Genomic DNA, 57,536 nt, shown 5'->3' with positions numbered 1-57,536 from the left:
CAGTGGCGCCGAGGCGATCCTGCTCGCCTCCCGTGGCTGGCAGGTCACCGCGGCCGACATCTCGGCCGAGGCACTCGCCCTGGCCGCCCAGCGCGCGGCGACGAGCGGTGCCCCCGAGAGCGTGCGCTGGGTCGAGGCGGACCTGGGCAGCTGGCGCCCGGACACGCAGTTCGACCTGGTCATGACCCACTACGCCCACCCGGCGATGCCGCAGCTGGAGTTCTACGACCGCATCGCCGGATGGGTGGCTCCCGGCGGCACGCTCCTCATCGTGGGGCACCTGCACACCTCCGACTCCACCGGCCACGGACACCACCCACCTGCCGAGGCGTCGGCCACCTCCGAGGCCATCACCGCGCGCCTCGACGGCAGGGACTGGGAGATCGTCACCGCCGAAGAGCGTCTCCGTACGCTCACCGGTCACGGGAGCCGAGCGGTCCCGCTCCACGACGTCGTCGTACGCGCCACCCGACGCCCCTGATCGCATGCCCCTGATCACACGCCTCGCGCCGCCGGAAACCTCTGCCGCGGCGCCGCGTCTTCCTGCCCGCTCCAAAGAACTTCCGTGAGAAGGAATCACATGAGTACGCACCTGTCCTCGGGCGCGCAGGCCCCCGACCCGACCATTCAGGACCCACGACAACGCCGGACCATTCTCGTCGGGGTCTGCGTCGCGCTCATGGCCGTCATCGCCTCGGTGTCCGGACTGAACGTCGCCCAGCCGGAGTTGACCGTCGCGTTCGACGCCTCGCAGACCGAGGTCCTGTGGTTCATCAACCTCTACACCATCACTCTGGCCGCGCTGCTCCTGCCGCTCGGCGCGCTGGGCGACCGGTGGGGGCGCAGACCGATGCTGGTCACGGGCCTGCTCCTCTTCGGCGCGGCGAGTGCGGCGGCCGGTCTTGCCACGTCGGCCGAGATCATGCTCGCCGCGCGCTTCCTGAGCGGCGTGGGCGCAGCCATGATCATGCCGGTCACCCTGTCCGTCATCACCTCGACCTTCCCGGACGAGGAGCGTTCCAAGGCGATCGGCGTGTGGACGGGCGTCGCCGGCGGCGGAGGCATCCTGGGGATGTACCTGTCGGCCGTCCTGGTCGACCTGGCGAGCTGGCGGTGGCTCTTCGTCCTGCCGGTCGTGCTCGTTGCCGTCGCCGTCGTCATGGCACTGCGATCCGTCCCGAACTCGCGCGAGGAGTCGCGGCACGCGTTCGACGCCGGTGGTTCGCTGACGTCCGTGGTCGCGGTGGTCGGGCTCGTCCTGTTCCTCCACGAGGGCCCCCAACGGGGCTGGACCGCGCCCGTGACGCTGATCAGCCTCCTCGTCGGCGTCGTTGCCGCTGCCGGATTCGTGGTGTGGGAGCTGCGCCGCAAGGCTCCCCTCCTCGACGTACGCCTGTTCCGCGAGCGAGGTCTCGCGAGCGGGTCCGTATCGCTGCTGACGGTCTTCGGAGTACAGGCAGGGATCTTCGTGGTCCTCTTCCCGTACTTCCAGGCGGTGCTGGGCTGGTCCGGTCTTCGCTCCACCCTGGCGCTCATGCCGATGGCGCTGCTGATGATGGCCGCCTCCGGCCTCGCGCCGCGGGCAGCCGCGCGGATCGGCAGCCGTTCGACGATGGCCGCGGGGATCTTCCTGGGTGGAGCGGGACTGGTCCTCATGGCCGCCTTCGTCTCCGTCGACGGCGGCTACCTCTCGATCCTCCCCGGCATGCTCGCCATGGGAGCCGGTATGGGCTTGACGATGACACCCTCCACCGAGGCCATCACGACCGCCCTGCCCCGCGAGCGTCAAGGTGTCGCGTCCGCACTCAACGACGTCACCCGGGAGTTCGGCACCGCGCTCGGTGTCACGCTGCTCGGAGCGGTCCTGACCGCCGGCTACCGCAGCGCCATCGACTCCCGGCTCGACGGAGTACCGGAAGCCGCCGCCGACAGGGCCCGCGAGGGCGTCAGCAACGCGCTCACGGCCGCCGACGGGGCCGACCCGCACGCGCAGGCGCTGGTCCGGGCCGCCCAGGAGTCCTTCGTCGACGGCTGGCAGCAGGCCATGTGGGCGGGCGCGGCGGTCATGGCGATCCTGTTCGTCCACGTCCTCGCGCGAGGCCCGAAGCAACGGGATCCTGCTCCCCGGGCCGGTGACGGGCTCTGATGCGGACAGGTTCGCCCTGCGGGCCGAGGGTGCTGGGGAACTCCACGGCGTACTCGTCACCGAGGCCGTCGGCCTGCCCGCCTCGGGACTACTGATGGGCCATGCAGACGGGTGTGTCGTCGAGGGTGGCCGAGAGGGGGATGTGGTCCAGCGCGGTGAGCCGTAACAGTTGCCGGATGTGCGGCTGGTCGCTGACCAGTTCAAGCCCGCCGCTGCGGGCGCGGGCACGATGGTGGGCGCGGTTCAACAGGTGCAGGCCGCTGGAGTCCATGAAGGACACCGGCCGCAGATCGACGATGACGTGCGGGACGGGCCGCCCGGTCGCGGTGTCGAGGTCGACGGTGAGCCTGCCGACGGTGAACACGTCGATCTCCCCGTGCAGTTCGACCACCGTGGCCCTGCCGCGCGGGAAGCAACGGGCATGGGCACCAGGCAGATCCGTACTGGGCAGAGGGCGGGAATCGTGCAGCTGCATGAGGGCCTCACCATGAACGTCGTCCGGGTCTCCGTACACTGCGGCACGGCAATGCGGAGGCCGTGCTGATCTGTTGCTGCGGGCTCACGGGGTCCAGGTCGCCTCACTGGCACGGTAGGGCGCGGTGGGCACGCAGAAACGATATGCCTGTCCGACAGATCACCCGATCGAATGAATGATGGCTGAGTGGCTTGCGGTGGGCCTGTGATTCCGCATCGGCGATTCACGCGTCGCGCGGCGCTGCGGCACAAGGGCGTCGCGGCACCAAGGTGTCGCGGCACCAGGGTGTCACGCGCTCGCCCCGCATGCGCCCTGTGCGTCAGCGAAGCCGACGTCCGCGACGCCGTGGTTGTTGCCGCGACCGGGCCTCGGCATGATGGGTGGCGCATGAGGCGGACCGGCGCTGACCACTGCTCCTCCGTTGCTCCTCCGGGAGGCCCGGTCGGGATGCATGTCGCGATACAGCGCTAGTCTTTCTCTCGCGCCGCTGACCGCGTCGCGCGGAGATGTTCGACCGGACCAGGACGGAAGCATGTCGGAAGAGATATCGCCCACCGGGAACCACATCGGCCCCGGTTCGTCGCCCGAACTGCGTGCCTCGCACGCGGACCGGGACCGGGTGGTCGACGTGCTGCGTATCGCGGCGGGGGACGGCCTGCTGACCGCGGACGAGTTGGACGAACGCCTCGAAGTCGCCCTGTCCGCAAGGACCTTGGGCGAACTGGCCACGCTCACCACCGATCTGCCGCCCACGGTGGCCACGGTCGGCGGGACCGGGGCGGAGGCCAAGGACGTGGTGCGGATCGAACAGGTCTTCAGCGGTGCGGTCGAGCGCGTGGGGCGCTGGGTGGTGCCCCGGAGGCTGGAACTCGTGGTCACCTTCTGCGAGGTGACACTCGACTTCACCGAGGCAGTGATCACGCACGACACCTTGCGGATCGACGTGGCCATGACGGGGAAGACCCTGACACTGATCACGAAGCCGGGCGTCGTGATCGACATGGACGGCCTGCAACTTGTGCACAGCAGGGTCAAGTACCGTCAGGCGCGCGCGAATCCTGATACGCCCGTCGTTCTGCGCGTGGAACTGGTCGGCCAGAAGGCCCACGGCCGCGTGGTGGTACGGCCCGCACGCCGGACGTTCGGGCAGTGGCTGCTGCGCAAGCCCGCGTAGGCCCACGGTGTCACCTCGTGACGATCCTGATCATCGGCGGCAGCGGCTACCTGGGCACTGAGCTGATCCGACAGGCGGCAGCAGCCGGGCAACCGACGGTCGCGACCTACGCGACCGAACCCGGCAGCGCCGCTCGAACCGCATGGTGCCACCTCGACCTGCGGGACCCCGAGCAGGTGGACGCGGTCGTGGCGGAGGTCGGCGCCCGGTCGGTCGTCAACGCGTCGAGCGGCCAGGCGGACTGGGCGGTCACGGCCCAGGGCCCGGTCCGCCTCGCGATGGCAACGGCGAGACACGGCTGCCGTCTCGTTCATGTGTCCAGCGACGCGGTCTTCTCCGGATCCCGTGTCCACTACGACGAGTTGAGCCTCCCCGACCCCGTCACCCCGTACGGCGCGGCGAAGGCCGCGGCGGAGACCGGGGTCCTGCTCGTGCACCCGCAGGCCGTCGTGGCCCGTACCTCGCTGATCATCGGCGACGGCCGGTCCGGTCATGAACGTGCCGTGCGGGAACTCGCCGCCGGTACCCGCGACGGCTGCCTGTTCACCGACGACATCCGCTGCCCGGTGCACGTCGCGGACCTGGCAGCGGCCGTCCTAGAACTGGCCTCGACGAACGCCCACGGCGTTCACCACCTTGCAGGTGCAGACGCTCTGAGCCGTCATGAACTCGGCGTTCTCATCGCCGAGCGCGACGGCATCGACGCCTCCCGCTTGCCCACCGGCCTGCGCGCCGGCAGTGCGTTTCCCGGCGCCCTGGATGTCCGGCTCGACAGCCGCGCGACCCAGCGGAAACTGCGCACCAAGCTGCGAGGCGCCCGCCGGTTTCTCGTCGGTCAGGTGTGACCCTCGGCCCTCGGCGGACGTGCACGGCACCACTCTGGTTGCCTCGGTGGGAGCGGCGACCCGGGCCTCCGCAGGGTCGCTCGTGCGACATGGTTCGGGATCATGTCTTGTTGCTCTCTGGTGGTAGGCGGTTTCGCCGTGTAGCGTCATCCCCAGATGTCGTGGTTCGCAGTACCTGCCCGCGCTCCGGTGCGGGCATTTTGCTGTGCAGTGCAGGACCAGGGCGATCACCTCCGGGCTCACGCGGTGTGGGTCCGATATCGACTGGAAGGCACGCGCATGGCCAAGGGAACTGTGAAGTGGTTCAACGCCGAGAAGGGCTTCGGCTTCATCGAGCAGGAGGGTGGCGGCCCCGACGTCTTCGCCCACTACTCGAACATCAACGCCTCCGGCTTCCGTGAGCTGCAGGAGGGCCAGGTCGTGAACTTCGACGTCACGCAGGGCCAGAAGGGCCCGCAGGCGGAGAACATCACCCCCGCCTAGTCTCACAGGCAGTCGTCGGTGGCCCCCGGAACGCATGTTCCGGGGCCACCGACGTGTCCGGCGAGCAACTGACTTGTGTACGCGCGTACTTGCGTGCCCCCGAAGCGTGTTCAGGGGCGCGGGTGTGTCACCCCGTTGTGCCGCCCTCTCCGCGCGTCCGGTCCTGTTCCGGGGAGTCGTGGGACGGCCGCCGTCCGGGTGATCCGCCCGACAGTGCGGTGTCGTCTCCGTGGTCGTGGCGCATGCCGGGTACCGCGTCGAGGGTGCCGTACGGCTGGTCGGACCCGGCGGAGTCGTTCGCCACGACGACCACCTCGTCCCGTGCGTGCCACACACGTCGTTCGGTCTTGGCGGGACCGAGCCGCAGTTCATGCCGGTGACCCGTGCCCGCCTCCGGGTCCGTGCGGCGGTAGCCGACCGCGCATTCGCCCCGCTCCCGGGCGGCCGCCACGACGGTCGCGAACGACGCCTCGCACCCGGGCGTCGTGTAGTGGTGGGCCGGGCGCAGATGCACCGACGCGCCGTGCGCCGCGAACAGTTCCCCGAACACGGCGGCCAGATGCGGGTTGTGCGCGATCTGGGCCATCAGCAGGCTGGTCAGTTCACCCCGGATGACGACATCGGATGCCGGGCCCAGCGGCGCGAGGGCCCGGTTGCGGTGGTCGCCGAGTTCCGCGACCACCGGCAGGACCCGGCCCGCCCGGAGCTCCAGCTCCCGCAGCATCAGCAGGGTGACCAGGACCCTGTCGTCGGGATGCCCCGGCCCGTCCACGCTGTCCGCCCCGAGCACGATCACCGTGTCGTATCCGAAGAGGTCCAGGTCCCGCAGGTTTTCCGGATGCAGCAGTTCACCGCTTCGGCAGGAGACGGCCAGCCGTGCCGCGGCCTGCGGGGAACTGGCCTGGTCCTGGACGGGAGTCACCTGTGTCTCATCGACGACGACATCGAGTACCGACCCCGGTGCGACGCTGTGGCCCAGCGCCTCCACCAGCAGGGGTGCACGGCGGTTCCAGCCGAGCAGCAGCACTCGTACAGGCCCGACGCGCTGGGAGTGCGGCGCCGCGAACGCGGTCGGGTCGACGTACGCACGGCAGTCGACCGGCGCCTCCGGCACACCGTCGTGCGCGATCACGATGAGCCGGTCTCCCGGGCCGACGACGGTGTCCGCGGCGGGACTGAGCAGCGGTTGCCCGTCCGGACCCAACACCCCCACCACGGTGGACCGTTCGAAGCACAGCAGCAGATCCCCGAAGCGAGAACCCGCGGACCCTTGCCGGACGGCTGCCGGCACATCCACGAGATGGAATTCCACGCCGGAGAAATCGAGCAGGTCGCGCAGCACCTCGCCCACCCCGGTGCGCCGCGCCGACTGCACCAGCAGTTCCGCCGTCGTCGCGTCCGTCTCCACGATCGTGCCGCGTTCGCCCGCGGCGAGCCGGGCCGCGGGCAGCTGACGGCGGTCGCGCACGGCCGCGACGACGGGCGGACCGGGCTCGTCACCGAGGACCGCCCGCAGGGCCAGCAGGACGCGTACGACCTCGCTGTCCGCTTCCGGAGCATCGGAGGGCAGCACCAGTACGGAACTGGCGGCCCGGGGAGTGACCAGGGCCAGGGTGTCGACCGTGGTCAGTGAGCCGCTGCGGCAGACCAGCCGGACAGCGGAGCCGCGCCCCAGGGACGCGGTGAGTGCCTCCTCCATCTCGGCCACGTCCCGGTCGGCCAGGACGGCGATCACGCACCGGGCGCCCGCCCGGGCCGCGGCCAGTTCCCCCACCACCGTGAACACCTGGTCCGACCAGCCGAGGACGACCGCGTGCTCCTGCTCAAGCACCATCGAGCGGCCCCGCCGCAACTCGGTCAGCCGTTCACCCAATCCGGTGGTGATCACCCCCACCAGGGTCGACACGCACAGCAGCGCGACGATCCCCAGCAGCACCGACAGCGCCATCCGCATCGGCGCACCCGTCGGCGCGCCGAGCCGCAGCGTCTCCGCGCTGGTCCGCCACACCGCCGACAGCCGGCCCGACAGCGAACGCGGAGAGCCGGGGTCCGTCCACACCACCAGCGCACTGACGGGCACCACCACCGCCAGACAGGACAGCACCAGCCAGCTCACGAGCATCCCCGTGCTGCGGGCCAGCGTCGTGTCGAACCGGTAGCGGGCCCGGTCCCGTAAAGAGGTCGGCCGTTGCCATTCCACTGCGCACCCCTGCTTCCCCCGCCCGCCCCGGACGGTGCCGCCGACACACACCAGGGGCACCACCGTCCGCACGCGTAACGGCAGTGCCCTGGTCTGCAAGAGTGCTGGTCCGGCGGCCAAGACACGCCCGGACACCATGACGTTCATCCTTTCGGGACACGTCACGTTCGCGGGGCGGCCTTCAGCGGCCGGCAGGGTTTGTCAGCGGATGCCAGTGACCGATGGGCTGGTGACCCATTGCCCCGGTGACCCCATCGCCCCGGTGGCCCAGTGGCTTGCGGGGCGCGGAGCTACGCGCTGCGCGGGGCGGTCTGCTGCACGACCTCGAAGGACCACAGCGTGGAACCGCTCGCCGCCGGCTTGGGCCGCTCGCCGCCCTCCGCGCCGCCGCCCTGATGGGCCGCCTTCATGTTCCCCTCCATCCATGCGGTGAAGGATTCCTCGTCACGCCACCGCGTGTAGACGAGGTAGCTGTCGGTGCCCTCGATCGGGCGGAGGAGTTCGAACCACTCGAATCCGTCGGAGTTCTCGACGGTGCCCGCGCGGGACGCGAACCGCTTCTCCAGAAGTTCCCGCTGCCCGGAGGGGACGGTCAGGACATTGATCTTGACTACGCTCATGTGCCCATCCTGCCGTGACCGCGCCCGGCGTCGGACGACGGGGTGCGCGTGGCAGCTGCCGGCCTTGCCGCGCCGCCCGGCCGACGTACGGCCAGAATTGCGGGTGTGAACGCGCGCGACGAACCGCAGAGGACTCCCGACGGACACCACATCGTCATCGACGGGCGGAAATGGCGGGCCACGGATCCCTCCCTGCCCGAGGACGTCGCGGCCCGGCTGCGACATCACCTCATGGCGGCCCGTCGCGCGGTGCGTGCGGCGACCACCGCCGACGACGCGTCGGCCGAGCGGTCGGCGCGGGCGCGCGTGCGGCACGCGAAGATCGCGCTGGGGGAACGGGGCACGCCCTGGTGGGAACAGTCCCCGGACCAGCGCCGCCGACGGTGGGAGGAGCACCTCGCGAAGCTCGACGCGGACGCGCCCGACCAGCAGGACGGCTGACTGCCGACCCTCCTCCCGAGGGCGGGTGTGCTCGGGCCGCGGCGGACGTACCGGCCTGATCGTCCGAGTGTCAGTGGCAGCCTCTACGGTGTGAGCAGTGGGACCCGCTGGAGAGACCGCGGGGCCTGGTCCTGGGAGGGGTCTGTCATGTCCAGTGGGTCCGCGTCGACGACGTATCTGGAGCTGTCGCAGGAGGACGGTGCTGCGCACAAGTTCTACGAAGTGGCCGTGGACGGGCTGGTGGTGACGGTGCGGTACGGACGGATCGGCGCCGCCGGACAGACCCAGACGACGACGTTCCCCACGGCGGACAAGGCGCGCGCCGCCGCCGCGAAGAAGGTGGGGGAGAAGGTCCGCAAGGGATACGCCCCCGCGATCGCCGGACAGCGTGCGCCCCGTGCGGTGACCCGGCGGCAGGTCGCCTCGGCTCCCTCCACCGCGCGGTCCGTGGCCCCGGTGCTGTGGCGTTTCCGTACGGGGTCGTCGGCGTTCGGCATCCACGTCGACGACGACCGCTGCTGGGTCGGCAACCAGGCGGGTGACGTCTTCACCCTGGACCACGATGGCGGTGTCCTGGCCCGCTTCAACCTCCCGGACGGTGTGAAGTGCCTGGTCGCCGACGACTTCTGGATATACGCGGGGTGCGATGACGGCCGGGTCTACGACCTGTCCTCGAAGCTGCCGTTCGCGGCGTACGACGTGGCGGCGGACGTCGACATCTTCTGGCTGGACATCCACGAGGGCGTTCTGAACGTGTCGGACCGCGAGGGCCGGCTGACCGTCATCGACCACGAGGACGAGCACCAGTGGTCGCGCCGCAGTCAGGGCGAGCACGCCTGGATGGTCCGCGCCGACGACCGTGCCGTCTACCACGGCCACCAGAGCGGGGTGAGCGCCTACGCGCCCGACGGCAGCGGCGAGTTGTGGCACACGCCCACCCGCGGCGGGGTCCTGTTCGGCTGGCAGGAGCAGGACGCCGTGTTCGCGGGAACCGCGCACCGGGTGGTCCAGCGGCTGTCGAAGGCGACCGGCACCGTCGAGGCCACCTATGCCTGCGACAGCGCGGTCTACTCATGTGCCACCTCGCCCGGCGGCCGGTTCGTCTTCGCCGGGGACGCGTCCTCGTCGGTGTACTGCTTCGACCGGGACGGCACACGTCTGTGGAAGCTGGGCACCGGCGGTGGCTCGGCGCTGTCGATGCAGTACCGCGACGAGCGGCTGTACCTGGTGACCACGGACGGCTCGCTGGTGTGCGTGGACGCGAGCGAGGCGGCCATCGCGGCGGCCCAGCAGGGCACGGTGCCGGTCGCCCGGGACGTCAAGCTCGCCGAGGCGCTGCCGACCTTCGCACCGGCCACCGCCGCGGCCTCGCTGGCGAGCGTCTCCCAGGCCCCCGCAGGAGCGATCGTCGTCGAGTGCGTCCAGACGACCGGCCGCCTGCGCGTCCACGTGGTGTCGGACGGCTACGACCACTCCTGGAACGTCCAGTTCCCGCGCACGATACGAGAGCCCGGAGCCCGTTACGTCGTGGACGCCCTGCACCCGGCGGCGGGCGGCTTCTACCGGGTCCGTGGCGACATCCGGCGCCTGCTGTAAACCGTTGTCGGCGGTAAGCCGTCCGCGGCAAACCGTCCGCGCCCCGCATCCGGGGCGGCCGGGACGGATTCCGGGGGCCGGGACCGATGAGTTGTGCCGTGGCGGCTGGTCTGTATCCACGACAGGACGCACCGGTCCCGGCCCGAGGAGAGCACCATGACCGTTCCCTACACCTTCGACGTCTTCTGCAGCCTCGACGGCTTCGGTGCCGCAGGCGGGGACTGGACCGGCTACTGGGGCAAGCAGGGACCCGAGCTGCTCGACCACCGCCTCGCCCTGTACGGGGAGGAGCAGCGCATGGTCTTCGGGGCCAACACGTACCGGGCGTTCGCCCGGATGCTGGCCTCAAGCACCGAGGAGTCCGACGTGCGCGACCCGTGGGTCACCCGCATGAGGAACCTGCCGGCAACGGTGGTGTCGACCACGCTGAAAGGCCCACTGGACTGGGCGGACGTGGACCTCGTGAACGGCGACGCGGTCGACGTCGTCGCCCGGCTCAAGGAGGAGTCCAAGGTTCCGCTGCGCTCGCACGGCAGCCTGTCGATGAACAGGGCGCTGATGGCCGCCGGTCTGGTCGACCGCGTCCACGTGACGCTCTTTCCCGTGATCACCGGTCGGACCGGCCTCGAACCGATTTTCCAGGGCGCGCCCGACTTCGACCTTGACCTGATCGAGAGCCGTACGCTCGACGGCCGCACCCAGGTACTCGTGTACCGGCCGACCCTGCATGACTGATTCCAGCCGTGTTCCTCGAACGTCCTCTGCCCGCGTTCGAGCAGGACGGCGGGAGTCAGCTCCGCCGCAAAAATGTGGGTGGGGATGTCGATCCGAGCACGCTCCGTGCGACGCAGGAGTGAGAGAGCGACTTCAATACGAGAGGTGAAAGCCGTGTCCAAGGTCCGCGTGCACAATGTGACGGTCTCCCTCGACGGCTTCGTGGCCGGTCCGAACCAGCGCCTGGACGCGCCGTTCGGCGACGGCGTCGGTTGGGGCGACGAACTGCACAGCTGGTTCGTCGCCGCGACGGAGGAGGTCGCCGCCGGGAAGAGCGGGATCGACGCCGACTACCTCGCCCGCAGCGAGCGGAACGTCGGGGCTACGATCATGGGGCGGAACATGTTCGGGCCGCAGCGCGGGCCCTGGGCGGACGAGTCCTGGAAGGGCTGGTGGGGCGACAACCCGCCCTACCACCACGACGTCTTCGTGCACACCCACCATCCGCGCCCGGCGCTGGAGATGGCCGGCGGAACGACCTTCCGTTTCACGGACGACCCGCTGGAGACGGTGCTCCAGCGCGCCTTCGACGCCGCGGGCGGCAGGGACGTCCGGATCGGCGGCGGTGCGGCGGTCATCCAGCAGTACCTGCGCGCCCGGCTGATCGACGAGCTCCACCTGGTGATCGCGCCGATGCTCATCGGGCGCGGGGAGCGGCTGCTCGACAATCTGGGCGACGGGATCGACGGCTACCGCGTGTCCGAACTGGTCGCCTCGCCGGCGGTCACACACGCGGTACTGGTCCGCCGCTGACGCTGCGCGCGTCTCGGTGCGTCTCGGCGCTGCTCCCGGGGTCCGGGTGGGAGCCCCGGGGCGGCGACCAGATCGTCACGACCCCCGGGTCGAGCGGGCGACCCGGGCGGCCTGCGCCGAGCCGGCGGCCCGCCGCCCGGGGTACGGACGGCTACTTCTCCACGATGCCCGAGGAAGCGATCACGATCTTCGCGCGGGTGGCACCGGAGCGCGAACCCAGGGACTCGATCTTCTGCACCAGGTCCTGGCCCTCGACCACTTCACCGAAGACCACGTGCTTGCCGTCCAGCCACGAGGTGACCACGGTGGTGACGAAGAACTGCGAGCCGTTGCTGTTCGGGCCGGCGTTCGCCATGGACAGCAGGAACGGCCTGTCGTGCTTGAGCTTGAAGTTCTCGTCGTCGAACTTGGCGCCGTAGATGCTCTTGCCGCCCGTGCCGTCGCCGCGGGTGAAGTCACCACCCTGGAGCATGAAGTCCGGGATGACACGGTGGAAGCCCGAGCCCTCGTATCCGTAACCGTGCTGGCCGGTGGCCAGCTCACGGAAGTTCTGCGCCGTCCTGGGGACGACGTCGTCGTACAGCTTGAAGACGATGCGGCCGGCGGCGTCGCCGTCAATGGTGATGTCGAAGAAGACGTTGGTAGACATAGGGCAATCCTTTCATGTCCTCGCGCACCGCCCGGGAGCCGCCCTGCTTCGCCGCCCGAGACGCCCAGTTTCCGGTGGTTCCCCCGGCAGATGCCTCCGCGATCGGCCGGATCGGCCGGTTGCCGCCTGTTCACGGGTGCGGGAGCGCCCCTAGGCTGTCCGATCTTCACGTTCTGGGGCACTTGTGACTCTGGGGGGCTCGTGAACAGTCTTCGTGCGGCCGTTGTCTGCCTCGTGCTCGCGTGTGCCGCGCTGACGTCGCCGACGGGGGCGGCGGGGGCGCCCGCGGTGACTTTGAGGTGGTCTGTGCTGCCGGTGCCGGCGGCGGCCCCGCCGGTGACCGTGACCGATCTCGCCGCCCGGGCGCCGGGCGAGGCGTGGGCGACCGGGTACGAGCAGGCCGCCGACGGGTTGATGCCGATGCTGTACCGGTGGGACGGCATGGCGTGGAGCCGGGACACGACCTTCCCCGGCGCCGGTGAACCGGGCTGGCTGGGCAAGGTGCAGTTCGTCGGCAGGGAAGTGTGGATCTTCCACAACCGCGACGGAGCCGGAGAGATCCTGCGCCGGTCGGCGGGGACGTGGAGTACCGTCCCGCTGCCGCAGACCCTGTGGACGTACCAGGACTTCACCGCGGTACCGGGTGCCGCCTGGGTGGTCGGCGAGGACGACACCGGGCTGAAGGTGCTGCACCACGACGGTTCGGGCTGGACCGTGCAGGCCACCCCGGACGGTGTGCGGTACCTGATGGGCATCACCGCCCGTGCCGCCGACGACGCCTGGGCCTGGGCGGACACGGACACCGGCACCACAGTCCTGCGCTGGGACGGCACGGCGTGGCGGGACGCGGGGGTGCCGCTGCCGCCGGACAGCAACGTGCACACCATCCTGCTCGAACCGTCCGGCCGGGTCACGATCGGAGGCAGCCAGTACACCGACGGCGTGGCCGGCACCTATCTCATGACCTGGGACGGCGAAGGGAGCGCCTGGCGCACCACCCACCCACCGCTGGGCGACACCTACACCGAGGCCATGGTGCGCGGCCCGGACGGCGCGCTGTGGCTGCCGGTGCGCAGCGACCGCGCGTTCCAGTCGAAGTACGCACGCGTGGACGGCCGCCGCACCACCTTCTCCTACGGACCGGAGCGCACGAACGCGATCGACGTCAAACCGCGTGCACTGGCGCGCACCGGATCCGCACTGCTGTCCTTCGGAACCGCCGAGATCTACGGCTCGAAACCGAACCTGATGAGCGAGCGGCTGGGAGCCCGACCATGACCCACGGACTGTCCATGACCCGCAGGCTTCTTGTGCCATACAGGTTTCTCGTCGCCGCCCTCGCCGTAGCCATGACCGTCGTGGCCGGCATGGCGTCCGCCGCGGCGGATGAGCGGTCGTGGCACCACGTTCCGGTCCCGGCACAGGTCCGCCCGCAGGCCGCGCTGAACGAGGCCGTGGCGTTCGGGCCGGACAGCGCGTGGGCGGTGGGTGCCGACGCCGTCGGCCGTGAGGCGCCGGGTTTCCCGCTGGTACTGAGCTGGGACGGAACCGCCTGGCAGCGCCAGAACCTGCCCGGGATCCGCTGGCAGGGGGAACTGCTGTCCATCGCCGCGACCTCACCGACCGCGGTATGGGCGGTCGGCCGCGACTCGGCGGGCGGCGCCCGTCTGCTCCGGTACGAGGGCAAGGCCTGGAACGAGAGCAGCCCGCCGAGCGGGGTCGTGCCGACCAAGGCCGTCGCCGGTGGCGGCGAGACCTGGCTGATCGGTTCGCGGGGCGGCGCGCAGGCCCTGCTGCGCTGGGACGGGAGCGACTGGCAGGACGTACCGGCGCCGCCCGGATCCGTCTACGGCCTGCACATCCTGGCGGCGGACGACGTCTGGGCCGCGGGCGCGAACGTCTCGGGTGCGGCCGTGTCGCACTGGGACGGGCAGGAGTGGCAGCAGACGGTCGTGGACGGCTTCCCCCGGTCGGCTGTCGGAAGTGTGCTCGCGGTCTCGCCGACCGAGGTGTGGGCGGGCGGCACCGCCGGATTCGTCGGCGGTCCGCCGGGACGGCCGATTCCGCCCCTGCTCGTCCGCTTCGACGGACAGACGTGGAACAAGGTGTCCGTGCCCACCGACTTCGGCTCCATCGACTCCCTGGCGGCCACCGCGTCCGGCACGCTGGGCTGGGTCTCGGTGGCCCGCTCGCAGAAGTGGGGACCGGTGGGCAGCAGCCCGCCGCTCGTCCCCGGGCCGGACTTCCTCGCCTGGAACGGCCAGTCGTTCACCGAGTACGGCGAACCGGCGGTGACCGGAGAGGGCGAATCCTGGACGCTCCGGCTGGCGACCGTGCCGGGCACGGAGACGGAGACGGTGTGGTCGGTCGGCCGCGCGGACGGCCCCGAGGGCACCTTCGCCCCGCGCATCCTGCGGTTCGACTGAGCACGAAACGCACTGCGCAGGTCGAAACCCACGGCACGGTTCCGCCGCTCACTTCCACCCGTACGCGTACGCCGCCACCCACGTGATGTCGATCTGCGCGCTGCTGCCGGGCGCCGCCCCCGGCCCCTCCAGGGCGCTCTCGTTCTGCATCACCCAGGACAGCGGGCTGTCCGGCACGCCCCTGGTGTCGTGGCCCGTCTCGCGGCCGTCGACGAAGAACCGCACATGGCCGGGCGTCCATTCCGTGGACACCGTGTGCCAGTCGGTCCAGTCGTCGCTGCCCGGGAAATAGCCCTGTTCGCCGCCCCCGCAGGGATGGTGGAAGGACGAGAGCGGGCCGGTCCACTCGCCCTCGGGGTGGTCCATCTCGCAGCCGCCGCCGTAGTGCAGCCAGGCGGACTTGTAGCCGGGCGCCGCCTTCGTCACCTTGATGCGTGCCGAGTACTTGCCGTAGGCCATGTCCATCACCGCGCGCGGCACCACCGCCGCGGAGTGCACGGGACCGCCGTCGGCCGGACGCCACATCCGGACGAACATCCGCCCGTCGCCGTTCGCCGCGGGACCCACGCTCACGGTGTCCTCCGGGTGGTACACGCCCACCACCTCCCGGCCCCGGCTTCCGGCCGTGTCGGGCCAACCGGTGGGATAGGCCCACCAGTTGTCGCGGAACGTGCCGCGCAGCCCTCCGCAGTGGGCGCCGGAGGTGTCGACGCGGTGATCGCAGTCGCTGAACGAACCGAGCGGTACACGGTCGCCGTTGAAGTCCTCGGCGAGGACCTGCCAGAAGGGACCGCAGTCACCGCGGGGCAGCCGCACGGCCGTGGAACCGCAGGCGTCGGTCCTCGCGGGCGCACCGTCGGCACGGGGGAGCCACAGGAGCGCGGCCGCGAGCGCGGCCGCCACGGACACCAGCAGGAAGGGGGGCCTCAGGTGGTGCGGGGCCGCGTGTGAACCCATCACGGACTCCTCGTGTCGCAACTGCCGACTGTCAAAGGCCATTTACCAGAGCCCGGTTATCAGAGACCGGTTACCAAAGGCCGACTGCCGGAAAACATCCTCGCCGGTGCCCCCGCCCGGCGCCACAGCCCGACCGGCCCTACGCCGATTCCCGGCCTTGCGTCGATTCCCGGCCCTACGCCGATTCCCGGACCACCAGCTCGGGATCGAAGATGATCGACGTCGGCTCGGTGCGTACACCCCCGATGTGTTCGGCGAGCAGGCGGGCCATCGCCGCCGCCATGTCCTCGACCGGCTGGCGGACGGTGGTCAGCGGTGGCCGGCAGGTGACCGCCACGCTCGAATCGTCGAACCCGACGACCGCGACATCGTGCGGCACCCGCCGCCCGTGCTCCCGCAGCACCTGGCAGATGCCCTGGGCCATCAGGTCGTTGGCCGCGAACACCCCGTCCACGTCCGGGTGTTCGGCGAGCAGCTCCGTCATCGCCGCCACACCGCTGTCGACGGTGAAACCGCCCTGGACGAGCGGGACGTACGCGTGACCATGGCGGGCCATCGTGTCGCGGAACCCGGCAAGGCGCTCCTGGCTCGCGGTCACGGCCAGCGGTCCGGACACGGTGACGATCCGTCGGCAGCCGCGGCCCAGCAGATGCTCGGCGGCCAGCCGTCCGCCGTCCCGGTGGGCGAGGTCGACATAGCTGAGCGCGACCGGCCGGGCGGGCCGGGCGAACAGCACGGCGGGCAGCCCCGCCGCGGCCAGCAGCGCGGGCAGCGGGTCGTCCGCGTGCGTCGAGACCACGAGGGCCCCGTCCGCGCTGCCCTGCCGCAGATACGTCACGACCTCCTGCCGTGCCTCGTCGGTCTCGGCGAACATGAGCACCGGATGCATCGAACGCGGACGCAACTGGCCCACGACCCCGCTCACCACCCGGCCGAAGAACGGATCCGCCACCACCCGCGCGGCGAAGGCGTTCCGTTCCTCCTCCGAGACGTCACCGGCGCCGGACACCACGAGCGCCACGGTCTCGGTACGCCGGGTCACCAGCGATCTGGCCGCCTGATTGGGCGCGTAACCCGTTCTGCTGATGGCCTGGCGGACCGACTCCTGGATGGCGGGGTCGACGTTGCGGACACCGTTGACGACGCGGGAGACGGTGGCGCGGGAGACGCCCGCCTCCCGCGCCACATCCTCCAGGGTCGGGGCCTGTCTGCTCATGCCCGCACCCTAACGGCACCGGTCACGGACGGCATAGAGCGCTCTCCCGGAGTGCGGGCCGACCTTCGGCGCCGGTCGTCCCACAGGTCAGTTGTAGACGCCGAACTCGTAGAGGGAGTAGCCCCAACCCGTGCCGCGCGCGGTGCCGTTGACGCGCACATAGCGGCCGGTGCCCTGGACGTCGAAGTCGTCGACCCCGCCGTTGCCGTCGGTCACCTCGCGCACGGTCCGCCAGCTCTGACCGTCGTCGGACGTCTGGATCGTGTACGCCTTGGCGTACGAGGTCTCCCAGACCAGCTGCACATGCCTGAACGTGCTCCGCGTGCCCAGATCGACCCGTAGCCACTGCGGATCGCTCCAGTCACTGGCCCAGCGCGTGTCGTTCTTCCCGTCCACGGCGCCCGCTGCGGTGCAGGGGCAGTCACCGCCGCCCGTCTGGTACGAGGAGGCGGTCGCCGGCTTGTTCAGCGCGAGGTTGGTGCCGTCGACGACGGGCGGCACCACACGGATCGAGCGCGTCTCGACGCCGACGTTGCCCCTGCCGTCCGTGGCCTTGACGTAGATCTTCCAGACACCGGGCCGGTCGGGCGCGGTGACCCTGAGGCGCCCCCCGCCGAGATCGGTGTGCGGCCGCGGGGTGAGCTGCCCGCTCCGGTCGACGTACATGCTGTTGTCCAGGACCTCGTACGAGATCGCGTCCCCGTCCGGGTCGCTCGCGCCGACCGCCAGGGTCAGGTCGCGCCCGGCCTGCACCTTGCCCGCGTCGCCCTCCACGGACAGTGCGGAGACGACCGGGGGAGTGTTGTCGCGCGAGGTGTCGGCGCCGTACGCACGCTTCACCGCGTAGTACGACAGCCGTTTCTGTCCTGCGGGCAGCAGGTTGAACCAGATCCCGCCGAAGTCGTACTCGGTGCCGTAGTGGAACATCGTGGCGCCGAGCGCGACCCCCCGGTGTCCGGTGACACAGCCCCACGCCCTGGTGTATCCGGCCGCCTTGGCCTGGTCGGTGGGCTCCTGGGGGACCCCGTTGGCGTCGTCGGGCACCTCCCACTCGCCCGGCGGGCCGCTCTCGGTGACGATGTACGGCTTGGTGTAACCACCCTGTTCCCAGGCCGATTTGATGTCGCACACGGCGTTGTAGGCGTTGACGGCGTACAGGTCGAGGTCGGGTGCGTTGCGCTTGTAGTAGGGCCAGGCGCCGACCCACGCGTCGGTCGAGGTGACCGGGTGGTTCGGGTCGATCCCGTGGATCTTCCTGGTGATGTCGTTGACGAAGGTGGTGTAGGCGTTGCGCTGCCGCTCCAGCTCGTCACCGCTGTAGCAGTTCTGCAGGCCGAGCACCGACTCGTTGCCGACGTTCCACATCAGCACACCGGGGTGGTCCTTGTACTCCTGGACCCACTTGGGGAACTCGTCGAGCATCTGGTTCTTGTACGCCGTGTCCGTCAGGTAGTTGACACAGCCGCCGCTGCCCGGGCCGCCGCCGGGCTGCAGCCAGAACCCGGCGACGACCTTGATGCCGTTCGCCGCCGCGGAGTCGAACAGGGCCTTGCTGGAGGCGTCGGTGCCCCAGGTGCGGACGGTGTTGACGCCCATGGATCTGACGTCGGGCATGTACCGGCCGGCGTCGGCCACGGCCGGACCCCAGGTCAGGCCCTTGACCTGGTACGGGCTGCCGTCCACGGTGAGCTGCCAGTTGCCCTGGGAGCCGGTCACCCTGACGACGCTGCCGGCGGCGTGCGCCTGCTGCGCGGGCAGGGAGAGGGCGCCTGCGGCCAGCAGCCCTGCGGTGAGGGGCGCCGCGATACGGCGCGTGCGGGAAGGAGTGGGGCTCATAGGGGATCTCCGGTGTGGGGGTGGAGGGGCGGCCGGACCGTGGCGGGGTGGTCCGGCCCGGCCGCCCGGTACGAGACAGGGGCCGGCTCGCTCAGGGCAGTTCGTAGTTCTCGTCGAGCGCCGCCCCGGCTTCGGGGTGCGTCTGGTCGTAGCCGCGCGCGTCGCACTGGAGCCCGCCGACGACACAGTGGCCGACCAGCGCGTTCAGGGTCGGCGCGTCCCAGGCGTTGAAGAAGTCGTAGTGGAACGACCAGCTCGGCCCGCTGGCCAACTTCACCTGGGAGAGGTCGCCGTTGACGGGCCAGGCCATCTTGAACTCGATCATCGGCAGGGCGACCGGATGGCTCGTCGGGCAGATGTTGTTGTTCGTGCCGGGGTTGACCACGGGATAGGCCATGTGGCTCTTGTGGTCCGGTGTGTCCAGATACCGGCCGTCCCAGCAACTGGGCGCCTGGAATCGGATGTTGAGCTTGACGTCCGGACGGCTCGGGCAGTTCGTCGGGAAGTCGACGTTGAAGAAGCTGTCACCGCACTCCCAGCCCTCGACGAAGCCGCGGTGCCCGCGGAACTCGTCCCGGCTCTGGGTCGGGCTGCCCACGAGGAACCGCAGGCCCTTGGGGAAGGGACGCACGCTCGTGTAGTCGGTGACGCCCGCCTTGTAGTAGATGACCTGCTGGCCGACCGGCAGTACGGGCTGGTCGCCCTTGAAGAGGGTGGGCATCCAGTAGCCCGACCGGTCGCCGGGCGCGTTGCAGGTGGTGGTGGCCCCGTCGAGCGAGGAGGTCGTGCTGTTCGCGTTCGTCGACCGGTTGCCCATGAAGGTGTGGTCGTGGGACTTGCCGGGCTGCTGCGGGTACACGATCGGGTCGTCGGGCTTGGTGTGGCTCACCGAGCAGTTGGCCTGGAACTCGTGGAAGTAGCGGTGGGGCGGCTCCTTCGTGGACGGCGAGACGCCGGTCACCGGTGGGTTCGCCGGTATGTAGCCGTCGCCGTCGGGGTCCTCCGGGGAGGCGGCGGTCGACGCCGCCATGGTGTGACCCATGTGGCTGGCCCGGTGCGTGGTGGACGCGGCTGTCGCGTCGCCGGGCGGTGGGGGAGTGCCGGCGGTGGCGGCGACACCGCCCAGACCGAGCGAGGTCAGCAGTAGGGCGCCGGCGATCAGGCTTCCTGAGACGAGCTGCGATCTCCGTGGCATGGAGACCTCCTGAGGACGTCGATGGGGGGAACCGTGCGGGGGCGGCCCTCGGACGGGTCGCGCGACCGGGAGATCGTTGGGAGAGCGCTCTCCCACTCTCCCGTGACGGAGTGTTGAGGCGGAAGCGCGGGGTGTCAAGGCATCTGACGGAAGGGGTGGTTGGCGGTGGCTCGGCGCGACGGCCGCGCGCTCGCAGGGTCATCGACCCCGCAACTGCCGCATCGCGCAGCCCCATTGCCAACTCCGGGCATCGCCCCTAACCTCGCATCGTCTCCATCCATGAACTTCATTCGCCTACACGAACGAGGATCGATGGGTAAACGAGTTCGCCGTATCGCGGTTCTGACGTCCGTGGCCCTGTTCGTCGGTCTGCTGGGCCCAGCCGCCTCCGCTGAGCCGGGGGCTGCCCGCACAAGGTCCGTGGACGCAAGGGCCGATCGCTCAAGTGGCGCGCGGCCCGACACGGTTGTCCTCGACGGCGGACGCCTCCAGCAGACCAAGGTCCGCCTCCAGCACGGCGACCCCCGACTCCGCAGAGCCGTCGCGAACCTGACCGGCCGGGCCGACAAGTGGCTGGACCAGGGCCCCTGGACGGTCGTCGACAAGCCGAGGCCCGCACCCGGCGGCGACGTCCACGACTATCTGAGCCAGGCCCCCTACTGGTGGCCGAGCCGATCGCCGACCGCCGACAACCCGTGGGGCTGCCCGTACGTCCAGCGCGACGGCGAGCGCAATCCCGAGGTCGACTCGGGCACCGACCGGCTGGACCTGGAGAAGGTCTTCGACTCGTCGTACGACCTCGCGCTCGCCTGGCACTACACGGGGAAGCGGCAGTACGCCGAGAAGGCCGCACAGGTGCTGCGGACATGGTTCCTGGCGTCCGCGACACGGATGAACCCACACCTGGACCACGCCCAGTTCATCCCCTGCAAGTACGACGGCCGGGCCATCGGCATCATCGACTTCTCGCAGTCCTACACGGCGGTGCTCGACGCCGTCGCGATCCTTGAGTCCGGCGCCCCCGCTTGGAGCAGGGCGGACCGGGCCGGCATGCGGCAGTGGAACGGCGACTTCCTCGACTGGCTGACGACCAGCGAGTTCGGCCGCCAGGAAGCGGCGGCGGCGAACAACCACGGCACGTTCTACGACCTGCTGGTGGCAGGTCTGGCGTCCGCCACCGGCGAGAAGGACCTGGCCCGCCGGACCGTACGCGACGCGGCCGTCACCCGCGTCGACCCCCAGATCGCTGCGGACGGAAGCCAGCCGCAGGAGCTCGCCCGGACCAGGAGCTGGCACTACTCGACCTTCGACCTCGTCGCGTACACCAGACTCGCCGCGATCGGGCAGCACCTCGGCGTGGACCTGTGGCGCCACCGGGGGCCGGACGGCCAGAGCCTGTTCCAGGCCGTGCGCTACCTGCTTCCGGCCGCCACGGGACGCGCCGCATGGCCGCACCCCGAACTCGAATTCCACCGGTTCGCGGCGAGCGACGTCGTCCACGCGGCAGCGGACGCAGGCGACCGCGAGGCGAGGCAGGGCGTGCCTCTGCTGGAGGAACCGCCGGGCGGAGACCTGTGGGCGCTACGGCCCGCGGCCGAGCAACTGGACTCGATAACGGGCTGAGGCACAGGGCTTGTGCCCCTTCAAAGGTGCCGGTGGTAGGCCTTGTTGGCGACGCGCCAGCGGTCGTCCACGCGGACCAGCAGGAAGACGTCGGTGAAGGTGTCCGGGCCGTGCCGGAGCGTCATCGTCGCGGTCGCCACCGTGCCGTGCACGTCGACGGTGTCGATGCGGCGGGAGCGGGCCGGCTCGTCCGGCGCCGGACTGCCGTCGAAGAGAGCGCAGTACTCGTCCAAGGGCCACGAGACGAACACACCGTCCCGTACGCCCTCGATGTGCGCGGTGGGCAGGAACGCGGCGCGGAAGTGGCCGGGGTCGCCGGTGGCGTGTCCACGTATGTAGGCGCGGAGCGGGGCGAGCACGGCGTCCGCCGGCGCCGGGGCCGTGGCGGCGACGGCGATGTCGGACTCCGGGCCACCGGGAGTGTTGGCCAGCTCGGACACGCAGCGCAGCGGCATGTCCGAGGCGGCGGCCAGCAGATTCATGTCCTTGGCCAGCGCCGCGATGGTGAAGTCGGCCGTGCCGCCGGCCGGGGCCGCGGCCGTACCCACAGCCATGGCGGCTTTCGGCTCGCTGTCGAGGAAGGGGCGTTTGCGGGCCACGAACCCGCCGAGATGGCCGAGTTCGAGAACGTCCAGGGCCTGCGTACGGGAGAGGCCGAGGGCGTCCGCCTGCTGCAGCGCGTCGCGCAGCGCGAGGACGGCCCCGGCGAGACTGCTGTTGGCGATCAACTTCAGCGCGGCGGCGGTGGAGGCGTCGTCGACACGCCGTACGGTGCCCAGCGCCTCCAAGACAGGCCGGACCCGATCGAGCGTGTCCGGGTCGGCGGCGGTGAGGATCTGGAGGGCACCCGCGGCGACCGCGGGCACGGAGCCGAGGACGGGCGCGTGGACGTAGGAGGCGCCGAGGCGTCGGGCCAGTTCGGAGGCCTCGGCCGGGGCGATCGTGCCGAGGTTCACTACCATCGTGTCGGCCCGCAGGGAGCCCTCGACCGTGTCGAGGACCTGTCGGCAGGCCGGGCCGTCGAACAGGGCGAGCAGTACGACATCGGCCTTCGCCACGGCCTCGTGCGGATCGTCGGTCGTGTCGAAGGAGCCCGACGTGCGCCCCGAGCGTGTCCAGCCGAGAACCTGCCGGCCCTGTGCGGCGAGTCGTGTCGCGACGGCTTCGCCCATGCGTCCCAGGCCGAGGACGGCGATCGTGTGCTGTGCGGTCATGCCTGTCACCGTGCTGCACCCCGTGGCCTGCGACAAGCGCAGATCCAGAAGATCTGCCCTGCGACAACCGCATACCACCTGGTCATACTGGTCCCATGGATCTGACGGTGTGGCGGACCTTTGTGACCGTGTGCCGGCTCGGGTCGCTGTCGGCGGCCGCCGCCGAGCTGCATCACACGCAGTCGGCCGTCTCCCGGCAGATCGCCGGCCTTGAGCGGCAGCTCGGCGTGTCGCTGATCGAGCGTCATGCGCGCGGCGTGCGTCCCACGGCCGCCGGTGAGGTGTTCCGGGGCCACGCCCTGGCCACGCTCAACGAGGCGGACCGTGCCGTTCGCGCCGTACGGGAGGTGCACGACGGGGCCGCAGACCGGCTGCTGGCGATCGGCGCGCCGCCGTCCCTGGCCGCGGGACTCGTCCCCGAGGCCATCAGAAGCCTGCTGGAGCTGACCGGACCCGCGCGGTGGAGCCTGCGGCCCGGCCTGAGCGCAGCTCTGCACCACCGCGTGGTCACCGGCGATCTCGACATCGCCGTCGTCACCGACGCCCCGCCCGGACTGCCCCATGACCCACGGGTCGACCGTCGCTTTCTCGGCCTCGACGACATGGTCGTCGTCCTGCCCGTCGGCCATGCGCGGGCCGGATCCGGCCCGGTACCCATACAGGACCTGGCCGATCAGACCTGGGTCGAGGACAACGACGGCTCGGCGGCGCTGCTGCGCCAGCACGCCGCCCGCGCCGGAGCCGCCGCGCGTATCGACCTCAACGCGGCCGATCTGCCAGGGAAGTTGGCCCTGGTCGCGACCGGCCACGCCATCGCGCTGATTCCCGGGGTACTGACGGGTGCGCTACGGACCGACGTCACCACCGTGTCCCTCGTCGACCCGCCGACCCGCGGCCTCTACACGGTCGCACCACGACGTGACCCCCACCCCTCCGCGGCGCTCCTCCACGACCGGCTCGCCGCGGCCTTCGGCGCACTCCGCACGACCTGAACCCCGCGCCGGCCCACCGTCACAGGGTGGGCCGGCGCGGAACCTCAGTCCGTCGCCGACAGACGCAACCGGATCGTGCGCGCCTCGGGGCGGAGCGCGAACTCGGGCCACACGTCCGGTCCGCACGATCGCGAGCCGAGCCCGTGCTGGGCCGCGTCGATGATCAGGTGACTCGTCGTCGACTCGCCGAGCTCGAAGGGGTGACGCGCGGAGGCGATCTCCTGGGGGGTGTGGCGGCTGAGCGTGAAGCCGGGGCGACGCCCGCGCGTGTCGGGAAGAGCCTCGATACGCAGCACCTCGCTGTCGCCGCTCGCCAGTGTGAGCCGACGCAGCTCGGCACGGTGCCCGGTCTCCTGCGGGCGCGCGTAATCCACCGAGAGGTCATCGACCGTGGCGGTAAACCGGCCCGTTCGGGCCGCACGGAGGCTGTCGGGATACGACTCCAGCGGCCCCAGACCGAACCAGTCCGCCCCGTCGACGGCGGCCGTACCGTCGGGCAGATCGAAGCGGATCCCGATCCTGGGCCACACGGTCCGCCAGCCGCGAGAGGGCTCGATCTCCACGCGCAGCTCCAGTGCACCGTCCTCGACCGACCACACGGACTCCACCATCACCCATGAACCGGAGTTCGCCGAGGAGACCTTGTCGACGGTGCGCAGCGCGTCCGCGGAGTGCTCCACGCGGACACGGCGTGTCGTCAGCCGGTCGAGACCGTCACGACGCCACAGCTCGGCGTTGGACACCCCGGCGATACTGGCGTCGCTCTCCTCGACCCCGTCGGACGGGCTCTCGTCGTTGTCGGTCGGCGCGCGGAACAGCTCCAGCCGTGGCCCGCCCACCTCACGCCCGGCGAGGCGCGTCAGAGAGCCACCGGTGAACTCGGCGATGCCGAGCGAGAGGTCTCCGCCGCCCGGCCGCCAGTCGGCCCGCGAGCGGACGGCGGACACGCGACGAGGTGCCGAACGGTCCAGTTGGGCCGTCGCGAGCACATGGTCCGCGGGCGCCCAGGCGGTCGGTGCCGCCAGGACCGCGTCGATCGTCAGCCACGTCTCGGCGTCGGGGGCGACGGCGACCGCAGGCAGCGACACGCGCCCCGACCCGCCCGCGGCGATGGCGGGGACTTCCAACTCGCCGGAGGCCACAGGGGTGCCGTCGTGCTCGACACGCCAGCGGAAGCGCAGATCGGACGTGTCGGCGGTGTGCCGCAGGTTCGTGACCCCGACCTCCCCGTGACCGTCGCCGTCAGCGCTGTCACCGCCGCTCTCGAAGGTGAACTCGACCGGCGCAACGACCGCCTTGAACTCATGGAGGCTGGGCGTGGGGACGTCGTCGGACAACAGCATGCCGTCCATCACGAAGTTGCCGTCGTGCACGACCTCTCCGAAATCACCTCCGTACGCGTGGTACGGCGTCCCGTCCGGGGCCGTCGTGAGGATGCCGTGGTCGCGCCACTCCCACACGAAGCCGCCGTGCAGCCGCGGATACCGCCGTACGAGGGCCTCGTACTGGTCGAACGCGCCCGGCCCGTTGCCCATCGCGTGCGCGTACTCGCACAGCAGGAACGGCTTGCCGCGCTGCCGGGCGCTCTGTGCGGGAGTGCAGTTCAGCAGGGTGGAGCGCGCGCTGTCGCTGCCGATCCGCTCGGTCTCCGGCACCGACGCGTACATGCGCGAGTAGACGTCCGTGTACTCGCCCGTGTAGTCGCCCTCGTAGTGCACCGGACGCTCCGGGTCGCGGGCGTGGACCCAGGACGACATGGCGGCCAGATTGCCGCCGGTGCCCGCCTCGTTGCCGAGCGACCAGATCACGATGCTCGGGTGGTTCTTGTCCCGTTCGACGGTGCGCCGGATGCGGTCCAGGTACGCCTCGCGCCACGCCGGGTCGTCGCTCGGGTTGCCCACCCAGTCGAGCTTCTCGAAGCCGTGCGTCTCCAGATCGCATTCCAGGACCACCCAGAAGCCCAACTCGTCGGCCAGGTCGAGCAGTCGGGGATGCGGCGGGTAGTGGCTGGTGCGAATCGCGTTGACGTTGAAGCGCTTCATGCGGGCCAGGTCCTCGCGGGCGTGCTCCTCGTCGAAGACACGGCCGCGCTCGGGATGTGCCTCGTGCCGGTTCACCCCGTGGAAGACGACACGCCTGCCGTTGACCAGGAACCGGTCGCCACGTATCTCGACCGTGCGGAAACCCACCCGCAGCGCGACGCTCTCCGCAGCGGTGGACACGGTGGCGTCGTACAGGCGGGGCACCTCGGCGGACCAGGGCTCCACGCCCGGGACGTCGAACGGCGCCACGTCGCCGGGAGCGGCCCAGACACGCTCGACGCCGAGTTCGGGGATGCGCAGGGTGACCGGGAACGCGGCGGCGTCGGCGGTGATCTCCGCCTCGACCAGCCCCGAGCCCTGCGCGAAGTCCTGCTCGAAGCCTTGCGGGACGCCCTGCTCGAAGCCGGTCCGCAGCCAGACGTCCTCGATGCCCCCGACCGGCCGGGCGGTGAGTGTGACATCGCGGAAGATGCCCGGCAGCCACCACTGGTCCTGGTCCTCGACGTAACTGGCCGCCGACCACTGATGCACCCGTACGGCGATGACGTTGTCGCCCGTGCGCACCGCGGAGGTCACGTCGAACTCGTGGGCGAGACGACTGCCGCTCGCGCTGCCTACCTCGGTGCCGTTGACCCACACCCGGAACAGCGACTCGACGCCGTCGAAGCGCAGCACCACGCGCTCGGCGTCCGACCAGCCGGCGGGAACCTCGAAGTACCGCCGGTAGTCACCGGTGGGGTTCTCGTCCGGGACGTGGGGCGGGTCGATCGGGAAGGGGAACTGGATGTTCGTGTAGATCGGCCGGCCGTAGGCCCCGTCGCCCTCCAGCACCCAGTGGGAGGGCACGGAAATGCTGTCCCAGCCGTGGTCGTCGAAGCCGTCGGCCGCGAAGTCCTCCGGGCCGGACGCCGTCGGCGACAGCCGGAAACGCCAGGGCCCGTTCAGCGAGAGCGAGGGCGCGTCGGAGTGCAGCCACGAGCGCGCCGGACGCAGTGCGCCACGCCCTGGTGAGAAGTCGGAGACATGGGGGGAGAGCTCGGTGGACAAGAGGTCACAACTCTTTCTGTGGGTCACGTACGACCTGTGCGTCACGTTCGACCTGTGGGGCACGTACGACGGAGCTACGAGGAGCGACGGCGGTCCTCAGCGGGACGGGCTCTACCGGAGTACGACGGTGCGGATCTCCCATGGCCCGAGGGCGAGTTGGAGCTCACCGGCGGCCTCGGTACGGGACAGGGGGCGGCCGAGCAGATCCACGGTGGTGGCCTCGGAGAACGCACCCGTCACCCGGACGGTGGAGGCGCTGTCCCGCATGGCGGTCAGCCGCACTTCGGTGCCGCTCCCGGACTCGTCGTCGGTGACGCGGCGGATGCTCGACACGTGGACGTCCTGCCCGTCGACGCGCAACCCGCTTGTGTCCGGCGGCAGTTGGCCGCCGGCGGTCCCGGTCCCACGGGTGACGAGCACCTCGCCCCGGAACTCCTCGGCGAGCGCCACCGCGTCCGCCCCGCGCCAGCCGGTGGCGGACGGGACCACGGCGAAGCGGTTCTCGATCCGCATCCCGAGATCCTGGGCGCCCGGCACGGGGATCTCGCTCGCCGCGGGCTCGTCGCGCAGAGGATGGATGTTGACGCTGATCGAGCCGATCGCCCGCAGCAGCGTGATGGCCAGTTCACAGCCGTCGCCGACGAGTTCGTACTCGCTGGAGTGGTCCAGCAGGACCGTGGCGGGGCCCGCCGACACGAACGTACCGGCGGGGAAGGTCGGCAGCGGGTACTCGCCCCAGCCGCCCTCGGCGGTGAGTCCGCGCTCGGTGACGGCGAACTGTCCGGCGGACGAGGACGTCGTCATCGGCTCGGGCAGCGGTACGTGGAAGCGCAGCCGGTGGTCCGCCGACCGGTTGAGGAACGAGGTGGAGACACGCACGAACGGTTCACCGGTCCGTACCTCCACCAGTGTCTCCACCGGAGTCGGCACGGTCCGTCCGTCCCGCAGATCGCGGTCTCCGGAGAGGGCGACGGGCCAGGCGTAGGTGCGGGTGACCCGCAGCCGTGACCGTAGCGGGCCGTCTTCCAGGACGTCGACGGTGATCTCCGTCGGGTCCTGGACGAGATTGTCGTGCGCCGGGGGAGCGTAGTTGTAGCTGTCACCGCGGTCGCCGCCGTCGACGAGACGACCGACACCGCGCAGCACGGTCCCGTCGGCGCCGACGACGTCCAGCGTGCCGTCCGCGGCGACCGTGACCTCGACCAGACCGTTGGAGAGCGTGCGGTCCGTCGCCGTCGCGAGCGCGTAAGAGGACGAAACACCAAGCGGATGCTCCCGCGGCTCGACCCGGAACGCGGTCAGTCCGGAGGCGGGGACCGTGACGGGGACGAGCGCGGTGGCCCGGGGCTCCTCCAGCGTCAGCACCCGCCACTCACCCGGATGCGCGGCAGCGGCGGCGGCGACCTCCTTGCGCAGGATCAGCAGGTCGAACGGCCCCCCGGCCGGGACCTCGGCGAGGTGGAAGACGAGCGAACCGGGGCTGAGGTCGTAGTGGTCGATGAGCCGGCCGAACAGTTCACGGCGGTGGATACGGCGCAGCACGCGTTCGAGCTGCGAGGCGTCCATGCGCTCGTCGCTGAGGACCGTCGGCGCCTCGGAGACCAGTTGCACGGGGTGCGCCGAGCCGTCGGCGGCGGTCGCGACCAGCCGCGTACCGGTGGGCGGGGCGACGACGTCCACCTCGACCAGCGCCGTGCGCTCGAACGGCAGCGGGTTGGCGATCAGATGACCGTCGCTCGGTACGAGGGCGGCGGGCTCGGCGAGCGCCGCGTCCCGGACGGCGCGCGCGGTCTGCGCGGCCTCCGCGAGACGTGCGGCGACCTGGTCGCAGGTCTCGTCGGTGCCGGAGCCGACGACCGAGTCGTGCGCGGTCGACTCGATGATCTTGTGCCAGGCGAGGGCGAGGAACCGCGAGTCGTCGCGCCGGGACCACAGCGCGTTCATGCGCTCGGCGTGGTCGATCGTGCGCTCGGCGACCGCCATCCGCTGTTTGAGGCCGAGCCGTACGGAGAGCACACCTGGGAGGATGTTGCCGCGTGAGTGGCTGCGCAACTCCCCGGTGACGACGGCCGGCACCTCGTCACGCACATGGTCGCGAAGGTACTCGACGAGGGTCGCCATGGTGATGGGGCGGCCCTCGCCGGACGCCCGCCGCAGCCAGGCGGCGAGATGCGGGTCGGGCGCGTTGTGGTCGGTGCCCGCCATCGCCAGCACCGGGTCGGTGCCCCAGCGGTCGGCCGTCATCTCCGCGTAGTCGCCGAGCGCGCGGCCGATCCGGTCGGGCACCAGCAGCACGTCGAGGCCGTTGTCGTAGCCGTCGAAGAGGAACTCGGTGCGCACCTCTGAGCCGTCGGGTGCGCGCCAGCGGAAGGCGTGACCGTCGACGGAACCGGGCACACCGCGCCACAGTGCCGCGTGCTCGATCCCGGCGCGCGCGAGGATCTGCGGCATCTGCGCGACGTGGCCGAACATGTCCGGCAGATAGCCGATCGGCATCGCGCCACCGAGTTCCGCCGCGGCGGCCCAGCCCATCTGCAGGTTGCGGACGATGGTCTCGCCGGAGCAGAGGAATTCGTCGAGCAGGATGAGCCACGGCCCGACGGCGATCCGCCCCTCGCCGACCAGGGCCGCGAGCCGGTCGCGGTTCTCCGGCCGCATCTCCAGATAGTCCTCGACCGCGGCCATCTGCCCGTCGACGGTGAACCGGAAGCCGGGGTCCGACTCGGCCGTCTCCAGCACGGTGTCGAGGGCGGTGACCAGTCGGTGCCGGAACACCTGGAACGGCTCGTACCACTCCCGGTCCCAGTGGAAATGGGGCACGAAGACGGCGGAGTTGCTCATGGCGGGAGAAACCTTCTGTTCGAGCGGGCGGTCACTTCAGTGAACCGGCCGCGAGACCGGTGCGCCAGAACCGCTGTAGGAGGATGAACACGACGATCACCGGCACGATCGACACCAGCGAGCCGGTGATGACGGACTGCTGGAGGAGCGGGGCCCGCGCGGTCTGGCCGTTCCACTGGTACAGGCCGAGGGTGATCGGGAACAGGGACTCCTTCTGCAGCATGACCATCGGCAGGAAGAAGTTGTTCCAGATGGCGACGAACTGGAACAGGAAGATGGTCACCAGCGCGGGTGTCATCAGCTTGAACGACACCGAGAAGAACGTGCGGAACTCACCCGCCCCGTCCAGCCGCGCCGACTCGATCAGCTCCTGCGGAACGGCCGCGTTGGCGAAGATGCGCGCCAGGTACACGCCGAACGGGCTGACGATGCTGGGCAGGAACACCGCGAGATAGGTGTTGACGATCCCGGTCGCCGAGAACAGCAGGAACAGCGGGAGCGCCAGCGCGGTGGTGGGTACGAGGACACCGCCGAGGATGACGGAGAAGAGGAACTCCCGCCCGCGGAAACGGAACTTGGCGAGCGCGTACCCGCACAGCGCGGAGATCAGGGTGCCCACGGCGGCGCCCAGCACCGCGTAGATCACGGTGTTGACGGCCCACCGCCCGAAGATGCCGTCGCTGCGGGTGAACAGGACGCGCAGGTTGTCGAACAGGTTGAAGTGCGAGAACGCCAGCCCGTTGGTGGTGGCGAGGTCCCCTTGGGGCTTGGTGGCCGCGACGATGAGGAAGTAGATCGGCAGCAGGAAGTAGATCGCCAGCAGGAGCATCAGGGCCATGGCCGCTGTACGGCCGGCGCGGCTCTCGCGGTTCACACGTGCGTTGCTCACAGGCCGGCCCTCTTCGACGTCAGGCGCATGAATCCGAAGCTCAGGACGAAGGTGATGACGGCGATGACCACCGAGATCGCCGCGGCCTGCTGGTAGTTGTTCCCGGACGCCACCGCGTAGGCGAGCATGTTCGGCGTGAACGTGCTGGAGATGTTCGAGGAGATCTGCCGCAGCACGGCCGGCTCCGCGTAGAGCTGCAGGGTGCCGATGATCGAGAACACCGTGGTCAGGACGATCGACGGGGCGATGATCGGCACCTTGATCCGCCACGCGACGGCCCAGTTGCTCGCGCCGTCCAGCTTGGCCGCCTCGTACAGCTCCTGCGGGATCGACTGCAGCGCCGAGTACATGATGAGCATGTTGTAGCCGGTCCACAGCCAGGTGGAGATGTTCGCCGCCGACCAGAGAACGGCCCCCGGGCCGAGGAAGTCGGGGTCGAGCCCGATGCCGTTCAGCAGGTCCACGACGGGGCTGAGCTGCGGTGAGTAGAGGTACGACCACATGATCGCGGCGATCACACCGGGTACGGCGTACGGCATGAAGGCGGTCATGCGGAAGACCGACTTGAGCCTCAGCAGGGGAGTGTCGAGGAGCAGCGCCATGACCAGGGCGACGAACAGCATGACCGGCACCTGCACGATGCCGAACAGTCCGATGCGCCCGATGCTGGACCAGAACTCGGTGTTCTCGAAGACCTTCTGGTACTGCTCGAAACCGCCGAAGCTCGTGTACGAGGTGCCGTACTGGCCGCCGGTGCGGTGCACGGCGCGGAAGCTCTGCCAGAGCGCGTAGCCGACCGGGACCAGGTAGAACAGCACGAACGGGAGGAAGAAGGGGAGCAGGAACGCGGTGATGGTGCCGGCCCCTCGGTGGTGTCACCACGCGCGGAGTGCGGGTAGCGAGGTCGGTCATGTCGTGCTCACTTGCCTGCCGTGACCGGGATCGCCTGGTCCTTCATCGACTTCACCGCGGCGCTCTGGGCGGCCGACAGCGCGTCGCTCAGGGTGCCGTCGCCGGCCGCGGCCTTCGCCATCGCGTCCTGGAGCGCGAGGTTCACCGTCTTCTGGGTGGGGCCCCAGGTGAAACTGGTGTCGATCTTCTTGGACGAGTCCGCGAAGACATCGAAGATCTTCTCGTTGTTGTAGTACGGAACGCCCTTGGCCAGCGCGGGCAGTTGCAGCCCGGCGTTGGCGGCCGGGTAGAGACCGCCCAGTTTGTTCGCCAGCGCCAGCGCCTCGGGGTCGGTGTTCAGCCAGGTGTTGAACTCGACCGACTCGTAGAGGTGCTTGCCGCCCTTCATGAAGGCGACGGTCGAGCCGCCCCAGTCGCCGGAGGCGCCGTTCGCGCCCCACGTCGGCATCGGGACGATGCTCCACTTGCCGGCCTGCTTGGGCAGGTTGTCGCGGAACATGCTGTAGCCCCAGGCCGCGCCCACATAGCTGGCGATCTGGTCCTTCTGGTACGCGGCGTACATCTGCGTCGACCCGTTGGCGAGGTCGGTGCGCACGAGCTTGTCGGAGATCAGCTTCTGCCAGTACTCGGCGACCTGCTTGCTCTGCTCGGACTCGACGGTCACATGCCACTTGTCGCCGGAGTAGCCGTACATCTTGGCCTGGTTCTGCCAGATGAGCCCGTTGAACCACTCGGCGTTGTTCGGGTCGAAGAACGTGATGTCGAGGTCGGGGTCGGCCTTGTGCAGCTTTTGGGCGGCCGCCGCGTACTCGTCCCAGGTCTTGGGCACGGCCACGTCGTGCTTCTTGAAGATGTCACTGCGTACGAAGAGGGCCATCGGGCCGGTGTCCTGCGGGAGGGCGAACACGCCGGTGTCACCGAAACTGGTCTGCGACCAGGTCCACGGCACGAACTTCGACTTGGCCTTCGCGGCGGCCGAGCAGCCGGAGGCGTCCACGAAGGCGTTCTGCGTGCGCAGGTTGGGCAGTTGGTCGTAGCCGACCTGGGCGAGGTCCGGCGCCTTGTCCGCCTTGAGGGCGTTGCCGAGGGTGCCGTACTGGTCGTTCGAGATGTTCTTCGTCTCGACGTGGATGTCCGGGTTCTTCTTGTTCCACAGGGCGACGACGTCGTCCATGCCCGGAACCGTGTTCCAGTACTGGAGTGTCACCTTGCCCTTCGCGGGCTCGCAGGACGCCGCGGAGGAACTGCCCGACGAGTCGGACGACGAGCATCCGGCGAGTACGAGGACACCGGCGGCCGCGGCGACGACGGTGAGGCGGATGCGCGTGACTGTGTTGCTCATATTTTCCGTTCCAGACAACGGCTAGCGACGGTGCTAGGCGGCTCGATGCTGATCCCTCGGGCGGACTGCCCTATGGGTGGAAGGGACGGGACGCAACGCTGTTCAGGTACTTGTGAGCGCTCCCGTGAACGCTCACGGGAGCGCTCACGGATGTGCTCGGAAGAACGTCGCGAGGTGCAATGCGAAGTGGTCGGAAGTCTGCGCTTCGGCGCGGTTCAATGTCAAGACATTCGGGTCTCGTGCGTTACCGGCGTGTTAAGTGGGTCGTCGGACGGTCGGCTACGCGGACCCGCTGAGCCGCAGTTCGGCGTGTACGACCAGGTCCGTGATCGCGAGCGGGGGCGGCTCCGACAGCAGCCGGGCCACCTGCTCGATGGCCAGCACTCCGAGCCGCCGGGTGTCGAGGGCGACGCTGGTGAGCGGCGGTTCCACGAGCGCGCCGAGCTGCAGCCCGTCGAAGCCTATGACCGCCAGATCCTGCGGCACGCTCCTGCCGGTCCTGCGGGCCTCCCGGAGGGCGCCGATCGCGATGATGTCGTTGAACGTGAACACCGCGGTGACGTCGGGATGCGCGGAGAGCAGCTCCTTGAGCGCCGAGCCGCCGCCGTCGGCCGTCTGGTCCGCGCCGACCACCGCGCCCGGGTCGACACCGTGCGCCGCGGCGGCCGCCGTGAACCATGTGTGCCGGATGCTCGGCTCGGCCCTCGTGTGGTGGTCGAGCATCCCGATCCGGGTGTGCCCCTTCGCGACCAGGTGCGCGACGGCCGCGTGGACGCCCTCCTCGCCGTCGATCCTGATCGAGCTGAACCGGGTGGACCTGCCCTCGCGGCCGATGAGCACCACCGGCATGCCGCGCGTGAACGCCTCCAGCTCGCTCTCGGGGCAGCTGAAGTAGCCGATCACCGCGTCGACCTGCGAACTGATCACCTGGAGTGTGCCGCGCTCCTCCTCCGCGCGGTCGGCGGTGTCGTACACGACGACATGCCAGCCGCGGGTGCGGGCGGCCTCCAGGGCGGCGGCCGCGACCTCAGTGAAGAACGGGTTGAGCAGATCGGGGATGACCAGGCCGATGGTCATGGTGTCCTGGCGGACCAGGCCGCGCGCGAACCGGCTCGGGCGGTAGCCGAGGGCTCGGGCGGCGTCCAGGACGCGTTGTTTGGTGTCGCCGTCGATCTCGTCCTTGTCGTTGAGCGCGCGTGACACGGTCTGCCGGGACACTCCGGCGGACCTGGCGACGTCGTTGATCGTGACTTTCCGGGGCTCTGCCCGCTCTGCCCCCGGTGTCGACACCATCGCCTACCTCCTGCTTCTCGCGTCCGCGGGTGTGCGGGCGCGCGTCCTGAGTATGCCGGTAGCTTGCGCGGGCATGCGGACGGGCCGGGGGTGTTTGCGCCGTTCCCCGCGCCCCTTAAGGGCGAAAGACGGGGGGACTGGCTCGTCGGCTTTCACCTGTTGGTCGGTGGGGGTGGGCCGCGCAGTTCCCCGCGCCCCTGAAAGCGGCGGGTGGGGGCGCTCGTTTTCTCGGTGCACCTGTGGGGATGAAAGACCGGGGCGCAGCCCCGTCTTTCAGGGGCGCGGGGAACTGCGCGGGTCACCCCCACCGAGCCGCAGACGGATGCGGACCTCAGTCCCACAGGCCCGGGTCGAACAGGTCGTTCAGGCTTGCCCCCGCCGCCCAGCGTTCGAGCGCGGGGCCGTCCAGGAGCCGCGTGTCACCCTGGCGTTGGGCCCATCGGATGTCCCGGTCGCGGAAAGCCCCCCGGTGCACGACCAGTTGAAGGCGCGGCCCGTCCGTGTGACGGCGCGTGCGGGGATCGGGCAGCGCCTCGTCCGGCAGCGGCTCCGCCACCGGCCGGAACGCCACGTCGAGCTGCCGGCCCGCCGCGTCCCGCGCGTACAGCCGCGGCCGGTCCGGCGCCGGCAGCAGCCGGACCCGCCAACCGTCCCGCCGCAACATCCGCGCGACGGCCAACGCCAGCCCCTGCACGTCCAGTTCGCGTAACTCGTCCGCGGTGTAGCGCCCGTGCCGACGGCGTGCGCCCGGCCGCCGGCGCCGCATCTCCACCGCGACGACGAGGGCCGGCACGGAGAGGCCGACGACCGGCACGAGCGGCCCGCCCGCGCGATACCCCACCGCCAGGCCGGCGGCCACCGCGCACACGACCACGACCGCACCTGCGAGAGCGGGCAGGACGTCACGCAACCTGGGCCCGTAAAGCCCCTGGTCCCGCAGCCGTCGCACGGTGTGCCGCCTGCGGGAGAAGGACGAGCGGGGCGGACCGGACGTCCACGACAGGCGTGCCACAGTGCCAGTCCCCCCAACGCCGCAAGAACCATCCTTGGGGAGAGGAATACCCAGCGTGCGGCCTCATGCCCCCGACGGCGGAGGGAATCCGGCCACGCACCCCGGCGCACGGGAGCACCGGACGGTGCACGGGACAGTGCCTGAGACGGGCTAGCTCCTCCCGTGCGTCACCTCGAACGGCTCGAACGAGACCCGCGTACGCACGCCGTCGTCCGCCCACACCACCTCGACAGCGGCGCCGTCGGCCACCACCTCCGTGACGGCCTCCGCGAGCGGACCGGGTCCCGGTGCGCCGGTGAGGGCGGCCAGGCACACGTGTACGGAGGTGCCGTCCGTCTCGCCGGTCAGACGGGGCAGCTGCGCCCACGGCACATACGCGGTGCCCTGCGGCGCCCGTACCGTCTCCGGCTCGGGACTCCAGCCGTGCAGCCCGTGCAGTGTCGAGACCAGTGGCTCAAGCGGACCGGTCGCCCATCCGGTGTGCGTCAGACGTGTCCCGGCGGGCGCTCCCACCACGCGGTGCACCCGCAGTTCGTGCGCTCCCCGCACCACCGTCACGCTCTCCACCCGCAGCCCCGGAACCATCGGCGGGCCACCCGAGAAGGCGGGCCGGTGCCACGAAGCCGCCCAGCCCCAGCCGTCGCCGTGTCCCGCGCCGAGCGGGTGGATCCGGCGGCGCACACTGCGCCGGCCGCCGACCTCCACCGACAGGTGGTTGTCCGCGATGTTCCCGGACGCGGTCGGGCCGGTCCGGGTCGAGTAGGCCTGCCGCCCGTAGTGCGGATCATCCCCGTCGGCCGACTCCGCCTCGTGCGGCCGCACATGGTCACTGCCGTGATTGTGCAGCCGTACGATCCCGTCCTCGCGTGTCGCCTGTACGAGCAGTCCGGGCGCGGGCAGGGCCAGCACCCGGTCGGCCTCCTCCACCGGCGCGGCCTCCTCCGTGGCGGTCCACAGCGGATGGTCGGCGGGCGCGAGGAGGGAGACGAACGCCTTCGACGCCCAGTACGGCGAGGCCGGTCCGGAGTACGTCTGGAGGGTGGCGTCGTGCGGCCCGTACCAGCCGAGGCTCAGCAGACCGTCGTCGGTCAGCGCCCCGCGGTCGAGGAAGTGCCGCAGGCTTCCGCTGACCAGGCGGCGCGAGGCGCCGGGCGTCAGCGGGGTGTGACCGGTCAGGGAACCGAGGCCGACGGCGGCGGACGCGGCGAAGCGGTAGGCGAGCGACCGGCCGAAGTGCATCGGCGCCCCGTCCGCGCCGAACATCAGCCCGAAGCCGTCGAGGTGCTCGCGCAGCCGGTCGCCGTACCGCGCGAGCAGCGCCGCGTCCCCGCCGAGGTGGGCGTCCAGCACGGGGTACAGGTGCAGCGCCCAGCCGTTGTAGTGGTCGAAGGCGCGGCCGTCCCCGTCCGCGTACCAGCCGTCGCCCCGGTACCAGCCCTCCACCAGGTCAAGCGCCCGCTGCCGTACCGCGGTCGTCTCGGCGTCGCCGCGTCCCACCGACTCCAGGAAACCGGCGACCGTATAGGGGAAGAGGTACCAGTTGTTCGGCGCGGGCACGTGCCGCAGTGATCCGCGCAGCCACTCCTCGACCCGGTCCTGGACTCCGGCGTCGAGACGCTTCCAGAGCCAGGGCGCCGTCAGCCGCAGACCGAGGGCGACCGACGCCGACTCGACCATGGGCTGGCCCTGGACGTCGTGGTCGAGGATCAGCGGCCAGGACTCGGTGTCGTCGCGCCCCGGGGAGCGGGTGCCCGAGGCCAGGCCGTCGGCGTAGCGCTCCAGCCAGCCGTGCGGGTCCTCGCCACCGGCGCCCGCGACGCGGAAACCGGCCGCGAGGAACGTCCGGGCGAAGCCCTCCAGACCGTCGGAGCGCACCCCCGAACGCGAGGGCCGCCCTGGCAGGTCGAGCAGGGCACGGCCCGGCGTGCTCCACCGCCACGCGGCTGCCAGCAGACCGTCGGCGACGGCCTCCCAGTGGGCCCGGGTGTAACCGGTGTACGGGCTCGACGCACGGTCCTCAGAGGGGAGTTCGAAGGGGATGCGGATGCTCATGCCAGGAACGCCAGCCTTTCGCGTCGTACGGGATGGAGGAAGCCGGTGCCCGACGCCCAGCGGGCGGTCTCGGCGAGCGCGAGGTCGGCCAGGCGTCGCCACTCGTTGCCCTGGGAACCCGCCAGATGAGGGGTGATCAGCGCGTTCTCGCAGTCCCACAGGGGGTGGTCCGGCGGCAGCACCTCGGGCTCGGTGACGTCCAGCACGGCCCGGATGCGGCCCGCCAGGACGGCGTCGGTGAGCGCCTCCTGGTCGATGACGGCCCCGCGGGAGGTGTTGATGAGCATGGCCCCGGCCGGCATCGAGTCGATCAGGGCCCGGCCGACCAGGCCCCGGGTGGTGGGCAGCAGTGGGGTGTGCACGCTGACGGTGTCGCAGCGGGCGAACAGCTCCGCCAACTCCACGCGCTCCACGCCGAGTTCGGCGGCGTCCGTGTCACTCACGTACGGGTCGTGGAGCAGCACCCTGATGTCGTGCGGACGCAGCAGCTCGACGACCCGGCGGCCGATCAGCGACGCGGAGAGGATGCCGACGGTGCTGCGGTAGTTCCCGATGGTGTCCGGGGTGCGCAGCCAGTCGTCCCTCCGCCGTGACGCCGTGAAGTCGCGGGCGCGCTCCAGGATCTGTTTGCCGGCGAGGAGGATCATGGCGAGGGTGTACTCGGCGACCGGCAGGGCGTTGGCCGCCGCGGCGGAGGACACCTCGATCCCGCGCTCCCAGCACGCGTCCGTGACATGGGCGCGCACGCTGCCCGCCGTGTGCACCACGGCCCGCAGCCGGGGCGCCGCACGCAGCACCTCCTCGTCCAGGACCGGACAGCCCCAGCCGGTGATCAGCAGGTCGACGTCGGCCAGCAGCGACTTCGCCCGTGGCGTCGACAGATCGTCCAGCACCGGGGGAGCGGCGAGGTCGCAGACCTGCCGGAAGGCGTCGAGCGACGCGCTGTCGAGGACGGCCGCGGCGGCGGCCCGGGACATGGCCAGGGCGGCACGGGGTCGGAAACCAGGACTGGGGAGGTGCGAGGTCACTTGACGGCTCCGGCGGTCAGCCCGCTGCGCCAGAACCGCTGGAGCAGGACGAAGGCGAGGATGAGGGGCAGCACGGCGAGCAACGATCCCATGATCACCACGGGGTAGTACTCCGGCGACACGGACGCCGAGCTGTTCCACTGGTACAGGCCGAGGCTGACCGGATACAGGTCCTGGTCGGACAGCATCACCATGGGCAGGAAGAAGTTGTTCCAGATCGCGGTCAGCTGGAAGAGGAAGACGGTGACGAGACCGGGTCCGAGCATCCGCAGGCTCACCCGTACGTACGTGGTCAGTTCGCCGGCTCCGTCCACGCGCGCGGCCTCCAGCACCTCGTCGGGCACGTACCCCCGGCTGAAGATGCGGCCGAGATAGACCCCGAACGGGTTGAACAGCACCGGGATGAACACGGCCCAGAACGTGTTGACCAGTCCGGCCTCGGAGGCCATCAGATACAGCGGCAGGGCGAGGACCGTCTGCGGCACCATGACCGCCGCGAGGACCAGGCCGAACAGCTTCTCCTTGTGCTGGAAGCGGTACTTGTCGAAGGCGTACCCGCAGGCCATGCTCAGCAGTGCGCCGACCGCGGCGCCGAGGACCGCGTACAGCAGGCTGTTGAGGTACCAACGGCCGTACAGCCCGCCGTCCATGGCGAACAGGTCCTGGAGATTGCTCACGGGGGAGAAGCCGCTCACGGACAGCAGGTCGCTGCTGAACAGGGCGTCCCGGTCCTTGGTCGCGGACAGCACCAGCCACAGCACGGGCAGCAGGGTGTAGAGGACGGAGACCGCCACGACCACGTTGACCGTCGCCCGCCCCAGCAGACGAGGGCGTAGGAAGGAACTGTCGGTGGTGCTCATCGCGCCTCCTCGGCGTCGGCACGGCTGGTGAAGCGGGTGACGCCGTAGGACAGCGCGATCGTGCACACCAGCAGGACCACCGAGGCGGCCGCCGCCAGGCTGTAGTTGTTGCGGGTGAAGGCCGCGTCGTAGATGTACATGCTCGGCGAGAAGCGGGAGCTGATCATCGGTGAGGACTGGCTGAGCAGCATCGGCTCGGTGAAGAGCTGGAGCGCCCAGATCAGGGTGAAGATCGCCACCATCACGATCGAGGCCCGTACCAGCGGTGTCTTGACCTGGAGCGCCGTGCGCACGGGTCCCGCGCCGTCGACCACGGAGGCCTCGATGACCTCGCGGGGCACGGCCTGCAGGGCGGCGTAGAAGACCACCATGTTGTAGCCGAGGTTGCTCCACAGGGCGATGTTCACGATGGACGGGACGACGGCGTGGATGCCGAGGAAGTCGATCGTGATGTCCGCGCGGGCGAAGAGGTCGATGATCGGGCTGATGCCCGGGGTGTACAGGTACAGCCAGATCAGCGCGGCGATGATGCCGGGCACGGCGTGCGGGAGGAACAGGCCCAGTTGCGCGAAGGCGCGCAGCCGCACCACCCCGGAGTCCAGCAGCAGGGCCAGCACCAGCGCCCCGACGACCATGAGCGGGAGGTAGATCAGGCAGTAGAGCGCGACCGTGCCGAGGCCGCCGAGGAAGGTGGGGTCGGTCAGGACGGCCGCGTAACTGCGCAGTCCGACGAAAATGGTGTTCTCGGGGCCGAAGCCGAGCCCCGGCTGGTCGTCGCTGTAGAAGCTGAGGTAGACGGCCGTGCCGACGGGGATCAGGAAGATGGTCGTCAGCAGGACGAAGAACGGACCCATGAGGACGACGACGGCGCCGAATCTGCGGCGGCCGGCGGTCCGGCGGGCGCGCCGGCCGGAGTCGGAGAGGGCCGGGCCGCCGACGCGGGACGCGTCGGTCGGCACCCGGGGCTGAGCGGTGGTGGTCATACGGTGTCACCTGCCTTCTCGTCGGCTCAGGTGGAGCGCTGGGTGGTGGACAGGCCCAGGGCCTTGAGGTCGGGCATGGTGCCCTCCTGCGCGGTGCGCAGCGACTCGGCCAGCGATCCCTGGCCGCCGCCGACGCGGGCGAAGGAGTCCTGCATGACCCGCTGGGTGGCGCTCATCCGCGGCCCCCACAGCCAGCCCTCCCCGATCTTCGCCGCCTCCTGCTCGTACAGGCCGTAGATGTCCTGCCCGCCGTAGTACGACCGGTCGAAGGCCTCGCGGCCCACGGAGACCAGGCCGGGAGCGGCCGGGTACTGACTGCTGTTCCCGCTGGACAGGCGGGCGCGCAGGGCGTCGGGGTGGGAGACCTGCCACTCGATGAACTCCATCGCGGCCTCCGGTCTGCGGCTGTCCTTGGTGACGGCGAACGTCGATCCGCCGTGGGTGCCGACGGAGGGGCTGCCGGTGTCCCACTGGGGGAGCGCGGCGATCCGCCACAGGCCCTTCTGTCCGGGGCGCGCGTTCATCTGGGCGCCTGCGTCCCAGGCGCCGCTGAGCCGGGTGAGGACCAGCCCGTTGCCGATCTGCGCGTCGGACTGGCGGCTCTCGACGGCGTTCACGAACACGTCGTCCCGGTCGATGAGCCGCTGCCAGTACTCCGCGACGCGCCGGGAAGGAGCGTCGGCCAGCGAGACGTTCCAGGCTCCCTGCGAGGTGTCGAACCACTGGGCGCCGGCCTGCCAGGCGTAGGCCGCGAACTGGGTCATCCCGTCCGTCGGGAACAGCACGAGCCGCCGGTCGGGCGCCTTGCGGCGCACGGCACGCGCCTGTTCGGCGAACTCGTCCCAGGTGCGCGCCACCTGGAGGCCGTACCGGTCGAACAGATCGGTGCGGTAGTGCATCACCATGGGCTCGACGTCCAGCGGAACGCTGAACACCCGCTTCTCGAAGGTGGTCTGGGCGAGCGCCTGCGGCAGCAGTTTCCGGCGCAGGGAGTCACTGACGAGATCGGTGATGTCCCGGGCGACCCCGTCGATGGCGAACCCCGGCACCTGCGGATACTCGATGGTCGCGACGTCGGGCGCGTTGCCCGCCCGTGCGGCGTTGCTCAGCTTGGCGTAGCCGCCCTGCCCGCCGGAGGGGATCTGCTGGAAGTCGACCTGCACGCTTTTGTGCGTGCGGTTGAAGGCGTCGACCACCTCCTGGCTGCCGCGCAGCGCGGACCAGAAGGTGATGCGTGTGGTGCGGCCCGTGCCGGCCGACGAGGCTCCGTTCCCTCCGCTGCAGGCGCCCACGGCTCCTGTCAGCGGTACGGCGGCCATCGCGGCGAGCACGGAACGACGATCGGGTCGTCCGGGCATGGCGCCTCCCGCGGCTCCTGCGTGTCCGCGTCCCTGCGGACACGACTGTTCGGGACACGGGAATACTCGACGCTCTCGACCCAAACGGTCAATAGATCGATCAGAAGAAAAACAAACGCTCAAACGCTCATTGATCTGGGGTTCACTGGTCCGGGGAGCCGACCCCGTCCGTGCCGTCGGCCCGGCGCGTGGAGCCGCGCACCATCAGCCGGGGAAGCAACTCGACGCGACGCGCGGGCTGTTGCCCGCCCTCCCGGAGGCGCTGCGTCAGCAGTTCGGCGGCGGCCCGGCCGACCTGCGCCTTGGGCGGGGACACCGCGGTCAGCGGAGACGAGCCCAGCGCGGCCACCACGTCGTCGTACGCCACGACCGAACAGTCCTCGGGCACCCGCACCCCGTCGTCCGCCAGACGCTGTACGACCATCAGCGCGTCCACGTCACTGTGCAGCACCATCGCGGTCGCCCGCACCCGGCGCAGCAGCCGCGGCAGATCCATCGTCTCGTCCGCGGTGTACGGGCCCTCGCGCCCCGCCTGCTCGGAGATCAGCGCCCACGCCCACTCCTCCAGCAGTGGATGGGTCCCGGCGATGCTCGTGAAAGCGGCCCGCAGCGTGCGTGCCGTCGGGCTGTCCTCGCGGGTCGCGAACACGATCCGCCGGTGGCCGAGTCCCACCAGGTGCTCGACGGCGAGATGCGCGCCGTACCAGTGGTCCGAGCAGACCGAGTCCAGGGTGTGGGCGGGGCTGCCCTGCCGCGGCCGGCGCTCCATCAGCACCGTGGGCACCTCCAGCGCGGCCAGCCAGCCGTGGTCGGCCAGCTCCGTCGCCTCGGTGTGCCACCGGGGCGCGAGCAGCAGGCCGCGCGCGCCGTCGGCCAGCGCCCGCTCCACCAGCGGGCGTTCGGCGCCGGCCACCTGGGGCGCGATGTGCAGGGCCATGCGCATCCCGGCCTCCTCCAGCGCGGTACGGGCGCCGTGCAGCGTCTCGGTCAGGTACGAGTGCCGTTCCGGCACCACGACGGCCACCCGGTCACCGTGGGCCAGGTCGTTCGCGGGCATCTCCTGCGCGGGCAGCGTGGAACGGACGACGCCGTGGCCGCGGCGCAGTCTGCCCTCGCGCGTCAGCTCCTCCACGTCACGGCGCACCGTCACCACCGAGACCTGCAACTCGTCGGCGAGGTCCCGGACCCGCGCGGCTCCGCGGGCCTGGACCGCCGCGAGAATGCGCTGACGCCTGCGATCGACCGGCTCCCGCACTGTGCTCCACCCCGAATGTTTGTTTGAGCGATTCAGGTCATCATAACGATCGACCCGGGGTGCCGTCGGGTGAGCCCCGTGAGATCGAGGACGGTCTTCCCGCGGTGAGGTCCCGCCGCCACCGCCGCGTGCGCCTGCGCCGCCCGGTCGGCCGGGAACACCGCCTGGACCGGTACGCGGAACCGTCCCCGCGCCGCCAGCTCCGCGGCGAACGCCAGCCCGTGGCACCCGTCCGGCTGGCCCCCGTAGCGGCCGAGCGAGAGCCGCACCCCGTGTTCGGGACCCATGAAGTCCGCGAGCGTGACCACGGAGTCCGGGCTGCCGGTGAGGGCGACGAGTTCCGCCAGTGAGCCTTTCCCGGCCACGTCGAGGGCATGGTCGACATACGGGATGCCGAGGGCGCGGACCCGTTCGGCCAGGCCGGGGCCGTAGGCGACCGGCGTCGCGCCCAGAGAGGCCAGAAAGGCATGGCTGTCGGGCCGGCCCGTCCCGAGCACGCGTGCCCCTCGCGCCACCGCCAGCTGCACGGCGATGCTTCCGACACCGCCCGACGCGCCGTCGATCAGGAGTGCCGTGCCCTCTCCTCCGGTGGGTGTGCCCTGTTCTCCGGTGAGCGTGTCCTCTTCCCCGGTGAGGCCGAGCAGGTCCAGGGCCCGGGTCGCCGTCTCGACACCCGTCGCCGCGGCGCCCGCCTCGTCCCAGGACCAGACGTCCGGCTTCGCCGCCCAGAACGCGAGCACCGCGAACCGCGCGCTCGCTCCGCCCAGCCGGGCGACGTCCACCGCTCCGAACACCTCGTCGCCGACCGCGTGGCCCGTGACGCCCGGACCGATCTCGTCGATCACCCCGGCCGCGTCCACCCCGGGGACGTGCGGCAGGGCGAGACCCGCGCGTGAGGGGGAGTCGCCGGCCCGTAGCGCGACGTCGACCGGAGACACTCCCGCCGTGCGGACGGCGATCCGTATCTCGCCCGGACCCGCGTGCGGCTCGGGCACGGATCCGACGCCGAGCACCTCCGGGGGACCGAACCGCTCGAACCGTACCGCGCGCATGAGGCACCTTCCCCGCCCGGACCGTCCGGACGTCGGCACACGGTAGACATGGAGGTGGAACGGGTGTTCCGGATCAGGTCGAAGTGAGAGGCGCGGCAGGCACAGTGACTCGGAAAACACGCACGGACGCGGAACACAACCGCCGCCGCATCCTCTCGGTCGCCCGCGCCGCCTTCGCTTCCGAAGGACTCGACCTGCCGATGCGGGAGATCGCCCGCCGGGTCGGCCTGGGCGTCGCCACCGTCCACCGGCACTTCCCCTCACGCGCCGACCTGGTCACCGCGGCGCTCACCGAGCACGTCGCGGCCTGCCGCTCTGACATGCGGGCCGCCCTCGACGACCCCGACCCGTGGCGTGCGCTCAGCGGCGTCGTCCGCCGCTTCGCCGAGCACCGGCTGCGGGACCGCGGCCTGAACGAGGCGCTGTTCGGCTCCCATCCGGCGGCCGCCGCCTTCGCCGCCGACCGCCGCGAGCAGGCACGCGCACTGCGTCGACTCGTCGACCGGGCCCGCGCCGCCGGTGTCGTCCGGGACGACATCGGCGTGGACGACGTGCGTATCTGCCTGGCGGCGATCGCCTCCTTCCGTCTCACCCGGTCCACCGTCGGCCTCCACCGCCTCGTCGACCTCCTCCTGACCGGCCTGACCGCGGACGGTCGGCTCCCCGTGGACGCTGCTCGATCGCGGTGACCGAGTCACCACCGGCGGCGGACGAGGCGTGGGCCCCGCCGGTCGCCGGCGGTTGATCCGGGCAGTGCAGGGCGAGTCGGAGCGGCCGGTCGAGGAGCCGGTCGAGCAGGCTCGTGCTCCTGCCGACGGATCTATGCAGCGGGTGCAGGCGTCATGCCGTCGATGGTCGCGGTGAGGATGCGGGCGAGGCGGGGTTCGACCTCCAGGACGGCGTGGGCGAGGCGGGGGTCGCTGCGGTAGAGCTCGGCGATCTCCGGGCCCGGTGTCGCGATCTGCCAGAACGCGCCGGCGAGCGCGACGGCGGTGGCGATCACGTCGAGGGCGCTGTCGCGGTCCAGCAGGGGGAGCCGCTCGTCCAGGGCGGCGAAGATGTCCTCGCGCGCGGCGAGTGTGGCGAGCTTGAAGTCGCGTACCGCGTCGACCGAGACGTTGCGTTCCAGGTTGAGCGGTGCCTGGGCGAGCAGGTCGCAGAACATCCCGCGCTCCGCGAGCGTCGCCGCGAACGCCTGCGCCACGGCTGCCGGACCGGGCTCCCCGATCTCCCGGAGCCGCGCGGACAGGGCCGGCGCCCATTCCTGCCAGCCGGCCGCGGTGAGCCGCAGGAAGATCTCCTCGCGCGTCTCGAAGTAGCGGAGCAGCGCCGACTTGTGCATCCCGGCCCTAGCGGCGATGTCCGTGAGGGTGACCTGCCTGATGCCGTGCTCGGCCCCGAGGGACCGGGCCGCGTCGAGGATGGCGGCCTCGCGCAGCCGCTTGGCTTCGGGTGAACGCGCGCGCTGGAACTCCGAGGGGGTCATCGCACGATCCTAGCGGAACGCGGTTGCGTTATTAGCGCAACAGTGTTTTGCTAAGTGCATGCAGCAGACATGGTTCATCACCGGCTCCTCGCGCGGCCTCGGCCGTGCCCTCGTCCGTGCGGCACTCGAAGCGGGCGACCTCGTCGCCGCGACCGCCCGCGATCCCGAGCAACTCGCCGATCTCGTAGCCGAGTTCGGCGACCGGGTACGGCCGATCCGACTGGACGTGACCGACCCCGAGGCCGCGCGCTCGGCGCTCGGCGAGGCGATACAGCACTTCGGCCGCATCGACGTACTGGTCAACAACGCCGGCTACGCCAACGTGTCGCCCATCGAGACCACGGAGGACGCCGACTTCCGCACCCAGTTCGAGACGAACTTCTGGGGCGTGTACAACGTCACCAAGGCGGCCCTGCCGATCCTGCGCGAGCAGAAGGGGGGCCTGGTCGTCCAGATCTCCTCCATGGGCGGCCGGGTGGGAGGCAGTCCGGGAATCGCCTCCTACCAGGCGGCGAAGTTCGCGATCGACGGCTTCAGCCGCGTGCTGCGCACCGAGACGGCCCCGCTCGGGGTCAAGGTGCTCGTCGTCGAGCCGAGCGGCTTCCGAACGGACTGGGCGGGTTCCTCGATGGCCGTCCACGCGATCCCGGAGGCGTACGAGCAGACGGTCGGAGCCATGAACACACGCGTCCGCCAAAGTGCCGAAGGGCCGGCGGGCGACCCGGTCCGGGCCGCCGAGATCCTGGTCCGGGTGGCCAAACGCCACGACATCCCGGACCACCTGCCGCTCGGTGTGAACGCGGCCGAAGGGTCCATCCGGCTCGACAGGCGACTTCTTGAGGAGGATCAGAAGTGGCGCGAGGTCAGCCGTTCCGCGGACTTCGCCGAGCCCTACCCCGCCCCCTTCCCGCCCGACCTGGCGACGGCCTGAGCGCGGATCGGCACAGGACGGTCGCCGTTCGGGAGAACGACGTCCGACCCGCTCCCGGTAGCCCCGCCACCGGGAGCGGCCCGATCAGATGCCCGTCACCTTGCCGCTCGCCGAGATCTCGTACGCCAGCGTCACCGTGCGGCGGCCACCGGGAGGGACCGTGACGTTCCAGCGGGCGATGCCCTCGGCGTCGAGGATGTCGGGCGCGGGGGAGCAGACGTCCCCGCGCACGCGGACCTCGACTCCCGAGACCTCGGAGACCGGCACGCGCTCCCGGAGGACGACGGCTCGCTCGTCATCGTCTCCCGGGGCGGCGAAGTGGGACAGGTGCAGACGCACCGTGCGGGTGACCACCGTGCGCTGGGACAGACCGGCCGAGGTACGGGACTCCTCGGAGTGCCGGACCACCCGGAAGTCGTCGGAGCTGCCGAAGGCCAGCTCGACGGGTGCCCCGGGGGCCGCGAACCCCAGCGTCGCGCGGCCGACGAAGCCGCCGCCGCGGACCAGGTCGACGGGGCCCGCGAGCAGCGCGTGCCCGGACCGGTTGTCGAACCGCACCACCTGGGTCACCAGCGGCGAGAGTTCGGGTGAGCAGGCGTACTCGGTGCCGGCCGCCGTCGTGAAAGCGGAGAGCGGTACCCGGTGGGCGCGGCCGTCGCCGGGGACGGACACCGGCGCGGGGGCGCGGAACACCCGGGTCTCACCGGCGTCGTCGACGCCCGGCAGGCCGAGCACCGGGGCCGGGCCGAGGTCCCCGATCTCCTCCTCCCTCAACTCGACGTCGACCGTGCGGCGTTCGGCCGACGAGCGGTCCCGGAGCGTCAGCCTGTCCTGACCCAGCCGCGGCGGCTCGGTGGCCTGCGCGGAGCGGGCCGTCGACAGCGTCAGGCGTACGTCCGACCAGTCCTCGCCGGTCCGTTGCCAGACCATGGCGTCCGTTTCGAGAGTCAGCCGGTCGCCGTCGAGCACGGCCCGGTAGGCGGGTCGCCACAGCGCACACGGCAGGAGGTGGCTCAGGCGCAGACCGACCGGCCCGGCGGTCTCGGCCTCCACGGTCAGCTCGACATGGGCGACCAGTTCGGTGGGCCTGCCCTCCGCGAGGTGCAGGGCATGCCGTGCCTCGCGGAGTTCGACGCCGACCGCCGCCAACCTGCTGTCCGTGGCACGGAGTTGCTCGCCGTAGGTGTCGCGCCCGGTGTCCGCGCGGTCCAGCTCGCCTGTCCACCGGGGCCCGTCGACGGCACCGGAACCCGCGCTCCGGCCGATCTCCCGCAACAGGTCGGCGGCCAGCCGCTCCAGCAGATCGAGACGGACGAGGAGACGATCGCGTACCCGGCCCAGATCGCGCTCTTCCTCCTCCAGGAGGTGCACGCGCCGGCGCAGCGCCGAGTCGTGGTCGGGGGACGGCCGGGGGCCGCGTGGCTCCCAGGTGCGTACGATCCGCGCGTCGAGGACCGTGGCGGGGTGGTCGGTGGTCAGCTCGGCGTGGAGCGAGCGGTCGACGGCCAGCGCGCTGACCGGGCCGAGCCGCAGCCGCTGGACGCCGGGCCCGAGATCGAGGACGGCGTCGCGTTCGACGAGGGAGCGGTCCTCCAGGCAGGTGACGGCGGTGACGGGCAGAGCGATCGGCTGCGCATCCGTGGACATGGGGTGTGTCAGCTCCTGCGGTTGCCGTCGACCAGGGCCTTGCCGGCCGGGATACGTATCTCGTAGCCGCCGTCGAGCGCGGCGGAGCCACCGGCGGGCAGCTCCACCCGCCGCGCGCGGGTGCCGGGGGCGAACGTGTCCGGCCCCGCACCCTCTTCCGGGGTCGTCCAGTCCGCCCGTTCTTCGATGCGGATGTCGGGGTCGGAGGTGACCGGTACCCGCTCGCGGACCTCGACGGCGACGGGCCGCGCCAGCCGGTTGACCAGCTCCACACGGACGCGGTGGTCGAGCACGGTGGTGGTGTTGCGCAGCCCCGAGGACGACTCGCGCAGCTCCGTACGGCGCGTGACGCGGATCGCCTCGGCCGGCCCGAGCCCCACCCGGCGCGTCCCGCCGGGAGCGAGTGTCGGGAGCGCCGCGGTCAGGAGGAAGTCGTCGTCGACGGTTACCTCCACCGGCCCGGCCAGCAGCGCCTGATCGGTGGCGTTGGACAGCACCAGTGTCGTGTAGACGGTCTCCTCCACGGACGGCACGCAGAGGTACTCGGTCCGCAGACCGACCGGGATCTCGGTGATGGTCACCGTGTGCCAGGTGCCGTCCGACGGGATGTCGGTGCGCGCGTGCGCGTCGAAGCGGTGGTCGAAGGAGCCCGCCGACTCACGGGGCCGCACGGCGTGGCCGGGCAGCGGCAGCGACGCCACGGACTCGGCGTCGCGGCGCCGCTCGACAGCCACCGGGTCGAAGGACGAGTCCGGGAAGAGCAGCCCTCTGCGACCGGCCTGCTCCTCGGGACCTGCCAGGACGAGGGCGGCGTAGTCGAGTTCGGCGCCACTGGGGTGCGGTGGGCCAACGGGTGGTGGCGCGGCCGGCATCGCACCGCGGGGTGCCGCGGGGGCCGGCGGGCCGCCGGGAGCCGACGGCAGGATGGGTGACGCGCCGGAGCTGCCGGGAGCCGGGGGAGGCGGGGCGCCGTAGGCCGGCTGAGGCATGGGCGGCGCGGGGAAGAAGGCCGCCGGTGCCGCAGAACCGTATTCCTGTGGTGGCGGTGCCGATACCGGCGGTGGTGGGGGAACGGCTGTGAGGGGTGCCCCGGTGTCGTACGCCGGAACCGCCCCGCCGGCCGCGGGCGGCGTCACGGACGCCTTCCGCGCGGCGGCCGAGGGGACGCGAGGGCCCGAGGTGCGAGGGGCCGCTGTGCGGGGCGCCCCGACGTCGTACCCGGTGAACAGGTCGGACAGTCCCGAGGGAGGTTCCCGCCAGCCGGACGGCGCGGGAGCGGGCTGACGACGGCCGATCCGGATCGAACGGAGTCTGGGCAGCTCGGTGCGGCGGTGAAGGTCCGCGGTGGCCAGGGAGAGGCGTACGGCGTTCCAGTCCTCGCCGGTCCGCTGGGCCACCGAAGCCCGCAGCACCAGCCGGCCGCTGCCGTCGCCCTGCCGGTGGTCCAGCCGGTAGGCCGGGATCCAGACGGCGCCGGGCACTTCGTACTCCAGCTCCAGTTCCACTTCGGGTTCCTGCTCCGCGGCCTGCCCGTCAGATGTGCGGCCGAGGGTCACCAGGGCCGAGACCGTGGTCGACACATGCGCCGGGGGAGCGTCGGTGGAGGCGCGGGCGAGGGAGTCCACCGCGACGGTCAGGTCGTGTTCGGCCTGGAGCAGTGCTTCCTCCGACGCGTCGAGGCGGGCGTGCAGACCGGCCAGCCGCGCGTCCACGAACTCGGACAGCTCCAGCCACGCGTCGACCGGAGTGCGGCGGGGCGGCTCGTCGTGCTCGGGTTCGGGCGGTATCGGGCGGAGTCCCCGGACCTCCTCGACGAGACCCAGTTGCCGGTCCCGGCGCGCCCGCGCCGCCGCACACTCCTCGTGCAGCCGCTCCACCTCGCGCTCCAACTCATGTAGCGCGGCGCCGTCGTTCGGTACGGAGTCGACCTCGACCCGCGCCTCGACCACCCGCACCCCGGAGGCACCGACGACACGGGCCGTCAGGGAGCCGGGGCCCAGCGCCCGGGGCAGCCCGGTGATCCGCACCCTGCCGTCCGGCGGCACACCGCCCCGCGCGAGGCGCCGACAGAGCGCGCCCTGTGCGTAGACCACGACCGAGTCGAGTGCCGAATCCCAGCTCTGTGTCGCCCCAGCCTTCAAGTGCTCCCCCTGGCCGTGTTCCTGGCTGTGTCCGTACGGCCCGCCGCGTCCGTAGGGCTGACAGCGTACGCCTGAAGAGGTACGCCTCTTGAGACGGCCGGTGAGGAGCTCGGTGCGTGAGTGTGTGCGCAGGTGAGTACGGCGACGACGGACCGGATGAGTACGCCGACTCAGGGCTTCGGACGGTCCCGGGACGAGGATGGATCCCATCGCTCCACCATCGCTCCACCGTCGATCCGCCGCCCGAACGCAGGAGTCGCGTGTTCAGTCGCCTGGCAGCCGCCGTCGTCCCCGCCTTCGGGCGGCTGACGACCTCCACCGACGTCACCGCCCTCCCGGTGCCGGCCGTCCTCGTCGCCAACCACACCTCGCCGGCGGACCCCGGCATCGTGCTGGCCGCCCTGCGCTCCATGGACATCGAACCGGTCGTCCTCGCCACCGCCGGACTGTGGCGCGTACCCGTCCTGCGGTACCTCCTGGACCGTGACGGCCATGTCCCCGTGCACCGCCGTACCGCGCGAGCGGCGGACTCCCTGGACGCTGCCGCGGCAGCGCTCGGTGCGGGCCGCCACGTCCTCATCTACGGTGAGGGGCGGCTTCCGCGCCGGACGGATGCCGCCGAGGCGGCGCCCGAATCCTTCCGCAGCGGCCCCGCGCGACTCTCCCTCGCCTCCGGCGCACCCGTCGTCCCGATCGGTCAGGCCGGAGCGCGCAGGGTCGCGTCCGGCAGCCGTGCCAAGCACCTCGCGGGCTTCCTGACGGCACCGGTCCGCCGTCCGCGCCTCCACGTCCACGTGGGCGCGCCGCTCCACCTGCCCGCCGGGATCGAGGCGGCGAACGCGTCCGCGCACCAGGCCGTCGTGGCGGCCTGGCGCGTCGCGGCCGGACACCTGCACGAACCGGCGGCTCTCACTCGCTGACCGGTCCGCCCGTCTCGGCGAGAGTACGTCGGAGCGGTCGGAGCGGCTTTCGGACGGTCAACCGGGGCGACCGGTCCCAGGCGTTCCGCGCCGTCGTGAGCGCCCGGCCGCGGTAGCCGCGGAGTTGACCGCGGGAGAGCCGGGCGCGTTGACCCCCGCCCGTCATCATGGCGTTGACCGAGGCCATCGGGTCACCTCCGACCGCCCGTGAGGCGAGGGCTCCGACCACCAGGGGCAGGATCACGACCGCGAGTGCCGAACCGGTGGTGACGGCGGTGCGGGTGGCGGAGCGCAGGGGGCGGGCGGGCGGCATGTCCTTGGTCATGACGATAGTTCAGCAGCCGCCTTCCGGCGGGGCATCGGACGACCTACTCAGTCGAACTCGGCCGGCGTACTCAGCCGAGGCGACCGGCCGAGCGGGCGAAGCCGACGCGCCGCCCGCCGGGGAGGCCGCGGATCAGGAGGTCAGCCGGAAGGACTGGGCCGCCGAGCCGGAGCAGGTCTGCTGGGACAGCTTCGCGCCGTTGGCGGTGGACGATCCGTCGACGGCGAGGCACTTGTTGCTGTGCCGGGCCACGAAGCGGTACTGCCCGGACGCCCCCGACTCGGCACGCCACTGCTGGTTGGTGCCGCCCGTGTAGTCCCACAGATGGACCTTGACGCCGTCAGCGGTCGCGCCGGCGCCGCCGTCCACGTCCCAGGACTTGTTGTTGTGCTGGTTGACGGCCTGGTAGTAGCCGTCGCCGGTGGAGCGGAACTGCCACTTCTCGTTGGCGCCGTCACCGCACGACCACTGCTGGAGCAGGGTGCCGTTGGCGGTGCCCCAGTCGGTGGCGTCCAGGCAGGCACCGCTGTTGGTGTTCGCCACCCGGTACCAGGCACTGGTGTCGATCGGACCGGTCGGTTCGCTCCCGGACGGGTTCCACACGAAGGTCGCGACCGCGCCGCCCGGCAGGGTGTAGGCCAGCGAGCGGCCGTTGTCGGTGAGGGAGAAACGCTGCGTGCCGCCGGTGTTCACGACGTACGCGACGCGCGTGCCGTCCGGATTCTGGAAGGCGACGTTCTGGATGCCGCCGCCCGGGCTGGTGGAGCCGATCCGGGTGGCGCCGACCTTGACGAACTTGCTGATGTGGCCGAGCGAGTAGTACTCCGCGCCCCGGGTGACGTTGCCGTTCGCGATCTCCACCACACCGTTGCACCGGGTGCCGCACAGGCCCTGGTGCGGGCCGCCGCTCTGGTTGAGGGCGAGGTTCCAGGTCACCACGGTCTCGCCGCCGTTGCGCATGTTCTGCACGACGAGGTTCTCGGCCTGCCAGCGCAGGCTGTCGGCGAAGGTGCCGGCGGTGTTGTCGCTGTCGGTGCCGGAGCACTCGGTGAAGAAGACGCGCTTGCCGGTGCTGTGGACCTGCTGCTGGGCGGTGGGATTGCCGGCGTAGCAGTGGAAGGCGGCGCCGATGACCCGGCTGATCCCGTTCGTACGGGAGAACACGTCGAGCGGATAGTTGGGATGGTCCCAGTTGTGGTCGAAGGCGAGGATGTTCGTCGGCAGCCCGGCCGCGGTCAGCCGCTGGTCCAGGACCCGGATGAAGTCGGCCTGCTGCGCCGAGCTCATCGACATCGAGGGGTAACTCGTCGGGTTCTCGGGCTCGTTCTGCACCGTGAGGTCGGAGAGGGTGATGCCCTCCTGGCCGTACGCCTTGACCGCCTTGACCAGATAGTCCGCGAAGTCGCCGTAGTTCTCGGTCCGCAGGCTGCCGCCGTTGAGCGAGTTGTTCGTCTTCATCCAGGCGGGCGGCGACCAGGGAGTGCCCATGAACCGGATGGACGGGTTGACCGCGAGGGCCTGCTTGACGACGGGGATGATCTCCGCCTTGTCGCGGTCGATGGAGAACTGCCCGCGGGTGTCCTCGTACGAGTACGGGCTGTTGGTGGCGTCGAAGTCGGTGCTGGCGAGCGGCTGGCGCAGGTAGGACAGGCCGATTCCGTCGCCCGAGGTGGAGAACAGCGAGCGCATCAGCTCGCCTCGGCGGTCGGCCGGGAGCCCCTGTACGAGGCGCGCGGACGCCCCGGTGACCGAGGCGCCGGCGCCGGTGTAGCGCTGGCTGCGCTGGTTGCCGTCGATGCGCACGTCGGTGCCCTGCGGCGAGCCGTTGAAGGTGAGGGTGCCGTCGGAACTGAGCTTGCGGGCCCCGTCCCCGGTGGTCACCCAGACCTGGGCGACCGGGTCGGCGGCGTGCGCGGTGCCGCCGCCCGTGAGCCCGAGCCCGGCGGCGGCGAGGGCCAGGGTCAGGGCGGCGGCGATCCCCGCCCGTGACGAACGGATTCTTCGAAGAGGGAGATATGACACGGGTGCGGCTCTCCTTCGGTCGGTGACGCGTGGGGGACCCGGGCGGTCCGACCGCACCGTGAGGGAGGCGGCGGGCCTGCCGGGGTTCGAAGGGGTAGTGCACGCGTGCCGCCCAACCGGCGTGGCAAGGCGGGACGACGGCGCCATGAAAGCACACCTACTAAGCACTTAGTAAGTGGTCTGCATCACCATGTGAACCATGTCGGCAAGATCATTCGCGGGCCCGGCGGCGCAGCGTATGGTGAACGCGTGACTGACCAGTCGGTAGGCCGAGCCGCTCGGGGAGCCCGCGACAGGCCCCGCGTCCCCCGCAGTCCCGAAGCCCGGCAGCGCCAGCAGGACATCCTGCACATCGCGATGGACACGTTCGCGGCGCGCGGCTACAACAACGCCTCCCTGGCGGAGATCGCGGACCGGGCGGGCCTCACCCAGGCCGGCGTCCTGCACTGGTTCCGCTCCAAGTCGCTGCTGCTGACCAGCGTGCTCGAACTGCGCGACGACACCGACATCGAGCAACTCGGCACCGAGCGTCCGCGAGGACTGCGGTTCCTGCACCACCTCGTCGAGACCGCCCGGCGCAACGCCGAACGCGAGGGCATCGTTCGGCTCTACGCCGTGCTCTCCGCGGAGTCCGTCACCGACGACCACCCGGCCCAGGACTACTTCCGCAGCCGCTACGCGGGCTTGCGCGGCTTCGTCGCCGACGCCCTCACCGAGACGTGCCGGCTGGGCGACGGCGGGGCGGACGCGGAGCGCGCGCTGCACGCGGCCAACGCGATCATCGCCGTCATGGACGGCCTCCAGATCCAATGGCTCCTCGACCCGACCGCGGTCGACATGGCGGCCTCGACGGAACTGGTCATCGACGCGGTCCTCGCCCAGCTGACGCCGTAACCACCGTCCGGCGCGCGCCCGCTCGTCACCGCCCTCTCGCGGAGCCGGACGCGACCCGGACGAGACCTGGATGCCACCCGGGCGTGTGCCGGGTGACGGAACTCGGGTGTCCGGACGGCCCGTTCAGCCCAGCGTCGCGCTCGCCGCACGCAGTTCGTCGAGCGCCGCCAAGGTGTGTCCCGCCAGTTCGTCCTCGGCGTCACGGTCGCCCTCGGACCAGACGGCGAACCCCCGCTTGAAGGCCAGCATGCCCAACTCGCCCGCGAGGGCCGCCGTCGGGCCCGGGACGCCGCGGGCGGTCAGGGCCGCCGCCATCGCGGCCGCGAGGCTGACGCTCTTGAGGACGTCGCGTTCCTGTAGTTCGGTGCTGGCGGCGACGGCCGCCTTCAACCGTGGGGCCAGCTCGCGGTTCATGGGCCCCATCGCGCCCGAGGCCCGCTCAAGTCCGGCGGCAACCGCCTCCAGCGGACTGGCCGTACCGGGTGCCTCGGCGATGCCCTCGGTCAGCAGCCGGCTCAGCGTCTCCTGCCCGGCGACCAGCAGTTCGCGCTTGTCGGGGAAGTGCCGGAAGAACGTGCTCTTGGTGACTCCGGCGCGCTCGGCGATCTGCGCGACCGTCGTGGCGTCGTATCCCTGCTCGATGAACAGATCCACGGCCGCCATGACGAGGCGTTCGCGTGCGCCCGGTTCCCATCGACCCATATGCCGATCATACGTGACGGGACTCTTGTCCCATCACCCTGTACAGTGACGGGACAAGAGTCCCATCACTTGCGGGAGAGTTCCATGCGCGTTTTCGTCACCGGCGGCACCGGCCTGATCGGTACCGCGGTCGTCGCCGAACTGCTGGGCAACGGCCACTCCGTCCTTGCGCTCGTCCGCTCCGACGCGTCGGCGCGGGCCGCCGAGGCAGCCGGCGCCGAGCCGCTTCGGGGAGGTCTCGCCGACCTGGACGTCCTGCGGACCGCCGTCGCCCGGACCGACGGAGTGGTCCACCTGGCGTTCCGCAACGACTTCAGCAGCCCCGAAGCCCTCGCCGCGTCGGTCGCCGAGGAGACCGCCGCCCTGACCACCCTCGGCGAGGAACTCGTCGGAAGCGACCGCCCCCTCGTCACCGTCTCCGGTACGCCCTGGGTGCCCGGCCGTGCCTCCACGGAGGCCGACCCACTGCCGACGGACGGCCCGGTGGGTGGCCGCGGTCGCACGGTCGACGCCATCCTCGGCCTGGCCGCACGAGGGGTCCGCAGCACGGCCGTACGCCTGCCGCGCACGGTGCACCATCGGGGCGCGGGCGGGTTCGCCGGACTGCTGACCGAGACCGCGCGCCGGACCGGAGTCTCCGGCTACCCGGGCGACGGCACGCAGCGCTGGCCGGCGGTGCACGCCCTCGACGCCGCCGCCCTCTTCAGGCTGGCTCTGGAGCGGGGGCCGGCCGGTTCCGCCTGGCACGCCGTGGCCGACGAAGGCGACCGGGTGCGCGACATCGCCGAGGTCATCGGCCGGCGGCTGGGCCTGCCGGTGGAATCGGTACCGCAGGAGACGTACGGTCCGCTCGGCCCGATCTTCGCGACCGACCAGCCCTCCTCCGGCGCCCTCACCCGGCAGGAACTCGGCTGGGAGCCGAAGCAGCCCGGCCTCCTCCAGGACCTGGAGAACATCCAGCCCTGACGTCAGGCGGGCTGCCACGGTCAGCGCGTCCAGGCCGGTGCCTCCCCCTTCCAGCTCACCACGAGCAGGACGTCGTCGAGCGTGCCGGAGTCGAACAGGGCGCGGGCGCCCGCGTCGAAGCCGAGCCGCCAGTCGCCCGCCGGACCGGTCCCCAGGAACCCGTTCCAGGCGGTGGCGTTGCCCCGCCGGGTGCCGGCGACGCCGTTGGTCGCCGTCGCCGTGCCGCCGCTCGCACCGCGGGTCAGGGAGACCGCGGTGTCGGGAACCGGCGTGCCGCTCGACAGCCGAACGGTGACCGCCGCGGTCGTGAGCCCTTCGATCCCCGCCGGGAAGTCGACGTCGCGCAGCGGGAGCGTGATCGACCTCGCGGCGGGGTCGGCCGGGTTGTTGAGGTCGTACCACTGGTCGGGGAAGTCCCTCGCCAGGCTGAACACACAGTCGGCGCCACGGTCCCGGTCGGCGTTGAGCCGGGCGACCACCTGCTCGCGGTAGGTGTCGTCGTACGCGGCGGTGTAGTCCACCGTGACCAGCAGGTCGACGATGGTGGAGTAGTCGATCGGGTTGGCGGCGGGCGGCAGCCGGAACTCCCAGCTGGTGTCCACACCGCTGCCCTCGAACGGCAGCAGCATGTCCGACTGGGCGTCGAACTCGAACACCCCGCTGGCGTTCACCGGCGACGTCAGGGCGACGACCCCCGGATCGCTGCGCACCACGACCTCCTGGAACGTGCCGTCCCGACCGGTGGTGACCCGCGAGATGCCGTTCGAGTAGAGGGCGGCGCGGATTCCCCGGTCCGGCGGAACCAGCGCCACGAGGCTGGTGCGCACCTGACGGACCAGCCGGAGGTAGTGGCCGGGGAAGTCGGCGTCGAACAGGGCCGTGGGGGTGGTGAAGGCGAGCGTGCCCGTACGGCGGAACTCCAGGAACTCCACCGGCATCAGACGGGCCAGCGAGAACGTCTGCGAGAGGTTCAGGCGCCGGCGCGCGGAGCTGAAGGCGTACTCGTCGAGCCGGGCCAGATCCTGGGCGAGCTGTTCCGCGCCGGTGAGGCCCCGCCGGTCGGGACCGGCGTTCGAGGTCATCTCGGCCGGCGACTGGCCGTAGTCCTGGCGGATGAGTACCCGGGCGGGTTCCGCCCGCTCGAAGGCGAGTTGGGCCTGCGCCTGCCGGGCCGTCGCGGTGGCCTGCTGCAGGAAGTACCGGTACACCCCGCCGAGGGTGTCGCTCATCCAGAGGTACAGGTCGGCGTTGGTGAACTGGCCGTTGAGGAAGGTCAGGGTGGCCGTCGCCTGGTCGTGCTGGAGCGTCGCGACGTCCCGTTCCCGCTCGGCGATCGTGACCTGGTCGTCCGCCACGGCGATCTGCGCGGCGGCGATCTGCATGTCCTGCTGGGCGGCCACCTGCTGGCGCCGCCACTCGTCCTTGCGCTGCTCGATGCCGGCCCGCAGCTGGTCGGCCTGCAGTTGCGCCTCCAGATTGTTCTGCTGGAGCTGGAAGCCGCCCTTGACGGCCGCGGTGGCACTCATCGAGATGGCGAGGGCCTGCCGGGCGCCACCGCTGAAGATCGCGTCCATCAGGCTGGCCCCGGACGACGCCGCCTGCGCGATGGCGAGAGCCGTGTCCGCCACGGTGATCGCGTCCCTGATGTCACGCATGTCGCTGTAGTTGTCGAGCAGGTCCTGCTCGTACTTGTTCATGGGCGCGTCGAGGGCGGCGGCGAAGGACGCGGACATGGTCTCGGCCTTCGTCAGCTGCGCCGTGGCCGCGGTGACGGCGTCGTTGGCCTCGTCGACCCGGCTCAGCGCCACCCTGGCCTGCGCCGCGCTCAGATCGACCGCCTTGAGGGCGTCGTAGATCCGCAGATTGCGGTCGTCGTACTTCTCCAGTGCGGAGAGGTAGCCGGCCTCCATCTGGGCCGCCT

Annotated in this window: 47 protein-coding genes and 1 pseudogene (2 of these 48 cut by a window edge); 18 read left to right on the top strand and 30 right to left on the bottom strand. The window is 71.2% G+C overall.

Translation table 11 applies throughout. The annotated features are described in order from the left end of the window. Both J8N05_RS42970 and J8N05_RS42965 read left to right on the top strand, forming a co-directional pair. Positions 1–481, top strand: partial view of a class I SAM-dependent methyltransferase gene (locus tag J8N05_RS42970; protein ID WP_247706925.1) — the 3' portion only. It extends 158 nt beyond the left edge of the window; only the last 481 of its 639 coding nucleotides appear in the window; the start codon falls outside the window, past its left edge; the stop codon is at positions 479–481. A 99-nt stretch (positions 482–580) separates the two neighbouring features. Further along, positions 581–2,146, top strand: coding sequence for an MFS transporter (locus J8N05_RS42965; protein ID WP_210892942.1), 1,566 nt, complete (start codon positions 581–583; stop codon positions 2,144–2,146). An 88-nt stretch (positions 2,147–2,234) separates the two neighbouring features. Here J8N05_RS42965 and J8N05_RS42960 read toward each other — a convergent pair whose 3' ends face one another. After that, positions 2,235–2,621: an STAS domain-containing protein gene (locus tag J8N05_RS42960; protein WP_210892941.1), complete on the bottom strand. Its 387-nt coding sequence runs from the start codon at positions 2,619–2,621 to the stop codon at positions 2,235–2,237. 532 nt (positions 2,622–3,153) lie between these two features. Between J8N05_RS42960 and J8N05_RS42955 the strand changes: the two genes are divergently transcribed. The 3 genes from J8N05_RS42955 (at position 3,154) to J8N05_RS42945 (ending at position 5,123) form a co-directional block, all read left to right on the top strand. Further along, a complete protein-coding gene (locus tag J8N05_RS42955; RefSeq protein ID WP_210892939.1) occupies positions 3,154–3,795 on the top strand; it encodes a DUF1707 SHOCT-like domain-containing protein in 642 nt (213 codons plus the stop codon). A 17-nt stretch (positions 3,796–3,812) separates the two neighbouring features. Further along, positions 3,813–4,640, top strand: a complete 828-nt coding sequence (locus J8N05_RS42950) for an SDR family oxidoreductase (protein ID WP_210892937.1) — start codon at positions 3,813–3,815, stop codon at positions 4,638–4,640. Between the two features lie 279 nt (positions 4,641–4,919). Further along, positions 4,920–5,123, top strand: coding sequence for a cold-shock protein (locus J8N05_RS42945; RefSeq protein WP_107014587.1), 204 nt, complete (start codon positions 4,920–4,922; stop codon positions 5,121–5,123). Between the two features lie 127 nt (positions 5,124–5,250). On the opposite strand, the gene J8N05_RS42940 is transcribed toward J8N05_RS42945, so the two are convergent. Both J8N05_RS42940 and J8N05_RS42935 read right to left on the bottom strand, forming a co-directional pair. Then, a complete protein-coding gene (locus J8N05_RS42940) occupies positions 5,251–7,323 on the bottom strand; it encodes a CASTOR/POLLUX-related putative ion channel (RefSeq protein ID WP_247706924.1) in 2,073 nt (690 codons plus the stop codon). Between the two features lie 290 nt (positions 7,324–7,613). Then, complete coding sequence (locus tag J8N05_RS42935) at positions 7,614–7,943, bottom strand: antibiotic biosynthesis monooxygenase family protein (protein ID WP_210892935.1); 330 nt, start codon at positions 7,941–7,943, stop codon at positions 7,614–7,616. Positions 7,944–8,048: 105 nt separating this feature from the next. On the opposite strand from J8N05_RS42935, the gene J8N05_RS42930 reads away from it, so the two are divergent. From J8N05_RS42930 to J8N05_RS42915, 4 genes are all read left to right on the top strand, one after another. Then, positions 8,049–8,384, top strand: a complete 336-nt coding sequence (locus J8N05_RS42930; RefSeq protein ID WP_210892933.1) for a hypothetical protein — start codon at positions 8,049–8,051, stop codon at positions 8,382–8,384. A 147-nt stretch (positions 8,385–8,531) separates the two neighbouring features. Next, a complete protein-coding gene (locus tag J8N05_RS42925) occupies positions 8,532–9,980 on the top strand; it encodes a WGR domain-containing protein (protein ID WP_210892931.1) in 1,449 nt (482 codons plus the stop codon). A 156-nt stretch (positions 9,981–10,136) separates the two neighbouring features. Further along, a complete protein-coding gene (locus J8N05_RS42920) occupies positions 10,137–10,715 on the top strand; it encodes a dihydrofolate reductase family protein (protein WP_210892929.1) in 579 nt (192 codons plus the stop codon). A gap of 153 nt (positions 10,716–10,868) precedes the next feature. Continuing rightward, positions 10,869–11,507: a dihydrofolate reductase family protein gene (locus J8N05_RS42915; RefSeq protein WP_210892928.1), complete on the top strand. Its 639-nt coding sequence runs from the start codon at positions 10,869–10,871 to the stop codon at positions 11,505–11,507. A gap of 151 nt (positions 11,508–11,658) precedes the next feature. On the opposite strand, the gene J8N05_RS42910 is transcribed toward J8N05_RS42915, so the two are convergent. Then, complete coding sequence (locus tag J8N05_RS42910) at positions 11,659–12,156, bottom strand: peptidylprolyl isomerase (protein WP_210892926.1); 498 nt, start codon at positions 12,154–12,156, stop codon at positions 11,659–11,661. A gap of 201 nt (positions 12,157–12,357) precedes the next feature. On the opposite strand from J8N05_RS42910, the gene J8N05_RS42905 reads away from it, so the two are divergent. Both J8N05_RS42905 and J8N05_RS42900 read left to right on the top strand, forming a co-directional pair. Further along, positions 12,358–13,434, top strand: a complete 1,077-nt coding sequence (locus J8N05_RS42905) for a hypothetical protein (protein WP_210892924.1) — start codon at positions 12,358–12,360, stop codon at positions 13,432–13,434. 32 nt (positions 13,435–13,466) lie between these two features. After that, a complete protein-coding gene (locus J8N05_RS42900) occupies positions 13,467–14,582 on the top strand; it encodes a beta propeller repeat protein (protein WP_210894275.1) in 1,116 nt (371 codons plus the stop codon). Between the two features lie 48 nt (positions 14,583–14,630). On the opposite strand, the gene J8N05_RS42895 is transcribed toward J8N05_RS42900, so the two are convergent. The 4 genes from J8N05_RS42895 to J8N05_RS42880 all read right to left on the bottom strand — a co-directional run bounded on the left by J8N05_RS42895 (position 14,631) and on the right by J8N05_RS42880 (position 19,786). Further along, positions 14,631–15,539 carry a glycoside hydrolase family 16 protein gene (locus J8N05_RS42895; protein ID WP_210892922.1) on the bottom strand — a complete coding sequence of 303 codons (909 nt, stop codon included), beginning with the start codon at positions 15,537–15,539 and terminating at the stop codon, positions 14,631–14,633. Positions 15,540–15,714: 175 nt separating this feature from the next. Beyond that, positions 15,715–16,755: a LacI family DNA-binding transcriptional regulator gene (locus J8N05_RS42890; protein ID WP_210892920.1), complete on the bottom strand. Its 1,041-nt coding sequence runs from the start codon at positions 16,753–16,755 to the stop codon at positions 15,715–15,717. 87 nt (positions 16,756–16,842) lie between these two features. Further along, entirely contained in the window at positions 16,843–18,591 is a 1,749-nt protein-coding gene (locus tag J8N05_RS42885; RefSeq protein ID WP_210892918.1) for a discoidin domain-containing protein, read from the bottom strand. A gap of 91 nt (positions 18,592–18,682) precedes the next feature. Next, entirely contained in the window at positions 18,683–19,786 is a 1,104-nt protein-coding gene (locus J8N05_RS42880) for a DUF1996 domain-containing protein (protein WP_210892917.1), read from the bottom strand. A 312-nt stretch (positions 19,787–20,098) separates the two neighbouring features. Here J8N05_RS42880 and J8N05_RS42875 point away from each other — a divergent pair, with 312 nt between their 5' ends. Continuing rightward, a complete protein-coding gene (locus tag J8N05_RS42875; RefSeq protein WP_210892915.1) occupies positions 20,099–21,409 on the top strand; it encodes an alginate lyase family protein in 1,311 nt (436 codons plus the stop codon). A 20-nt stretch (positions 21,410–21,429) separates the two neighbouring features. Here J8N05_RS42875 and J8N05_RS42870 read toward each other — a convergent pair whose 3' ends face one another. Continuing rightward, the gene (locus J8N05_RS42870) at positions 21,430–22,623 is read right to left on the bottom strand and encodes a nuclear transport factor 2 family protein (RefSeq protein WP_210892912.1); all 1,194 of its coding nucleotides are present in this window, start codon (positions 22,621–22,623) and stop codon (positions 21,430–21,432) included. Between the two features lie 95 nt (positions 22,624–22,718). On the opposite strand from J8N05_RS42870, the gene J8N05_RS42865 reads away from it, so the two are divergent. Continuing rightward, positions 22,719–23,615: a LysR family transcriptional regulator gene (locus J8N05_RS42865; RefSeq protein ID WP_210892910.1), complete on the top strand. Its 897-nt coding sequence runs from the start codon at positions 22,719–22,721 to the stop codon at positions 23,613–23,615. A 44-nt stretch (positions 23,616–23,659) separates the two neighbouring features. On the opposite strand, the gene J8N05_RS42860 is transcribed toward J8N05_RS42865, so the two are convergent. The 14 genes and pseudogenes from J8N05_RS42860 to J8N05_RS42795 all read right to left on the bottom strand — a co-directional run bounded on the left by J8N05_RS42860 (position 23,660) and on the right by J8N05_RS42795 (position 43,581). Beyond that, positions 23,660–26,704, bottom strand: coding sequence for a glycoside hydrolase family 2 TIM barrel-domain containing protein (locus J8N05_RS42860; RefSeq protein ID WP_210892907.1), 3,045 nt, complete (start codon positions 26,702–26,704; stop codon positions 23,660–23,662). A 111-nt stretch (positions 26,705–26,815) separates the two neighbouring features. Beyond that, positions 26,816–29,545 (bottom strand): glycoside hydrolase family 38 N-terminal domain-containing protein, encoded by a 2,730-nt coding sequence (locus J8N05_RS42855; RefSeq protein ID WP_210892905.1) that lies wholly within the window; start codon positions 29,543–29,545, stop codon positions 26,816–26,818. A 31-nt stretch (positions 29,546–29,576) separates the two neighbouring features. After that, positions 29,577–30,434: a carbohydrate ABC transporter permease gene (locus J8N05_RS42850; RefSeq protein ID WP_210892903.1), complete on the bottom strand. Its 858-nt coding sequence runs from the start codon at positions 30,432–30,434 to the stop codon at positions 29,577–29,579. Then, a pseudogene (locus tag J8N05_RS42845) lies at positions 30,431–31,346 on the bottom strand (carbohydrate ABC transporter permease). The gene J8N05_RS42850 and the pseudogene J8N05_RS42845 overlap by 4 nt, the downstream one beginning before the upstream one ends. A gap of 7 nt (positions 31,347–31,353) precedes the next feature. After that, the gene (locus J8N05_RS42840) at positions 31,354–32,688 is read right to left on the bottom strand and encodes a type 2 periplasmic-binding domain-containing protein (protein WP_210892901.1); all 1,335 of its coding nucleotides are present in this window, start codon (positions 32,686–32,688) and stop codon (positions 31,354–31,356) included. A 279-nt stretch (positions 32,689–32,967) separates the two neighbouring features. Further along, a complete protein-coding gene (locus tag J8N05_RS42835) occupies positions 32,968–33,981 on the bottom strand; it encodes a LacI family DNA-binding transcriptional regulator (protein ID WP_210892899.1) in 1,014 nt (337 codons plus the stop codon). Positions 33,982–34,312: 331 nt separating this feature from the next. Then, the gene (locus tag J8N05_RS42830) at positions 34,313–34,993 is read right to left on the bottom strand and encodes a hypothetical protein (protein WP_210892897.1); all 681 of its coding nucleotides are present in this window, start codon (positions 34,991–34,993) and stop codon (positions 34,313–34,315) included. 150 nt (positions 34,994–35,143) lie between these two features. Next, a complete protein-coding gene (locus J8N05_RS42825) occupies positions 35,144–37,039 on the bottom strand; it encodes a DUF2264 domain-containing protein (RefSeq protein ID WP_210894271.1) in 1,896 nt (631 codons plus the stop codon). A gap of 2 nt (positions 37,040–37,041) precedes the next feature. Continuing rightward, positions 37,042–38,073, bottom strand: a complete 1,032-nt coding sequence (locus J8N05_RS42820) for a hydroxyacid dehydrogenase (protein WP_247706921.1) — start codon at positions 38,071–38,073, stop codon at positions 37,042–37,044. After that, positions 38,070–38,933, bottom strand: a complete 864-nt coding sequence (locus J8N05_RS42815; RefSeq protein WP_210892895.1) for a carbohydrate ABC transporter permease — start codon at positions 38,931–38,933, stop codon at positions 38,070–38,072. The genes J8N05_RS42820 and J8N05_RS42815 overlap by 4 nt, the downstream gene beginning before the upstream one ends. Beyond that, the gene (locus J8N05_RS42810) at positions 38,930–39,916 is read right to left on the bottom strand and encodes a carbohydrate ABC transporter permease (protein WP_210892893.1); all 987 of its coding nucleotides are present in this window, start codon (positions 39,914–39,916) and stop codon (positions 38,930–38,932) included. Before J8N05_RS42810 ends, J8N05_RS42815 begins: the two co-directional genes overlap by 4 nt. A gap of 26 nt (positions 39,917–39,942) precedes the next feature. Further along, positions 39,943–41,274, bottom strand: coding sequence for an ABC transporter substrate-binding protein (locus J8N05_RS42805; protein WP_210892891.1), 1,332 nt, complete (start codon positions 41,272–41,274; stop codon positions 39,943–39,945). A gap of 142 nt (positions 41,275–41,416) precedes the next feature. Continuing rightward, positions 41,417–42,529, bottom strand: coding sequence for a substrate-binding domain-containing protein (locus tag J8N05_RS42800; protein ID WP_210892889.1), 1,113 nt, complete (start codon positions 42,527–42,529; stop codon positions 41,417–41,419). A gap of 32 nt (positions 42,530–42,561) precedes the next feature. Beyond that, entirely contained in the window at positions 42,562–43,581 is a 1,020-nt protein-coding gene (locus J8N05_RS42795; protein ID WP_210892887.1) for an NADP-dependent oxidoreductase, read from the bottom strand. Positions 43,582–43,685: 104 nt separating this feature from the next. Here J8N05_RS42795 and J8N05_RS42790 point away from each other — a divergent pair, with 104 nt between their 5' ends. After that, positions 43,686–44,270, top strand: a complete 585-nt coding sequence (locus tag J8N05_RS42790) for a TetR/AcrR family transcriptional regulator (protein ID WP_210892885.1) — start codon at positions 43,686–43,688, stop codon at positions 44,268–44,270. Between the two features lie 131 nt (positions 44,271–44,401). Here the strand turns inward: J8N05_RS42790 and J8N05_RS42785 are convergent, their stop codons facing one another. Next, positions 44,402–45,067, bottom strand: a complete 666-nt coding sequence (locus J8N05_RS42785; RefSeq protein ID WP_210892883.1) for a TetR/AcrR family transcriptional regulator — start codon at positions 45,065–45,067, stop codon at positions 44,402–44,404. A 58-nt stretch (positions 45,068–45,125) separates the two neighbouring features. Here J8N05_RS42785 and J8N05_RS42780 point away from each other — a divergent pair, with 58 nt between their 5' ends. Next, positions 45,126–45,998: an SDR family NAD(P)-dependent oxidoreductase gene (locus J8N05_RS42780; RefSeq protein ID WP_210892881.1), complete on the top strand. Its 873-nt coding sequence runs from the start codon at positions 45,126–45,128 to the stop codon at positions 45,996–45,998. 84 nt (positions 45,999–46,082) lie between these two features. Here J8N05_RS42780 and J8N05_RS42775 read toward each other — a convergent pair whose 3' ends face one another. Both J8N05_RS42775 and J8N05_RS42770 read right to left on the bottom strand, forming a co-directional pair. Beyond that, entirely contained in the window at positions 46,083–47,645 is a 1,563-nt protein-coding gene (locus J8N05_RS42775) for a DUF4139 domain-containing protein (RefSeq protein ID WP_210892879.1), read from the bottom strand. 8 nt (positions 47,646–47,653) lie between these two features. Next, positions 47,654–49,786, bottom strand: a complete 2,133-nt coding sequence (locus J8N05_RS42770; RefSeq protein ID WP_247706920.1) for a DUF4139 domain-containing protein — start codon at positions 49,784–49,786, stop codon at positions 47,654–47,656. A gap of 260 nt (positions 49,787–50,046) precedes the next feature. Here J8N05_RS42770 and J8N05_RS42765 point away from each other — a divergent pair, with 260 nt between their 5' ends. Continuing rightward, a complete protein-coding gene (locus J8N05_RS42765) occupies positions 50,047–50,706 on the top strand; it encodes a lysophospholipid acyltransferase family protein (protein WP_210892875.1) in 660 nt (219 codons plus the stop codon). On the opposite strand, the gene J8N05_RS42760 is transcribed toward J8N05_RS42765, so the two are convergent. After that, a complete protein-coding gene (locus J8N05_RS42760; RefSeq protein WP_210892872.1) occupies positions 50,696–51,031 on the bottom strand; it encodes a hypothetical protein in 336 nt (111 codons plus the stop codon). The two genes, J8N05_RS42765 and J8N05_RS42760, sit on opposite strands and share 11 nt — an antisense overlap. A 132-nt stretch (positions 51,032–51,163) precedes the next feature. Further along, on the bottom strand, positions 51,164–53,053 hold the full coding sequence (locus J8N05_RS42755; RefSeq protein WP_407700007.1) for an RICIN domain-containing protein: 1,890 nt from the start codon (positions 53,051–53,053) through the stop codon (positions 51,164–51,166). A 249-nt stretch (positions 53,054–53,302) separates the two neighbouring features. On the opposite strand from J8N05_RS42755, the gene J8N05_RS42750 reads away from it, so the two are divergent. Continuing rightward, complete coding sequence (locus J8N05_RS42750) at positions 53,303–53,947, top strand: TetR/AcrR family transcriptional regulator (protein ID WP_282108202.1); 645 nt, start codon at positions 53,303–53,305, stop codon at positions 53,945–53,947. A 123-nt stretch (positions 53,948–54,070) separates the two neighbouring features. On the opposite strand, the gene J8N05_RS42745 is transcribed toward J8N05_RS42750, so the two are convergent. Further along, the gene (locus J8N05_RS42745) at positions 54,071–54,649 is read right to left on the bottom strand and encodes a TetR/AcrR family transcriptional regulator (RefSeq protein WP_210892870.1); all 579 of its coding nucleotides are present in this window, start codon (positions 54,647–54,649) and stop codon (positions 54,071–54,073) included. Between the two features lie 84 nt (positions 54,650–54,733). On the opposite strand from J8N05_RS42745, the gene J8N05_RS42740 reads away from it, so the two are divergent. Continuing rightward, a complete protein-coding gene (locus J8N05_RS42740) occupies positions 54,734–55,615 on the top strand; it encodes an SDR family oxidoreductase (RefSeq protein WP_210892868.1) in 882 nt (293 codons plus the stop codon). A 20-nt stretch (positions 55,616–55,635) separates the two neighbouring features. Here J8N05_RS42740 and J8N05_RS42735 read toward each other — a convergent pair whose 3' ends face one another. Beyond that, positions 55,636–57,536, bottom strand: partial view of a Tc toxin subunit A-related protein gene (locus tag J8N05_RS42735; protein ID WP_210892866.1) — the end only. Its footprint extends 3,415 nt past the window's final position; only the last 1,901 of its 5,316 coding nucleotides appear in the window; its start codon lies beyond the right edge, outside the window; the stop codon is at positions 55,636–55,638.

Origin of the sequence: Streptomyces liliiviolaceus (genome assembly GCF_018070025.1) — a bacterium.
Lineage (GTDB): Bacteria > Actinomycetota > Actinomycetes > Streptomycetales > Streptomycetaceae > Streptomyces > Streptomyces liliiviolaceus.
The sequence above is the reverse complement of the archived record's forward strand: the minus strand, read 5'-3'. Positions and strand labels throughout refer to the sequence as shown.

What these genes read in the sequence shown, in the direction of transcription:
- J8N05_RS42965 (WP_210892942.1), top strand. Translation starts at nt 581, where the DNA reads ATGAGTACGCACCTGTCCTCGGGCGCGCAGGCCCCCGACCCGACCATT.
- J8N05_RS42960 (WP_210892941.1), bottom strand. Translation starts at nt 2,621, where the DNA reads ATGCAGCTGCACGATTCCCGCCCTCTGCCCAGTACGGATCTGCCTGGT.
- J8N05_RS42955 (WP_210892939.1), top strand. Translation starts at nt 3,154, where the DNA reads ATGTCGGAAGAGATATCGCCCACCGGGAACCACATCGGCCCCGGTTCG.
- J8N05_RS42945 (WP_107014587.1), top strand. Translation starts at nt 4,920, where the DNA reads ATGGCCAAGGGAACTGTGAAGTGGTTCAACGCCGAGAAGGGCTTCGGC.
- J8N05_RS42935 (WP_210892935.1), bottom strand. Translation starts at nt 7,943, where the DNA reads ATGAGCGTAGTCAAGATCAATGTCCTGACCGTCCCCTCCGGGCAGCGG.
- J8N05_RS42925 (WP_210892931.1), top strand. Translation starts at nt 8,532, where the DNA reads ATGTCCAGTGGGTCCGCGTCGACGACGTATCTGGAGCTGTCGCAGGAG.
- J8N05_RS42920 (WP_210892929.1), top strand. Translation starts at nt 10,137, where the DNA reads ATGACCGTTCCCTACACCTTCGACGTCTTCTGCAGCCTCGACGGCTTC.
- J8N05_RS42910 (WP_210892926.1), bottom strand. Translation starts at nt 12,156, where the DNA reads ATGTCTACCAACGTCTTCTTCGACATCACCATTGACGGCGACGCCGCC.
- J8N05_RS42895 (WP_210892922.1), bottom strand. Translation starts at nt 15,539, where the DNA reads ATGGGTTCACACGCGGCCCCGCACCACCTGAGGCCCCCCTTCCTGCTG.
- J8N05_RS42890 (WP_210892920.1), bottom strand. Translation starts at nt 16,755, where the DNA reads ATGAGCAGACAGGCCCCGACCCTGGAGGATGTGGCGCGGGAGGCGGGC.
- J8N05_RS42885 (WP_210892918.1), bottom strand. Translation starts at nt 18,591, where the DNA reads ATGAGCCCCACTCCTTCCCGCACGCGCCGTATCGCGGCGCCCCTCACC.
- J8N05_RS42880 (WP_210892917.1), bottom strand. Translation starts at nt 19,786, where the DNA reads ATGCCACGGAGATCGCAGCTCGTCTCAGGAAGCCTGATCGCCGGCGCC.
- J8N05_RS42875 (WP_210892915.1), top strand. Translation starts at nt 20,099, where the DNA reads ATGGGTAAACGAGTTCGCCGTATCGCGGTTCTGACGTCCGTGGCCCTG.
- J8N05_RS42870 (WP_210892912.1), bottom strand. Translation starts at nt 22,623, where the DNA reads ATGACCGCACAGCACACGATCGCCGTCCTCGGCCTGGGACGCATGGGC.
- J8N05_RS42865 (WP_210892910.1), top strand. Translation starts at nt 22,719, where the DNA reads ATGGATCTGACGGTGTGGCGGACCTTTGTGACCGTGTGCCGGCTCGGG.
- J8N05_RS42855 (WP_210892905.1), bottom strand. Translation starts at nt 29,545, where the DNA reads ATGAGCAACTCCGCCGTCTTCGTGCCCCATTTCCACTGGGACCGGGAG.
- J8N05_RS42840 (WP_210892901.1), bottom strand. Translation starts at nt 32,688, where the DNA reads ATGAGCAACACAGTCACGCGCATCCGCCTCACCGTCGTCGCCGCGGCC.
- J8N05_RS42835 (WP_210892899.1), bottom strand. Translation starts at nt 33,981, where the DNA reads ATGGTGTCGACACCGGGGGCAGAGCGGGCAGAGCCCCGGAAAGTCACG.
- J8N05_RS42815 (WP_210892895.1), bottom strand. Translation starts at nt 38,933, where the DNA reads ATGAGCACCACCGACAGTTCCTTCCTACGCCCTCGTCTGCTGGGGCGG.
- J8N05_RS42810 (WP_210892893.1), bottom strand. Translation starts at nt 39,916, where the DNA reads ATGACCACCACCGCTCAGCCCCGGGTGCCGACCGACGCGTCCCGCGTC.
- J8N05_RS42805 (WP_210892891.1), bottom strand. Translation starts at nt 41,274, where the DNA reads ATGCCCGGACGACCCGATCGTCGTTCCGTGCTCGCCGCGATGGCCGCC.
- J8N05_RS42795 (WP_210892887.1), bottom strand. Translation starts at nt 43,581, where the DNA reads ATGCGCGCGGTACGGTTCGAGCGGTTCGGTCCCCCGGAGGTGCTCGGC.
- J8N05_RS42785 (WP_210892883.1), bottom strand. Translation starts at nt 45,067, where the DNA reads ATGACCCCCTCGGAGTTCCAGCGCGCGCGTTCACCCGAAGCCAAGCGG.
- J8N05_RS42780 (WP_210892881.1), top strand. Translation starts at nt 45,126, where the DNA reads ATGCAGCAGACATGGTTCATCACCGGCTCCTCGCGCGGCCTCGGCCGT.
- J8N05_RS42775 (WP_210892879.1), bottom strand. Translation starts at nt 47,645, where the DNA reads ATGTCCACGGATGCGCAGCCGATCGCTCTGCCCGTCACCGCCGTCACC.
- J8N05_RS42760 (WP_210892872.1), bottom strand. Translation starts at nt 51,031, where the DNA reads ATGACCAAGGACATGCCGCCCGCCCGCCCCCTGCGCTCCGCCACCCGC.
- J8N05_RS42745 (WP_210892870.1), bottom strand. Translation starts at nt 54,649, where the DNA reads ATGGGTCGATGGGAACCGGGCGCACGCGAACGCCTCGTCATGGCGGCC.
- J8N05_RS42740 (WP_210892868.1), top strand. Translation starts at nt 54,734, where the DNA reads ATGCGCGTTTTCGTCACCGGCGGCACCGGCCTGATCGGTACCGCGGTC.